Genomic DNA, 55,557 nt, shown 5'->3' with positions numbered 1-55,557 from the left:
CGTTGAAGCGGAAGTGCATCACGTCGCCATCCTTGACGATGTAGTCCTTGCCTTCCAGACGCCATTTGCCGGCTTCCTTCGCGCCGCTTTCACCGTTGTACTGGATGAAGTCGTCGTAGGCGACCACTTCGGCACGGATGAAGCCCTTTTCGAAGTCGGTGTGGATCACGCCGGCCGCCTGAGGCGCGGTGGCGCCCACGCGAACGGTCCAGGCCCGCACTTCCTGCACGCCGGCCGTGAAGTAGGTCTGCAGGTTGAGCAGCGAGTAACCGGCACGGATCACGCGGTTCAGGCCTGGCTCTTCGAGGCCCAGGGCTTCGAGGAACATGTCCTTCTCTTCACCGTCTTCCAGCTCGGCGATCTCGGCTTCGATCTTGTTGCAGACCGGTACCACGATCGCGCCCTCTTCCTCGGCAATGGCCTTGACCACGTCCAGGTGCGGGTTGTCTTCGAAGCCGTCTTCGGCAACGTTGGCGATGTACATCACCGGCTTGCTGGTCAGCAGGTGGAAACCGCGTACCAGCGCCTTCTCGTCGTCGGCCATGGTCTTCATCAGGCTGCGCGCCGGCTTGCCTTCAGTGAAGTGCGCAATCAACTTCTCGAGGATGGCCTTTTGTGCCAGGGCATCCTTGTCGCCGCCCTTGGCGTTGCGCGCGACCTTCTGCAGTTGCTTCTCGCAGCTGTCCAGGTCGGCGAAGATCAGTTCCAGGTCGATGATCTCGATGTCGCGCTTGGGGTCGACGCTGTTGGAGACGTGAATCACGTTCTCGTCTTCGAAGCAGCGGACCACGTGGGCGATGGCATCGGTTTCACGGATGTTGGCCAGGAACTTGTTGCCCAGGCCTTCACCCTTGGACGCACCTGCCACCAGGCCGGCGATGTCGACGAACTCCATGGTGGTCGGCAGCACGCGGTTGGGCTTGACGATCGCAGCCAGGGCATCCAGACGTGGGTCGGGCATCGGCACGATGCCGCTGTTCGGCTCGATGGTGCAGAAGGGGAAGTTTTCTGCCGCGATGCCGGATTTGGTCAAGGCGTTGAACAGGGTGGACTTGCCGACGTTGGGCAGGCCGACGATGCCGCAATTGAAACCCATGGTGAATCCCTCTTCGTGGAGTCAGGCCTTTTGGCTGTGCAGCTCTCTCATCGCACGCGTCCAATCGCCGGCGAGGATGTCCGGCAGCACGCCGAGGGCAAAATCGATACTGGCATCGAGTTTTTCCTGCTCGGCGCGGGGCGCCTTGCCAAGGACAAAACCGGACACCTTGGTGCTGTCACCCGGGTGGCCGATGCCAAGCCGCAGACGGTGAAAGTCTTTGTTGTTGCCCAGCTGCGCGATGATGTCGCGCAGGCCGTTGTGCCCGCCATGGCCGCCGCCTTTCTTGAGCTTGGCGACGCCGGGGGGCAGGTCGAGTTCGTCGTGGGCCACCAGGATGGCATCTGGCGGGATGCGGAAGAAGTTCGCCAGTGCAGCAACGGCCTGGCCGCTGCGGTTCATGTAGGTGGTGGGGATCAGCAGACGAACGTCCTGGCCCTGATGGCTGAATTTAGCCGTCAGGCCGAAATACTTGCGGTCAGCGGTCAGGTTGACGCGCTGGGCGCTGGCAATGCGTTCCACGAAAAGAGCCCCTGCGTTATGCCGGGTCTGTTCGTATTCGGGGCCGGGGTTTCCCAGGCCGACGATCAGTTGGATGGCGGTCACGTCAGGGGCTCTTCCTTGGAGTTGTGGGTTGCAGCGCGGGGCTGCAACCCGGTCAACGCCGGCGTGTCGAGTGGATTACTCGGCAGCGCCTTCTGCTTCAGGCGCAACACGCGGAGCGTGAACGTTTGCAACAGCCTTGTCATCACCGTGGGCCAGAGCGACGAACTCTACGCCTTTCGGAGCTTTGAGGTCCGACAGGTGGATGATGGTGCCGATTTCGGCCTTGGCCAGGTCGACTTCGATGAACTCAGGCAGGTCTTTGGCTTCGCAGGAAACTTCGATCTCCGACACTACGTGGGAGATTTCGCCGCCTTTCTTGACCGGTGCTTCTTCGTTGACGAAGTGCACAGGAACGATAGCGGTCAGTTTCTGGCCAGCAACAACGCGCACGAAGTCGGCGTGCATGATGAACTGCTTGGCTGGGTGACGCTGCAGGGCCTTGACGATGACGTTCTGCTTGGTGCCGTCAACGTTCAGTTCGATCACGTGGCTGAAGGCAGCTTCGTTTTCGAACAGCTTGGCGATTTCCTTGGCCACGATGGTCAGGGATTGCGCTTCTTTGTCACCACCGTAGACAACGGCAGGGATTTGGGCGGCGAGACGACGCAGGCGGCGGCTCGCACCTTTCCCCAGGTCGGTACGCGCTTGGGCGTTCAGAGTGAAATCAGTCATGTTGTTTCTCCAAAATAGCCAGACCCCGGCGGCGTTTGCGACCAGCGCCAAACCGGGGAGGGCAAAAAAGCCCCGCCCCAACAACCAGTGCTGGGGCGGGGCGCTTTACGTCAACGTGATCTCGCGAGGGCCAGGCCCTCAGCGGAACATCGCGCTGATCGATTCTTCGTTGCTGATGCGGCGAACCGCTTCGGCCACGACCGGTGCGATATCCAGTTGACGGATACGGTCACAGGCTTGTGCTGCAGCGGACAGCGGGATGGTGTTGGTCACCACCAGTGCGTCCAGCACGGAGTTTTCGATATTCTCGATCGCACGTCCCGACAGGACAGGGTGCGTGCAGTAGGCGTAAACCTTTGCCGCGCCGTGTTCTTTCAGGGCCTTGGCCGCGTGGCACAGGGTGCCGGCGGTGTCGACCATGTCGTCGACGAGAATACACGTACGTCCTTCGACGTCGCCGATGATGTGCATCACTTCGGAGTGATTGGCCTTCTCGCGGCGTTTGTCGATGATACCCAGATCGACGCCCAGGGACTTGGCAACAGCACGTGCACGCACGACGCCGCCGATGTCCGGGGACACGATCATGAGGTTCTCGAAACGCTGGTCTTCGATGTCATCCACCAGAACGGGGGAGCCGTAGATGTTATCTACCGGAATATCGAAGAAACCCTGGATCTGGTCAGCGTGCAGGTCGACGGTGAGAACACGGTCGATCCCGACGACGGTGAGCATGTCGGCAACCACTTTGGCGCTGATAGCTACACGCGCCGAACGCGGACGGCGATCCTGGCGGGCATATCCGAAGTAAGGAATCACGGCAGTGATTCGAGACGCTGAGGAGCGGCGGAAGGCATCGGCCATCACTACCAGTTCCATCAGGTTATCGTTGGTTGGCGCGCAAGTCGGCTGAATAATGAAAACGTCTTTACCACGAACATTTTCATTGATCTCAGTGCTGATTTCGCCGTCGGAGAACTTACCGACAGAGACGTCACCGAGAGGGATATGCAGCTGACGTACGACACGCCGAGCCAGATCGGGGTTAGCGTTCCCCGTAAAGACCATCATCTTGGACACGCGCAGTACCTGAAGGCTGAGGGTATACCTGGATGAGTATAGGAAAATGGCAGGGGCGGCTGGATTCGAACCAACGCATGGCAGGATCAAAACCTGCTGCCTTACCGCTTGGCGACGCCCCTGTATCTGTTGCTGCGAGTACCTGATACTCGATTCCTAGAGCAGACCTTGCAGCGTGCGATGCAACATTGAGATGTTGCTTCCTTTAGCCACAAACCCTGTTTGGGTCTCTGTAAGAAGGGCCAAAACTTTATCAGCTTCAGCTTTGCTTGGGAAGGCCCCAAACACACAACTTCCAGTTCCGGTTAGCCTAGCATCCGTGAATTTACCTAGTAAATTCAGTGAGTTACGTACTTCCGGGTAACTCTGCTCTACTACCGGTTGGCAGTCATTACGACTGTTTCCCTTGGGAACGGGGCGCATCTTAATGGGCGGTGAATTACGTGTCAACAACGGATGCGAAAAAATTTCTGCTGTACTTACAAATACTTGCGGTACCAGCACGACGTACCAGGGTTCCTCGGGGTCGACGGGGGTGAGCTTCTCGCCCACGCCTTCGGCAAACGCCGCGTGCCCGCGCACGAAAACCGGCACGTCGGCGCCCAGTGTCAGGCCCAGCTCGGCCAGCTGGTCTTCGCTGCAGCCAAGCTGCCACAGGTGGTTGAGACCGAGCAGGGTGGTGGCGGCATCCGAACTGCCACCGCCGATGCCGCCGCCCATGGGCAGTACCTTCTTCAGGTAGATGTCCACGCCCAGGGGGCAGCCGGTCAGTTGCTGCAGCTTGCGCGCCGCGCGCACGATCAGGTTGCTCTCGTGGGGCACATCCTTGAGGTCGCTGTGCAGGATGACCTGGCCGTCGTCGCGCAGGTCGAAACTCAGTTCGTCGGCATGGTCCAGAAACTGGAACAGCGTCTGCAGCTCGTGGTAGCCGTCGTCGCGGCGGCCGAGAATGTGCAGCATCAGGTTGAGCTTGGCCGGGGCCGGCAGGGTCAATCGGCTCATCATCAATGCCCCAGCTGGCGCGGTTGCCATTCCTTGACCACCACGGTCACGTCGAGGTCCTGGCCGTGCAGCTTGAGGCGCTCGGGCAGCCAGTAGCCGTTCTGTTCGGTGTAGCTCAGGTACTCGACGCTCCAGCCGTCCTGCTTGAGGCTGGCCAGGCGGCTGTCGCCGTCCAGGGTCAGTTGGCTCTTGCTGTCGGGGGCGGGCAGGCCGCGTACCCACCACACCAGGTGCGACACCGGCAGTTCCCAGCCCAGTTGCTCGGCCAGCAGGCTCTCCGGGCTTTGTGCCTCGAAACGGCCCTGGTTGGCAACTTCCAGCACCACCTGGCCCGGACGGCCAGTAAGCCGTGCGGCGCCGCGACCCAGCGGGCCGGACAGGCGAATGTCGTAGTAGTCCTGGCGTTGCAGCCAGAAGAGGGTGCCACTGCCGGAGTCTTTCGGTGCGCGGATGCCCACCTTGCCGTTGATCTGCCAGCCGTCGAGGGTGCTCAACTGCTGTTTGTGTTCACGCCACAGTTGCGCGTTGCCCTGGCCCTGCACGGCCTCGCGGGAGCCGAAGCTGGAACAGCCGGCAAGCACGGCGATCAGGCTGAAGGTGATGAAATGGCGCAGTAACATAAGCTTATAGAGTCTCGGATCCGGTCAGGCGCAAGACGGTCTTGCGCAGAATAGGGCTGTCGGGCTGGCCTTCGAAGGCCTTGGCCCAAACCTGGCGGGCTTCACGACGCTTGCCGTTGGCCCACAGTACTTCGCCCAGGTGCGCCGCGACCTCGTGGTCGGGGAAGCGCTCCAGGGCCTGGCGCAGCAGGCGCTCGGCCTCGTCCAGGTTGCCCATGCGGTAGTTGACCCAGCCCAGGCTGTCGAGCACGGCCGGGTCTTCGGGGTTGATCTGCAGGGCTTTCTCGATCAGGCCCTTGGCTTCGGCATAGCGGGTGGTACGGTCGGCCAGGGTGTAGCCCAGCGCATTGAGCGCCATGGCGTTTTCCGGTTCGCGTTGCAGGATGCTGCGCAGGTCCCTTTCCATCTGGGCCAGGTCGTCGCGCTTCTCGGCGAGCATGGCACGGCTGTACAGCAGGCTCAGGTCGTCCGGGTACTGCCGGATCGCTGCCTGCAACACCTGCATGGCCTGGGCGTCCTTGTCATTGTTGCCAAGGGTTTCGGCCTCGATCAGGTACAGCTGGATCGCGTAGTCCGGCTGCGCCTCGCGGGCTTCGGCAAGGCGCCGGCTGGCCTCGTCGGTGCGCCCGTTGGCAATCAGGATGTCGGCCTGGCGCAGTTGCGCGGGCAGGTAGTCGTTGCCAGGGCCGACCAGGGCGTACTCGGTCAGGGCCGCTTCGGAATCGTTGCGCTCTTCGAAGATGCGCCCCAGGTTCAGGTGCGCCGCATCCACGTGGCTGTCGCGCTCGATCAGTTCCTGCAGGTAACTGGTGGCTTCGTCGAGTGCCTTGGCCTCGATGCTCACCAGCGCCAGCGAATAGCGCAGTTCGTCGTCTTCGGGGTATTGCTGCAGCAGGTTGGCGAACTCGACCTTGGCGTCGTCGATGCGGTCCTGCTCCACCAGGGTGCGCGCGTAGGTCAGGCGCAGGCGCTTGTCGTCGGGGTTGCGGGCGATGGCCTTGCGCAGCAGCGGCAGGGCTTCGGGGCCGCGGTCGAGCGATTGCAGCAGGCGCGCACGCAACAGGATCGGGGCAATTTCACCGTCCGCCGGCGGGTGGGCTTCGAGCAGCGCCAGGGCGGCCTCGGACTTGCCGTCCTGCTGTAGCAGCAGGGCCTTGCCGAACACCAGCTGGCTGTTGTCGGGGTACTTTACCAGCAGGCGGTCGAAACTTTTCTGCAGGCCGTCGCGGGTGTCCTGGTCGGTTTCGGCCGCCGACAGCGCGAGAAAGTCGAAATGCGTGTCGCCCTGACCCTGCAGCACCTTCTCCATGAACACCATCGAATCGTCATAGCGTCCGCTGCGCGCCAGCTGGATGGCGGCGGCGCGTTGTGCGTCGAGGTTCTCGGGGTCGTTCCTGGCCCATATCAGTGCGGTATCGAGGGCGGCCTGATCGGCGCCCAGGTACTCGGCAATGCGAAATGCCCGCTCGGAAATGCCCGCGTCCTGGGTCTTGATCGCCTGGGTGACGTAGTTGTCCAAGGCGATATCGAAGCGGTTGCGCTGCCCGGCGAGCTCGGCGGTCAACAGGCTGTATACCGTGTCCTGGGTGAACGAGCCGTACACCGTGGGCTTCTTGGCCTCGGCGACCGTGGCCGCATCGTCGGCAGGCGCCGTGGCGTCCCGGGCGCCCGGGGTCAGCGTCTGGCAACCCTGGAGCAAGGCAAAGGCGAGGAATAACGCGGAAGATCTATTCATAGGGAGGATTTGGGCGGCTTACCTGCGGTCGGATCATCATGACACAAGGATCATGGCAAACCCATCGTCGATGGGGCTTTTGGATACAGACTATAAGAGACAATAACGAGCGGTGGTTGTTCTCTATCCGGCGAAGTAGGACAATTATCGGCTTCTCGTCACAATCAGCGACCTTGAATGGCCTTTCTTGCCCTCGGTATCAACCATAAGACTGCCTCGGTAGACGTACGCGAGCGCGTGGCGTTTACGCCCGAGCAGCTGGTCGAAGCCTTGCAGCAGCTGTGTCGACTGACCGCCAGCCGCGAAGCTGCGATCCTTTCGACCTGCAATCGCAGCGAACTGTACATCGAACAGGATCACCTGGCGGCGGACAGCGTACTGCGCTGGCTGGCCGATTATCACAAGCTGAGCCTGGATGAACTGCGCGCCTGCGCCTATATCCATGAAGATGATGGCGCCGTGCGGCACATGATGCGGGTGGCCTCCGGGCTCGACTCGCTGGTGCTGGGCGAGCCGCAGATCCTCGGCCAGATGAAATCGGCCTATGCCGTGGCGCGCGAGGCCGGCACCATCGGGCCGCTGCTGGGGCGCCTGTTCCAGGCGACCTTCAGCGCCGCCAAGCAGGTGCGTACCGATACCGCCATCGGTGAAAACCCGGTGTCGGTGGCATTTGCCGCCGTGAGCCTGGCCAAGCAGATCTTCAGCGACCTGGGCCGCAGCCAGGCCCTGCTGATCGGTGCCGGCGAAACCATCACGCTGGTGGCGCGACACCTGCACGAGCAGGGCGTGCGCCGCATCGTGGTGGCCAACCGCACGCTGGAGCGCGCCAGCACCCTGGCCGAGCAGTTCGGTGCCCATGCGGTGCTGCTGTCGGACATCCCGCAGGAGCTGGTCAACAGCGATATCGTGATCAGTTCCACTGCCAGCCAGTTGCCGATCCTGGGCAAGGGCGCGGTCGAGAGTGCGCTCAAGCAGCGCCGGCACAAGCCGATCTTCATGGTCGACATCGCCGTGCCCCGCGACATCGAGGCGCAGGTGGGCGAGCTGGACGACGTGTACCTGTACACCGTCGACGACCTGCACGATGTGGTGGCCGAAAACCTCAAGAGCCGCCAGGGCGCCGCCCAGGCCGCCGAAGAGCTGGTCACCGTGGGCGCCGAGGACTTCATGCTGCGCCTGCGCGAGCTGGCTGCGGTGGATGTGCTCAAGGCCTACCGCCAGCAGAGCGAGCGCCTGCGCGACGAAGAGCTGCAAAAGGCCCAGCGCCTGCTGGCCAACGGCAGCAACGCCGAAGAGGTGCTGGCGCAGCTGGCCCGCGGCCTGACCAACAAGTTGCTGCACGCGCCGAGCGTGCAACTGAAAAAGCTGTCTGCCGAAGGCCGCCTCGATGCGCTGGCCATGGCCCAGGAACTCTTTGCCCTCAACGAGGGCTCCACGGATAAAACCCCGCAATGAAAGCGTCGCTGCTGAATAAACTGGACACGCTCCAGGACCGTTTCGAGGAATTGACCGCCCTGCTGGGTGATGCCGAAGTGATTTCGGACCAGACGCGCTTCCGTGCCTACTCGCGCGAATATGCCGAGGTCGAGCCCGTGGCACAGACCTACGCGCAGTGGCGCAAGGTGCAGGCTGACCTGGAGGGCGCCCAGGCCTTGCTCAAGGACAGCGACCCGGACCTGCGCGAAATGGCGGTCGAGGAAGTACGCGAGGCCAAGGAGCAACTGGCCGCTATCGAAGGGCAACTGCAACGCATGCTGCTGCCCAAGGACCCGAACGACGGGCGCAACGTGTTCCTCGAGATCCGTGCCGGCACAGGTGGCGACGAGGCGGCGATCTTCTCCGGCGATCTGTTTCGCATGTACTCGCGTTATGCCGAGCGTCGCGGCTGGCGCCTGGAAATCCTCTCCGAGAACGAGGGCGAGCACGGCGGCTACAAGGAAATCATCGCCCGCGTCGAGGGCGACAGCGTGTACGGCAAGCTCAAGTTCGAGTCTGGCGCACACCGCGTGCAGCGGGTGCCGGAAACCGAGTCCCAGGGCCGCATCCACACCTCCGCGTGCACCGTGGCGGTGCTGCCCGAGCCCGACGAGCAGGTGGCCATCGAGATCAACCCGGCCGACCTGCGGGTGGACACCTACCGCTCCTCCGGCGCGGGCGGCCAGCACGTGAACAAGACCGACTCGGCCATCCGCATCACCCACTTGCCCACCGGCATCGTGGTCGAATGCCAGGAAGAGCGCTCGCAGCACAAGAACCGCGCCCGTGCGATGTCCTGGCTGTCGGCCAGGCTCAACGACATGCAGACCAGTGCCGCGCAGAACGCGATCGCCAGCGAGCGCAAGCTGCTGGTGGGCTCGGGTGACCGCTCCGAGCGTATCCGTACCTACAACTATCCACAGGGCCGGGTGACCGATCACCGCATCAACCTGACCCTGTATTCGCTGGATGAAGTACTGGCGGGCGGCGTCGATGCGATCATCGAGCCGCTGCTGTCCGAATACCAGGCCGATCAACTGGCCGCACTGGGTGAGTAAATGACCATCATTGCCAGCCTGCTGCGCGGGGCGCAGCTACCCGACTCGCCCACCGCGCGCCTGGATATCGAGCTGCTGCTGGCTGCGGCCATCGGCAAATCGCGCAGCTACCTGCACACCTGGCCCGAGCGCATCGTCAGCAGCGAAGCGGCCGCAACCTTCGCCACCTACCTGCAGCGGCGCAGCCAAGGCGAGCCGGTGGCCTATATCCTCGGCCAGCAGGGCTTCTGGAAGCTTGACCTGGAAGTGGCCCCGCACACGCTGATCCCGCGGCCGGACACCGAGCTGCTGGTGGAGGTCGCCCTTGAGCTGCTGCCGGCAACGCCATTGCAGGTGCTCGACCTGGGCACCGGCAGCGGCGCCATCGCCCTGGCCCTGGCCAGCGAGCGCGGCGGCTGGCAGGTGACGGCCGTCGACCGGGTGCCCGAAGCCGTGGCCCTGGCCGAGCGCAACCGCCAGCGTTTGCAGCTGGACAACGCCAAGGTGCTTGCCAGCCACTGGTTCGACGCCCTGCAAGGGCAGCGCTTTACGCTGATCGTCAGCAATCCGCCCTACATCGCCGAGCAGGACCCGCACCTGGCGGCCGGCGACGTGCGCTTCGAGCCCAGCAGTGCGCTGGTGGCCGGCAGCGACGGGCTCGACGACCTGCGCCAGATCATCACACAGGCCCCGCAGCACCTGCTGCCCGGCGGCTGGCTGCTGCTGGAACATGGCTATGACCAGGCTGCAGCGGTGCGCGAACTGCTGGCGCGACACGGGTTCGAGCAGATCCAGAGCCGCACCGACCTTGGCGGCCATGAGCGCATCAGCCTCGGGCGCCTGGCATGCTGAACGACGAGGAGCTGTTGCGCTACAGCCGGCAGATCCTGTTGGCCCAGGTGGATATCGACGGGCAGTTGCGCCTCAAGGGCAGCCGGGTACTGATCGTCGGCCTGGGCGGCCTGGGTTCGCCGGTGGCGCTGTACCTGGCGGCGGCCGGTGTCGGCGAGCTGCACCTGGCCGACTTCGACACGGTCGACCTGACCAACCTGCAACGCCAGGTGATGCACGACACGGCCGCCGTGGGCCTGAGCAAGGTCGATTCGGCCATGGCCCGGCTGCAGGCGATCAACCCGCAGGTCGCCCTGGTTGCCCATCGCCAGGCCCTGGATGACGACTCCCTGGCCCAGGCGGTGGGGGCGGTCGACCTGGTACTGGACTGCTGTGACAACTTTGCCACCCGCGAGGCGGTGAACGCTGCCTGCGTCGCGGCCGGCAAGCCGCTGGTCAGCGGTGCGGCCATTCGCCTGGAAGGCCAGCTGTCGGTGTTCGATCCGCGCAACCCGCTCAGCCCCTGCTACCACTGCCTGTACGGGCATGGCAGCGAAGCCGAGCTGACCTGCAGCGAAGCCGGTGTGCTCGGCCCGCTGGTAGGCCTGGTGGGCAGCCTGCAGGCGCTGGAGGCCTTGAAGCTGCTGGCCGGGTTTGGCGAGCCGCTGGTGGGTCGCCTGCTGCTTGTCGATGCCCTGGGAACGCGGTTTCGCGAGCTGCGGGTCAAGCGCGACCCGGCCTGCAGCGTGTGTGGCGCCGGCCATGCGTGAAGCGCCTGTCGGGGTGTTCGATTCCGGCGTGGGCGGGCTGTCGGTGCTGGCGGAAATCAGCCGCCTGCTGCCCGACGAGTCGCTGCTGTATGTGGCGGACTGCGGGCATATTCCCTATGGCGAGAAGTCGCCCGAGTTCATCCGCCAGCGCTGCCGCCTGGTAGCCGAGTTCTTTCAGCAACAGGGCGCCAAGGCCATGGTGCTGGCCTGCAACACCGCCACCGTGGCGGCGGTGGCCGATCTGCGCGAGCGCTACCCGCACTGGCCGCTGGTGGGCATGGAGCCGGCGGTAAAGCCGGCGGCAGCGGCCACCCGCAGTGGCGTGGTAGGGGTGCTGGCAACCACTGGCACCCTGCAGAGCGCCAAGTTCGCCGCGTTGCTGGATCGCTTTGCCAGCGACGTTCGTGTAGTTACCCAGCCGTGTCCGGGGCTGGTGGAACTGATCGAGGCGGGCGACCTGGACAGCCCCGCACTGCGCCAGTTGCTGCAGGGCTATGTCGAGCCGCTGCTGGCCGCCGGCTGCGACACCCTGATCCTGGGCTGCACCCATTACCCCTTCCTGAAACCGCTGCTGGCGCACATGGTGCCGCCGGCCGTGGCCATCATCGATACCGGCGCTGCCGTGGCCCGGCAACTCCAGCGTTTGCTGGGTGAACGGGACCTGCTGGCCCACGGCCCGGCGCAGCCTGCGCAGTTCTGGACCAGCGGCAGTCCGGCACATTTGGTAAAGATTCTGCCGATGTTGTGGAATAAATCTGACAGTGTGCGAAGCTTCGACTTGTAAAAAAACTGTGAAAAATGCATTTTTTTCCTGAACTATCGTACTACTGCCGATTTCTATTCAATCGTCTGATGAGACACAAAACCACAACAGCATTTAGGAAAAGGGACGTTTCTCATGAAGAAACTGCTTTGCTTGGCTGCGATTGCAGCCGTTACCCTGGGGCACTCTTTCACCGCAAACGCCGCTGACGCCTCGTTTTCCGTAGGGCAGACCGGTGACTCGACCATGGTCTATCGCCTTGGGCTGCAGTCCAACTGGGACGCCAGCTGGTGGCAGACCAGCGTCGGCCGCGTGACCGGCTACTGGGACGGTGCCTACACCTACTGGGACGGCGACAAGACTTCCAGCAACCACAGCCTCTCGTTCGCGCCCGTGTTCGTCTACGAGTTCGCCGGTGAGTCGGTCAAACCCTACATCGAGGCGGGTATCGGTGTAGCGGCCTTCTCCAGCACCAAGCTTGAAACCAACAAGCTTGGCTCGTCGTTCCAGTTCGAAGACCGCATCGGGTTCGGCTTGCGCTTCGCGGGCGGACACGAGGTAGGCGTGCGCGCCATCCACTATTCGAACGCGGGCCTGCAAAGCCCCAACGATGGCGTGGAAAGCTATTCGCTGCACTACCGCATGCCGCTCTGACGGTCGGCCGGTACCCTGCACCACGAAAAAGGCCCTGACTTGCGTCAGGGCCTTTTTTCATTTTGGCAGCGGCCACAGCTCATTGACCGCCAGCGCCTGCAGGGTCAACTGCTGCGGGCGTTCGCCCAGGCGTTGCAGGATGGCGCTGGCAGCCGAACTGGCGTCCCACTCATCCGGGATGGCAGTGGCTGTGTTCATGGCCTGTGCAGGCGTCTGAGGGGCCACGATGGTCAGGTCGATGCCGTGTGCGACCAGCAGGGGGCGGGCGTCTTCGAACAGTGACGCGATGCTGTTGGCAGGGCGCCGCGGCTGGCCGGGCTCGCCCAGCTGCAGGGCAGAGTACGCACTGAGAATCCCCACCACCTGCGGGGCGCGCCCCTTGTCCAGAAGGGGGAGCGCGCCATCGAGGCAGTGCGAGGCGGCGGCCAGGTTGCTTCGCACCACGTCCTGCAGCAGTGTCTGGGTAATCGGCAACGGCAGGTAGTCGCAGGTGCCGGCGTTGACGATCAGGCCGTCGATGGCCTGCCATTGCTCGGTCAGGGTGGCGCAGGCGCGCCTGGCCTGCGGCAACTGGTGCAGGTCGCCGGCAAGCACAAGGACCCTACCGGGATAGTCGGTCTCAAGGGGGTGTGCATCGTCGCGATTGCGAACACTGAGCGCCACCTTGCAGCCCTGTTCAAGCAGCGCCTCTGCCAAGGCATGCCCAAGTCCGTTGCTGGCACCAGTAATCCAGATGCGCCGAGGTCGATCACTGCTCAAGATCCTTTCCTCAATCGTTGCGTTTAGGTAAGTGTTTGAACGCATCAAGTGCGCGTTGGCGACTAGAACTTAAGTCTACAATTGCATGAGGATAGACATCTATTGCAAACAAATCGTTCTGGACATTGGGTAAATGGACGGCCTTGTGGTCCAGGTTGCCGCGTTCAGGCAGCCAGTGCTTCAGAAATCGCCCTGCAGGGTCGAAGCGTTGCGACTGGCTCACCGGATTGAAGATCCGAAAGTAGGGCACGGCGTCGGTACCGGTCGAGGCGCTCCACTGCCAGCCGCCGTTGTTGGCGGCCAGGTCGCCGTCGATCAGGTGGCGCATGAAGAAGCGTTCGCCTTCACGCCAGTCGATCAGCAGGTTCTTGGTCAGAAACATGGCCGTGACCATGCGCAGGCGATTGTGCATCCAGCCTGTGGCGAGCAACTGGCGCATGGCCGCATCCACGATAGGGATGCCGGTGCGGCCCTGTTGCCAGGCCAGCAGGTCCTGTGGCGCATTGCGCCAGGGCAGGGCTTCGGTATGTGACCTGAAGGCACGGTGGCGGGAAACCTGCGGGTAGCCCACCAGGATGTGCTTGTAGAACTCGCGCCACAGCAGTTCGTTGATCCAGGTGATGGCGCCGGCATTCCCGCTGTCGAATTCGCCGAAGTTGCAGGCCAGGGCGGCATGCAGGCACTGGCGGGGGGAGATCACCCCGGCGGCGAGGTAGGCCGACAGCTGGCTGGTGCCAGGTACGGCAGGAAGGTCGCGCTGTACCGGATAATCCTCGATGGCCTCGTCGACAAAGCGCGCCAGGCGGCGCGCGGCTTCATCCTCGCCTGCCGGCCACAGCGTGCGCAACGCGTCAGGCGGTGTCTCGAAGCCGGCCACCTGGGTGGGGACGGTGTCGCTGGCAATGGCCAGCCGGGCCTGGGCTGCCGGCGCCGAAACCCGTGAGGGAAGCCCCAGGTGAAGGCGTTCGTAGCACACCTTGCGAAACTGGCTGAACACCTGGAAGTAACCGCCGCTGCGGGTCAGGATGCTGCCGGGCTTGAACAGCAACTGGTCCAGGTAGCTGTGCACCTGGATGTCGGCCTGGCGCAATGCCTGCTGCACGGCCTGATCGCGACGTTGTTCGTGTACCCCGTATTCCTCGTTCAGGTGCACGGCACTGACCGCATGTTGCCTGCACAGCGCGAGCAGTACCCGAGGCGCATCGGCCCACTGGTCGGCAGGCACAATCAGCAGGGGAATGTTCAGGGCGTCCAGTGACTGGCGCAGGCTGTGCAGGTTGCGCAGCCAGAAGTCCACCTTGCACGGGGCGTCGTCGTGGGCGAGCCACTGCCCGGGGCTTACCAGCCACACCGCCAGGGTGGGGCCGCGCGAGCAGGCAGCGGCCAGCGCAGTGTTGTCGTGAACGCGCAAGTCGTTGCGCAGCCAGATCAGTTGCATACGAAATCCTGTGAATGTGGGGGAGACGTCAGGTGGCCAGCAGGCCCAGCAACAGGGCGGGCAGCGCCACCACAGAGGACGGCAGATGCACGTTGCCTGCCTGCAGGCCCGCCGCCTCGGCATGCTCCTTGTAGAGCGCGGCCATGCTGCCCAGCAGCAGGGTCGGCAGATCGATCGCATTGAGGCTGCGCTGCAGTTCACGCGGATCGAGCGCCGCGTTCAGGCACATCACCAACGCACAGGGTTTGAGCTGCTGCACGGCAAACGCCAGCTCTCGAGGTGGCAGCGGCCAGTCGAATACCTCGACCGCGCAGCCGGCATCACTGAGCAGCCAGGCGCACAGCCACAGCTGCGGGTCGAATGGAAGGGCCGAGGCGTTGACCAGCAGGGCGGGCGCGGCGTTCAGCTGACGGTTGTTGTGATACACCCGCACGCCAAGTTTGCTGCGCAGCCAGGTATGGAAGAACACCTGCTCCATGCGGGCGGCAAAGTGCCCGTGCCAGCGGGTGTCGAGTTCTTGCAGCAACGGCAGCAACAGTTGCTCGCACAGGGTGGCGGCGGGGTAGAGGGCCATGGCCTGGTTGAACAGCTGGTCGAGTCGGCGTTCGGCCAGTTGCGCGATGCAGTCGACCAGTTGCAGGCGCAGGGTGTGCCAGTCGTCGTTGCCGGGTGCGGGTTGCACTGCTGGGGAGGTGTCGAGCAGCGGCTTGACCTGGCCCACCGCGATTCCGCGGTTGAGCCATTGCAGAATCTGCTGGATGCGCTGCACGTGTGCGGCGCTGTAGAGCCGGTGACCCTTGCCGGTGCGCTGCGGCACGATCAGCCCGTAGCGACGCTCCCACGCGCGCAGGGTCACGGGGTTGACCCCGGTCAGGCGGGTGACTTCACGAATGGGCAGCAGGTCGTCTTCAGATGGCATTGCGCAGGCTCAGGTTTTCCGGGTGCGGTTGCAGATAGACCTGCTGCATGAGGTAGGGGTCGGGGTGGCGGCGCAGGTGGTGCTTGAGCAGGGTCAGCGGCACCACCAGCGGGACGATGCCGGCCTGGTACTGCTCGATCAGGGCGCGGATTTCCTGTTTGTCGCGGGGGTCGAGAAACCGGCGCAGGTAGCCGCTCAGGTGCATCAGCACGTTGCCGTGGGTGCCGCGACTGGCGCAGCGGCTCAGGGCGCTCATCAGCTGGCTGAAATACCGTGGGCCGATCTGGGTGGGGTCGTCCTGGCGCTGCATGCTGCCCAGCAACTTGCCGAGCACCTTGTACTGCTGGGGGTTGTGCGCCATCAACTGGTACTTGTAGCGCGAGTGGAAGGCGATGAGGGCATGCCGACTGAGCCCGCCTGCCAGCAATTGTTGCCAGTCGGCGTAGGCATACACGCGGGTGATGAAGTTTTCCCGCAGTACCGGATCGCACAGCCGGCCATCCTCTTCGACCGGCAGGTCGGGGCGCTGGGCGCAGAACCGTGCGGCGTACAGGCCGCGACCGCCTTCGGTGGCCGGGTAGCCGTTGGCCTGGTACACCTTGACCCGTTCCAGGCCGCAGGATGGCGATTTCTGCATGAAGATGTAGCCGCAGATGTCGGTCAGTTGCCCGGCCATTTCTGCGCCGTAGGCATCCAGTGCCTGGCTGACGTCCAGGCTGGCATCGCGGCTACCCACGGCCCTGGGGTTGGCCGGGTCACCGGTCAGGCGGATGGCCTGGCGAGGTGTGCCCAGGCCGATGGCGACCTCGGGGCAGATGCCGATGAAGTCGAAGTGTTCGGCCAGCACTTCATTGCACAGGCGCGAGGCCTTGTGCCCGCCGTTGTAGCGGACCTCTTCGCCGGTCAGGCATGCACTGATGGCAATCTTTGGTCTGGTGGCCGCCATGGTCGCTCTCGACTGAAATTTGTACAGAAACAAAATTATGTACAGCTTCGCTCATCATAGATAACGCGTTGTACAAGTCAAATGTTCTGTACAGCTTCAGCCGGTGCAGGGGTCATTCCAGGTGTTCGAGCAGGCGCCGCGCCGCTTCCTGGCCGCTGAGCCATGCGCCCTCGACGCGCCCCGACATGCACCAGTCGCCGCAGGCGTACAGGCCCAGGTCGGCATCGGCCAGCGCGCCCCATTCATGGCTGCTGCTCGGGCGGGCATACAACCAGCGATGGGCCAGGGTGAAGGTGGGGGCCGGCACGGCGCAGCCCACCAGTTCGGCGAAGTTGCCCAGCAAGTGCTCGATCACGGCCTCGCGCGACAGGTCGATGTGTTGCTTGCTCCAGCTGGCAGTGGCGTGCAGAACCCAGGTGTCGAGTTTTTCGTCACGCCCGGGCTTGCTGCGGTTGCGCGCCAGCCAGTCGAGGTCGCAGCCTTGCACGAAACAGCCCTGCATGGGGGTGTCCAGGGGCGTATCGAAGCCCAGCGCAATGGCCCAGGTGGGCTCCATCTGCACGCTGGCGGCCATGCCGGCCAGCTTGGTGGTGGCGCTGAGCAACTGCGTGGCCTGGGGCGCCGGCACCGCAATGATGACGCGACTGAACGGCCCGTGGCTGCCGCCCTCGGTGTCCTGCAGGTGCCAGTACTGCTTGCCGCGGAACACCTCGGCAATGCGGCAATTGAAGTTGACGGTGACATCCTTGAGCAGGCCGCGGGTGATGGCGCTCATGCGCGGTACACCCACCCAGCGGATCTGCTCGTCCGGCGAGGGGGTCAGCTGACCTTCGCGGTAGTTGTACAGTTGCGGCTTCCATTCGGCCGCCCAGCCCTTGGCCTGCCAGGCCTGGACCTGTTCGACGAAACGTCGGTCGCGGGCCGTGAAGTACTGCGCGCCCAGGTCCAGGGCGCCGGCTTCGCTGCGTTTGCTGGCCATGCGTCCGCCACTGCCGTGGCCCTTGTCGAACAGGTGCACGGTGTGCCCGGCCTTCTGCAGGGCCTGGGCGGCGGACAGGCCGGCGATGCCGGCACCGATGATTGCGATAGGAACAGTCATGATGGCCTCTTCGAACCTTTTGGAAACAGCCTACGCTGCCCGACAAGCCTGTACAATATCTCAAGCTTGTATAAGATTATTCCGCTCGACGTTGCAGGTTGGCCTATGTTTATCCGAGAGCGTTCGGTCAAAAAAGTGCCTTGAACTTAAAAATAGACCAGCGCGCGCCATGTGAGGACACAGCCATGCATATATTGCTGACCGGTGGTACGGGCCTGATCGGCAGACACCTTTGCCGCTTCTGGCTGGACAAGGGTTACCGCCTGACGGTGTGGAGCCGGCGTCCGGCGCAGGTCGCTCAGGTGTGCGGGGCAGGGGTGCGCGGCATTGCCCGGCTCGACGAACTGGGCGAGGAGCCGGTGGACGCCGTGGTCAACCTGGCCGGTGCGCCGATTGCCGATCGCCCCTGGACGTCGCACCGACGCGCGCTGCTATGGGCTAGCCGCATCACCCTCACCGAGCAGTTGATCGCCTGGCTGCAAGGCCGGCAGCAGCGCCCTGCGGTGCTGATCTCGGGGTCGGCGGTAGGGTGGTATGGCGATGGTGGCGAGCGCGAGCTGACCGAGCTGTCGCAGCCGGTCAAGGAGGACTTTGCCAGCCAGCTGTGCATTGCCTGGGAAGAAACCGCGCTGCGCGCCGAGGCCCTGGGCATGCGGGTGGTGCTGGTGCGTACCGGGCTGGTGCTGGCGGCCGAGGGCGGCTTTTTGTCGCGCCTGCGCCTGCCGTTCAAGCTCGGGCTGGGCGGGCCGATTGGCAGTGGTCGCCAGTGGATGCCGTGGGTCCATCTGGACGACCAAATCGCCCTGATTGATTTTCTGTTGCAGCGCGAGGATGCCAGCGGTCCTTATAATGCCTGCGCGCCGGAGCCGGTGCGCAACCGCGAATTTGCCCGACGCCTGGGGCGCGCGCTGCACCGCCCGGCATTCATGCCGTTGCCGGCGCTGGTGCTGCGCGCCGGGCTCGGCGAACTGTCGGTATTGCTGCTGGGTGGCCAGCGGGCGCGCCCAGTGCGCTTGCTGGCGGCAGGCTTCACGTTCCGTTACAACGATGTGCAATCGGCGCTGGATGACTTGTCCGCGCGCCTCTGAAAAGGATGTTGCATGACCGATCATGCTCTGCTGCTGGTCAACCTGGGTTCACCGGCTTCCACTTCCGTCGCCGACGTGCGTCGTTACCTCAACCAGTTTCTGATGGACCCGTATGTGATCGACCTGCCGTGGCCGGTGCGTCGCCTGCTGGTCTCGCTGATCCTGATCAAGCGTCCGGAGCAGTCGGCCCACGCCTATGCTTCCATCTGGTGGGAGGAAGGCTCGCCGCTGGTGGTGCTGACCCGGCGCCTGCAGCAGGCCATGGGCGCGCACTGGGCCCACGGGCCTGTGGAAATCGCCATGCGCTATGGCGAGCCTTCGCTGTCCACGGTGTTGCAGCGTCTGGCCGGCCAGGGCGTCACCAAGGTGACCCTGGCGCCGTTGTACCCGCAATTTGCCGACAGCACCGTGACCACCGTGATCGAGCAGGCCAAGGCCGTGGTGGCCGAGCACAAGCTGGCATTGCAGATGCCGGTGCTGCGTCCGTTCTATGACCAGCCGCTGTACATCGACGCGCTGGTGGCCAGTGCCAGGCCGTACCTGGAGCAGGGCTTCGATCACCTGCTGCTGAGCTTTCACGGTTTGCCCGAGCGGCACCTGAAGAAACTCGACCCTACCGGTTCGCATTGTTTCCAGAATGCCGACTGCTGCCGCAACGCTTCGCCCGAGGTGCTGGCGGTGTGTTATCGCGCGCAGTGCCTGCGTTCGGCGCAGTTGTTCGCGCAGAAGATGGGCCTGGCCGAGGGCCAATGGTCGGTGTCGTTCCAGTCGCGGCTGGGCCGGGCCAAGTGGATCGAACCCTACACCGAGGCGCGCCTGGACGAGCTGGGCAAGGCAGGCGTCAAGAAGCTGCTGGTGATGTGCCCGGCGTTCGTGGCCGACTGCATCGAGACGCTGGAAGAAATCGGCGATCGCGGGCGCGAGCAGTTTGTCGAGGCGGGCGGGGAAGAGCTGGTGCTGGTGCCGTGCCTGAATGATCACCCGCAGTGGGTGGAGGCGCTTACGCAGTTGTGTGAGCAGGCGGGTTAGGTAGTGCAGCGTTCGCCGGCAAGGCCGGCTCCTACAGGTTTGCGCGAACCCCTGTAGGAGCCGGCCTTGCCGGCGAAGCGTTTCAGATCAAGGCAAATGGTCGTCCAGCACCTTGTTCTTCCAGCCGTCATTGCCCGGCAGCAGCAGGTTGAGCGCAATGGCCACCACGGCGCACAGCGCGATACCCTTCAGGCCCCAGTCGTCCGGGCCGGTACCGGTGCCGACCAGCACACCGCCAATCCCGAACACCAGGGTCACAGAGACGATCACCAGGTTGCGCGCTTCGCTCAGGTCGATCTTGTGGCGGATCATGGTGTTCATGCCCACTGCCGCGATCGAGCCGAACAGCAGGCACAGGATACCGCCCATCACCGGCACCGGAATGCTCTGCAGCAACGCGCCGAACTTGCCGACGAAGGCCAGGCTGATGGCGAACACGGCCGCCCAGGTCATGATCTTGGGGTTGTAGTTCTTGGTCAGCATCACCGCGCCGGTCACTTCGGCGTAGGTGGTGTTGGGCGGGCCGCCGAACAGGCCGGCGGTGGTGGTGGCGATGCCGTCACCCAGCAGGGTGCGGTGCAGGCCGGGCTTTTTCAGGTAGTCGCGACCGGTCACGCTGCCCACTGCAATCACGCCGCCGATATGCTCGATCGCCGGGGCCAGGGCCACCGGTACGATGAACAGGATCGCCTGCCAGTTGAAGGCCGGCGCGGTGAAGTGCGGCAGGGCCAGCCAGGGGGCGGCGGCGATCTTGGCGGTGTCGACCACACCGAAGTAGAACGACAGGCCAAAGCCCACCAGCACCCCGGCAATGATCGGCACCAGGCGGAAGATGCCCTTGCCGAACACCGCCACGATGAGGGTGGTGAGCAGCGCCGGCATCGAGATCATCATCGCGGTGCTGTAGGGCAGCAGTTCGGCGCCGTCGCCGGCCTTGCCCATGGCCATGTTGGCGGCAATCGGCGCCATCGCCAGGCCGATCGAGATGATCACCGGGCCGATCACCACCGGCGGCAGCAGGCGGTCGATGAAGCCGGTGCCCTTGATCTTCACGGCCAGGCCCAGGAAGGTGTAGACGAACCCGGCCGCCATCACCCCGCCCATGGTCTCGGCCAGGCCGAACTGGCCCTTGGCGAGAATGATGGGGGTGATGAAGGCAAAGCTGGAGGCGAGGAACACCGGCACCTGACGGCCAGTGACCACCTGGAACAGCAGAGTCCCCAGGCCCGCAGTGAACAGCGCAACGTTGGGGTCGAGGCCGGTAATCAGCGGCATCAGCACCAGCGCGCCGAATGCCACGAAGAGCATCTGCGCGCCGGAGACGACCTGGCGCCAGAGCGGGTCGTTGAACTCGTCCTGCATGTTCAGGTGTCCTTCTGCTTGGTGCCGAAGATCTTGTCGCCTGCATCGCCCAGGCCGGGAATGATGTAGCCGTGTTCGTTCAGGCGTTCATCGATCGAGGCGGTGTAGATGTGCACGTCGGGGTGTGCACCCTCGACCGCCGCGATGCCTTCGGGCGCTGCCACCAGCACCATGGCGCGGATGTCCTTGCAGCCGGCCTTCTTCAGCAGGTCGATGGTGGCGATCATGGAGCTGCCGGTGGCCAGCATCGGGTCGATGATCATGGCCAGGCGCTCGTCGATCTCGGGTACCAGTTTTTCCAGGTAGGTGTGCGCTTCGAGGGTTTCCTCGTTGCGGGCAACGCCCACGGCGCTGACCTTGGCGCCCGGGATCAGGCTGAGCACGCCGTCGAGCATGCCGATACCGGCGCGCAGGATCGGCACCACGGTGATCTTCTTGCCGGCGATCTTCTCGACCTGTACGGTGCCGCACCAGCCTTGAATGTCGTAGCTTTCCAGCGGCAGATCCTTGGTTGCCTCGTACGTCAGGAGCGCGCCGACTTCCTGGGCGAGTTCGCGAAAATTCTTCGTGCTGATATCGGCGCGGCGCATCAGGCCGAGCTTGTGACGGATCAGCGGATGGCGGATCTCACGGGTTGGCATAGGGAAAGGCTCCGGGGGGCGGGCAAAAAAACCGCGCTAGAGTAATCTATTCGGCCGCAGGTGTCCTATAGGCATTGTGCACGTTAGTCCATAAATGCTTGATCTGATGCGTGAGGGTGCGTACCTTTTCCCGCTTTTCTCAACCGCAGCCCCCTGGAGAGCGTCATGTCCGCTGATCTCGAGCATATCCGTCAAGTCATGCGTGAAGCAGACTGCCTGCACAGCGAAGCCGAAGTCGAAGCGGCCATTGCCCGTGTGGGCGCGCAGATCACCGCCGACCTGGCCGACCGCAACCCGGTGGTGTTCTGCGTGATGAACGGTGGCCTGATCTTCTCCGGCAAGCTGCTGACCCATTTGCAGTTCCCGCTGGAGGCGTCCTACCTGCATGCCACGCGCTACCGCAACCAGACCAGCGGCGGTGATCTGTTCTGGAAGGCCAAGCCCGAAGTGTCGTTCATCGATCGCGAAGTGCTGATCATCGACGACATCCTCGACGAAGGGCACACCCTCAGCGCCATCATCGACTTCTGCAAGCATGCCGGTGCCAAGGCGGTGTACAGCGCGGTGCTGGTGGACAAGGACCACGACCGCAAGGCCAGCCCTGACCTGAAGGCCGACTATTGCGGTTTGAGCTGCGTTGACCGCTATGTGTTCGGCTACGGCATGGACTACAAGGGCTACTGGCGCAATGCGGCGGGTATCTATGCCGTGAAGGGCATGTAAAACCGGGTGGGAGCTGACTTGGCCCGCGAAAGGGGCGATGCGGTATCAGCTGTTTGCGGTGCCTGCATCGCGGGTCAGGCCCGCTCCCACAAGAGGCCATCAGCTTCGTACATTTCTCATGCTAGAGTGCCAGGCCGCCCCCAAGGAGCCTGCCATGCGCGCCATCCTCGCCCTCCTGCTGCTGACCAGCCTGCCCCTGGCCGCCGCGCCGCTGCACAGCCAGTTCCTGCCGCCCGACGACCTTACCCTGCGCCAGGAAACCCCCGAAGCCCAGCAACTGCTGCAGGTGACCCAGTATTCGGTGGTGGTCGGCAACCAGCGACAGTCCAACCAGCAACCGATACCGGTCACGGCACCGGTGCTGATGCGCCTCAAGGGCAAGCCCCTGAACAAGGGCGCCACCATCAGCGAGGTGCTGATCAGCTTCGACGGCGAAGGCAAGAGCCTGCGCAAACCGGCGTTCGACGCCAAGAGCCGCACCCTGACCCTCAACTATCCCGCCAGCCAGTACCGGGTGATTCTCGACCTGCTGCGCAACGACACCCTGTACGTGCAGTTCCTCAGCTATGCCAACGGTCATATCTGGGCCGATGTGCACACCGGCACCCTACGCGCGCGTTGAGCCACAGCGCTGCCGGGGGGTAAACTGCCGGCCCGTGAAAAATGTCCGTGATGGTTCAGTTGGAGTCGGCAATGCGTAAAGACAAGAAGCAAGTGATTGGTGATGAGATCAGCGACGACTACATCAAGTCGTTTCTCCAGTTCGAACCGGCCGATGCCAGCTCGCCCTCGCACCACAAACTGATCAAGGCCTATCGCGGCCTGCGCATCGATGACTTCGAACGTTTCGTCGGCTTCTTCGTCGAGGCCGGATACGATGTGGACGGCAAGGACGAGCACGGCAACACCTTCGCCCAGGTGATCGGCGACCAGCGCAATGCGCCCGAGTACATCGAGATCATCGACAGCGCCCGCAAGTGAGTACATCGCAGCCATGAAAAAACGCCCCGAGGGGCGTTTTTTCATGCATCACGCTTACGCGTAGCTTTGCGTCGGCTGGTTCTCGACCAGGCCCAGGGCCTCGTCGTTCTGCGCGCTGATCTTGTGGTACAGCGCAGCGTCGGTCGCCAGGACCTTCTCCCGTGCCGGGAAGATCTCGTTGAGCTTGGCCGCCCAGGCGCCCTTGGCCTGCTCGGGGAAGCAGCGTTCGATCAGTTCCAGCATGATCGACACGGTGACCGAAGCACCCGGCGAGGCGCCCAGCAGGGCGGCCAGCGAGCCGTCCTTGGCCGCCACCAGTTCGGTACCGAACTGCAGGATGCCGCCTTTTTTCGGGTCTTTCTTGATGATCTGCACCCGTTGCCCGGCCACTTCCAGGCGCCAGTCTTCGGCCTTGGCTTCAGGGTAGAAGCGACGCAGCGATTCCAGGCGCTGTTCCATCGACTGCATCACCTCGCTGACCAGGTACTTGGTCAGGTCGAAGTTGTCGCGGGCCACGGCCAGCATCGGCCCGATATTGCCCAGGCGCACCGACAGCGGCAGGTCGAGGAACGAGCCGTGCTTGAGGAACTTGGTGGTGAAGCCGGCGTACGGGCCGAACAGCAGCGAGGTCTTGCCGTCGACGACGCGGGTATCCAGGTGCGGTACCGACATCGGCGGCGAACCCACGGCGGCCTGGCTGTAGACCTTGGCCTGGTGGCGCTTGACCACCTCGGGGTTGTCGCAGCGCAGCCACTGGCCGCTGACCGGGAAACCGCCGAAGCCCTTGCTCTCCTCGATGCCCGACAGCTGCAGCAGCGGCAGGGCCGCGCCACCGGCGCCGAGGAACACGAAGCGGGCATCGACGTCGCGGCTGCTGCCGCTGTTGACGTCCTTGATGGTGACGGTCCAGCCGCTGCCGTTACGGCGCAGGCCGGTGACCTTCTTGCTGTACTTGACCTGCGACTCGGGGGTGTCGGCCAGGTGCTTGAGCAGCTTGTTGGTCAGGGCGCCGAAGTTGACGTCGGTGCCTTTCATCACGCGGGTGGCGGCGATGTGCTGGTCGGCGGGGCGGCCCGGCATCATCAGCGGCATCCACTCGTTCATCAGCGCCTTGTCTTCGGTGTATTCCATCTCGGCGAAGGCGTGGTGAGGCTTGAGCGATTCAAACCGCTTTTTCAGGAACGCGACGCCCTTGTCACCTTCGACGTAGCTCAGGTGCGGGATCGGGTTGATGAAGGCACGCGGGTTCTTGAAGGCGCCCTTTTTGCTCAGGTAGGCCCAGAACTGCCGGGATACCTCGAACTGGGTATTGATGTGCACCGCTTTCTTGATGTCGATGCTGCCGTCGGCGGCCTGCGGCGTGTAGTTCAGCTCACACAGCCCGGCATGGCCGGTCCCGGCGTTGTTCCACGGGTTGGAACTTTCCGCGGCACCCGAATCCATCAACTCGACGACTTCCAGCTTCATCGCCGGGTCGAGTTCCTTGAGCAGTACGGCCAGGGTGGCACTCATGATGCCGGCCCCTACCAGTACTACATCGACTGCTTCGTTCTGCGCCATTAACGCGTCTCCAAAAATCTTCAGCACCAAATTGACAGCATGGCTCCCAGGCTTGGCCGGGATTTCCATGTCCGCTACTTCGCAGGTTTTTCAACTTCCGCGGACACCACCAACCGGGCTTTGCGTTGCCTATGAACGCATTTTACCGCCCGTGCGGCAATTCGACTTATGGTCAAGGTGTCCATCGTGCGCTATGGACCGGCCTTAGTCACCCATCGCAGATGAGTGCTGTTGCCAGCTGTTTGGGGCTTTCAGGGACGCAGTTGCTGCTTTTACACATGCCAGACTGTTCATTGCTCGCCACACTCTCGTGAAGTTGTGAAAACCGTTTTTTCACGCTCTTTTGGAGTCGTGAACCTCAAAAAGGGTGTGCACGATGGCAAACCCGGCAGGTTCAGGCAGAGCAGAGCGCCGAAGGAACGCGGGCACACCAGCTTGGCAAGACCTGTGTGGGCGGCTCTCTGTGGGCGATTCGGGGATGCCGATGCAATGGCATTGGCGGTGCTGCGAGGCCCGATCAGGAGACGTCCTTATAATCGGGGGGAGATTATAACGAGGTCGCGGGCAGAAACGATCTTTATTAACGACTTTTGTTGCGCTTTGCTTCGCCGGCCACGCCGTGGCGGGCTGGCCTGCAGGGGGCAGGCGGCTGAACAGAGCGCTCACCGGCGCAGGTGGGCAGTCTACGCGGTCGATGATGAAACGATTGTGACAGTGGCTGGCCCCGATGGCTGGGGTGGTCCCGGGTGGTTATACTGGCGACCTTTGCTGCTATTCCTGGAGAGATGAGCATGTTGCAACGTTTGTTGTTCGGTTTGATCGCTGTCACCAGCCTGACCCTGGTCGGTTGTGCCCACAGCCCGCAACAACTCAGCCCGCAACCCAAACTCACTGCCCAGCTCGCGCCCGTGGGTCGTGGCCAGCCGGTGGTGGTCAAGGTGGTCGATGGTCGTCCTTCGCAAACCCTGGGTACCCGCGGCGGGCTGTACCCGGAAACCAGCGCCATCACCGTGAACGGCAATGACATCGTGCCCAAGCTGCAGGCCCAGGCCGAGGCAGCGGTGCGCCTACTGGGCTTCACGCCCACGGCGAACGCCTACAACGCCCCGCAGCTGACCGTGACCCTGGCCGAGCTGAAGTACCAGTCGCCCAAGGAAGGCCTGTACGTGACCGAGGCCACCATCGGCGCCACCTTCCGTGCCGACGTGTCCAATGCCAACCGCCGCTACAGCGGTCGCTACGGCGCCTCGCTGGACCAGCGCTTCGGCATGGCGCCCAACCAGGAAACCAACACCAAGCTGGTGGGTGACGTGCTCAGCGACGCCCTGACCCGCCTGTTCAAGGACCCGACGGTCGGTCAGGTACTGGGCGAGTAAACCCGCTGACGGCAAACGAAAAAGCCCGATGCCTCGTTGCAGGCATCGGGCTTTTTAGTGGGCGTGACCTGCTCAGGCGGCTTCGACGTAGAAGTCCAGCAGGCTGATGCCGGTGCCCTGGTCGACCTCCGGCAGGTCATGGTGGGCATGCCCGCCAAGTGCGCAGTACACCAGCCACTGGCGGTCCTGGACGTTGAACGCCAGGCCGTCGATCAAGGCCTGTTGTTCATCGCTGGGGGCGATCAGATAGAGGCGGTCCTGGTTTTCGGCGTGCAGCATGACAAGCTCCCTGAGTGTTGAAGGGCAATAGAGTGGCTTGTCGGGATGACGAACGTGTGACGGCCGGATTTAATTGTCATCGGTCGCAAAGTACGAGAGAGCCGCTGGCGCTTGGGTAGAATGCGCGGCGTGTCGAGGTCTGGTTTTTTATCGAGGTTGTGCGATGTCGTTGCAAGTGATGTGGGGGCTGCTGGCGGCCCACCCGGCCAAGCTGATCAATGTGCTGGCCTTGTTGATTACCTGCCCTGGCGGGTTGCTGTTGCAAGCGGCGCGGCGTCGTGGCGCGCAGGCGCTGGCGGGGCTGGCGCGTGATGAGGTGATGGTGGAGGGGATGAACCTGCGGGTGAACCGGTTCTACTACATCCTGGGGTTTTCGTGCCTGGCGATGGCGCTGCTGCTGTCGTGGTTCAGTACCTGGATCTGAGGTGAAGCCATCGCGGGTCAAGCCCGCTCCCACATGTTCTGCACTGTACTCAAAGCCAGTGATATCCCTGTGGGAGCGGGCTTGACCCGCGATACGGGCGACGCGGTCTAGAGCGCCAACCCCGCCTTGACGCGGTACTGGTTGCGCACCGGCATCGCATACTGCAGCACCAGGTACGGCTGGTGTTCCACCGGGCAGGCATCCAGGCGCCGCTGCCACTCGGCCTGGGCTCGGGCCAGCTCATCGGCCGGGAACACCTCGGCGGCCCTGGGCACCTGCAACTGCGGGTCGGCATCGGCCCACTGTGCATACGCCAGGTAATGCACCGGGAACAACCGGTAGCCACCCAGTATCTGCCGATCGATTTCCGCCGCCAGCTGCTTGGTGTCTTCGAAGTACTCGCTCACCGGCGGGGCGAAGTTGATGTGCACGCGGCCTTTGTAGCCGGTGATGCCCTGGGCGATGCTCACGTCATCCTCGCCAGGCGCCTTGCTGTAGGTGCCGGTGGTGGCGCGGATGTACAGCTCGCGGGCCTTGGCCTGGTCGCACGGGTCGTACTCGTAGCTGATCGACACCGGGCTCAGGTTCAGCGACTGGATCACTGCGCCGAACGGTTCGTCCTTGCGGCTCATGTGGAACATCTTGAGGATCGCCGAATCGGTGCGGTCGTCACCATCCTTGGCGCGGCCCTCGGCCTGGGCGATCCAGATCGAGGCGCAGTCGTTGCGGATCGAGTGGTTGATGTAGGCCGACAGCAGCTGATAGGCCGCCAGCTTTTCGCGCCGCCCGGTGATCGAGCGGTGCACGATGAAGCTCTTGTTCAGGCGCATCATGTCGCTGACGAACGGCTTTTGCAGCAGGTTGTCGCCGATCGCGATGCGCGGGGTCGGCAGGCCGGCGTGGTACACCGCATAGTTGACGAAGGCCGGGTCCATCACGATGTCGCGGTGGTTGGCCAGGAACAGGTAGGCACTGCCGGACTTGAACTGCTCGACACCGGTGTAGGTCACCCCGTCGGTGGCGCGGTCGATGGTGTGGTCGACGTAGTATTCGACCTTGTCCTGCAGGGTCGATACGCAACTGACCCCGGCAAATTCCTTGCGCAGGCGCCGAGCGATCAGCGGCTTGAGCAGCCAGCCGAAGGCCCCGGCCATGCGCGGGAAGCGAAAGTGGGTGAGGATATCCAGAAATGCCGGGTCGCTGAGCAGGCGCGCCAGCACGGCGGGCACCTCGGCGTCGTTGTACGGTCGGATGGCATCGAATTCGCCCATCATGCTCTCTTGTTGGAAACGGCTAGGGTAATAGTAGGGCTGCGGACTGAAAAACGGCTCAGACACCGGCAAGGCCTGTAAATAGACCGGCAATTATACGCACAAGTCACCTGGGAGACTGCGATGGTGGAATCTGCTTTCTATGATTGTCCTTACTGCGGTGAGCAAGTGGAAACCACCGTTGACCTGTCCGGTGGCGACCAGAGCTATATCGAGGACTGCCAGGTCTGTTGCCGGCCGATCGTGTTCGTGCTGCAGGTGCATGGCGAGGAGTGGATGCTGGACGTCAAGCGCGAGGACGAGTGATGCAGCGTATCTACGAGCCGGAAAGTCTGCTGGAGGCCGAGCTTCTGATCGGCATGCTGCGCAGCGAAGGGATCAAGGCGCACCTGAGTGGGCGCGACCTGATGGGCGCCGTGGGCGAGCTGCCGATGCAGGGGCTGCTGGGCCTGGCGGTGCCCGATGCGCAGGCCGAATACGCACGCCAGCTGATCGCCGCGTACAATGGCGCCCAGCCGCTTCCTGGCGACGAGCCGGAGAGTCTTCCGGGAATACTGATTTGCTAGGTTTTGCTCATGTGTGGACGTTACGCCCTGTTTCGCTGGTCTTCGGCGTTTGCCGCGCTGCCCGGGTTCCCGCCTGACCAGCAGGCGCAATGGAACATCTCGCCCGGCGCCTCGGTGCTGATCCAGCGTCAGTGCGAAGGCCAGCTGGAGCTGGCGCGGGCGCGCTGGGGGCTGACCCCGGCGTGGCTGACCGACCTGTCGCGCACCCCGGCCCAGGCGCGCGCCGAGACCCTGGCCGAGCAACCGATGTTTCGCGAAGCGTTTCGCCTGCGCCGTTGCCTGTTGCCGGCCAACGGCTTCTACGAGTGGCGCGGCACCGCGCGCAAGCGGCCTTACTGGCTGACGCCGGGCGAGGGGTCTTCGCTGTTCTTTGCCGGCGTGTGGGAGGCGTACCCGGTGCAGGACCAGGTGTGGCTGAGCACGGCGGTGGTGACCCAGGCCGCAGTCAACCAGCGCCGGCCGCTGATTCTGGATGCGGCAGGGCAGGCCGCGTGGCTGGACCCGCAGACGCCGCTGGTGAAGTTGCAGGAATTGCTCGCTGGCCCGCAGGCCGCCTTGCGCGAGCGGGTGCTGGCGAACCTGGTGAATGATCCGAAGTTGAATGCGCCGGAGTGCCTGACCCCGGCGTAAGTGGTGAGCCCTTCGCCGGCAAGGCCGGCTCCTACAGGCACTGCATGCCCCTGTAGGAGCCGGCCTTGCCGGCGAAGCTTCTGGCTCAGACGCGAAACTGATTGATCAACCGGCGCTGCTGCTCCGCCAGCTTGGTCAGCTCCGCGCTCGCCGTGCTTGACTCATCCGCCCCGCCAGCCACTTCATTGGCCACCTGGCCGATATTGATCACATTGCGGTTGATGTCCTCGGCCACTGCGCTCTGCTCCTCCGCCGCGCTGGCGATCTGGGTGTTCATGTCGTTGATCACCGACACCGCCCGGGTGATGCTCTCCAGCGCCTGGGCCGCCTGCGCCGCCTGTTGCACGCTGACTTCGGTCTTGCCCTGACTGTCCTCCATTACCTGCACCACATCCCGCGTGCCCTGCTGCAGCTGCTGGATCATCTGCTGGATCTCTTCGGTAGCCTGCTGGGTCTTCTGCGCCAGGTTGCGCACTTCATCGGCCACCACGGCAAACCCGCGTCCCTGTTCACCGGCTCGCGCCGCCTCGATGGCCGCGTTGAGCGCCAGCAGGTTGGTCTGTTCGGCAATTGCACGAATCGCCACCAGGATCGCGTTGATGTTCTCGCTGTCGCGCGCCAGGGCCTGTACCACACCCACCGCACGGCCTATCTCCTCGGCCAGGGCGCTGATCGAGGTGGAGGTGTTGCGCACGATCTCCAGGCCCTGGTTGGCGGCCTGGTCGGCATTGCTGGCCGCTTGCGCCGCATGGGTGGCATTGCGCGCCACGTCCTGGGCGGTCGCGGTCATTTCATGCACCGCAGTGGCCACCAGGTCGATCTCGGCCATCTGCTTGTGCACGCCCTGGTTGGTGCGAATGGCGATGTCGGCGGTGTGCTCGGACGAGTCGCTGACCTTCTGCACCGACACCACCACCTGGCTGATCATTGCCTGCAGCTTGCTCAGGAATGTATTGAAGCCACGGGCGATGGCGCCCAGTTCGTCGGCGCGATCACTGCTCAGGCGCCGGGTCAGGTCACCTTCGCCCTGGGCGATGTCGTCCAGCATGCCGACCATCTGGCGCAGCGGCCGGGCGATGCCGTGGGCCAGCAGCCAGATCACCAGCAGGCCAAGCCCGGCGATGCCCAGGCCGACCACGATCATGCCGGTGAGGTCGGTGCTGCGCTGGGCGCTCATTTCGCGCTGCAGCGCGTCGAGGTCGGCCATCACCGCGCTGACCGGCAGTTGCAGCAGCAAGGTCCAGCGCGAGGCGGTGTTGCCCACGGCAAATGGCACGAACAGCTCGATCTGTCCGCTGGCATGGTCGATTTCGTAGTGCAGCGCCTTGCCCGACAGGTTGCCGAGCACCGCCACTTCATTGGGTTGCAGCACATCGCTGGCTTTTTTGCCGAACGTGCTCGCATCCTTGGTATAGGCCACCACGCGTCCGTTGTTGGACAGCAGCGCCATCTCGCCCGCACCGTCATACAGCTGGGCGTCGGCGGCCTTGAGCATATCCTGGATGAAGTTCAGCGACAGGTCGGCGGCGGCGATGCCCTGGAACTGGCCGTTGACCATGATCGGCTCGACGAACGAGGCCAGCATCACGGTCTTGTTGCCCACCTGGTACGGGGCCGGGTCGATGGCGCAGGCCTTGCCGGTCTCCTTGGAACACAGGTAGTACTCGCTGGTGCGCACGCCCGTGGGCAGCAGGGTACGGTCGTCCACATCCTGGAGTTTGTCGAGGGTCAGGCTACCGTCGTCGTTACGGTACCACCACGGCAGAAAGCGCCCGCTCTGCGGGTTGACGCCCGCCAGCGTGCTGCCTGCATAGCGGGCATCGTCGTGGTCCAGCGCATTGGGCTCCCAGCCCACGTAAACGCCCAGCAACAGCGGGTTGTCCAGGGCGGTCTGCCTGAGCAGGGCGATCATCTGTTCGCGTTCGAGCTTGAGCTGCGGGTTGCCGGCAGCATCCTGCATGCCGATCAGAGCATTGGTGGTGGCCAGGCCGCGGGCGATCAGCAGCGGCGCCTCGAGGCTGCGCTGGATCTGGCTGACCTGGGTCTGGGCCAGGGCCGTCAGGCGTTGCTCGATCACTGCCTCGAACTGTTGCTGGGTGCGGTTGTGCACCAGCGTCTGGGTGCGGGCACCGGAATACACTGCGTATAGCACCAGTGCTGCAACGATGCTCAGCACGATGGCACCGGCCAGCGCGGCCACGGAAAACTGGATCGACTTGAACTTCATGGGAGCTCCGAGCGCAAAGAGGGTCGCCTGTCTGGGCGTTATCGGCGTGCCGGGGGCAAAGCATGAGTGTGGCGATGCAATTCTTCGCGAACGGCTGTAGCGCGTTTATGATGCGCGGCCTAGGATACGCCGCATGTTCGAAGGGAGTGTTTTCATGCGTAGATCAGTTGTTATCGGTGCCCTGAGCGCCAGTGTGCTGCTGGCCGGTTGCCAGGCCGTGAACACCACCAGTGGTGGAGCGGTAGGCGTGGAGCGCAAGCAGTACATGTTCAGCATGCTGTCGACCGATGAGGTCAACCAGATGTACGCGCAGTCGTACCAGCAGACCCTGGGCGAGGCATCCACCAAGGGTATGCTCGACAAGACCAGTGCCACCGCCAAGCGGGTGCAGGCCATTGCCGATCGGCTGATCGTGCAGGCGCCGAAGTTCCGCCCCGATGCGGCGCAGTGGAAATGGGAAGTCAACCTGATCAAGAGCGACGAGCTCAATGCCAACTGCGGCCCGGGAGGCAAGATCATTTTCTATACCGGCCTGATCGACAAGCTCAAGCTGACCGACGACGAGATCGCGGCGGTGATGGGCCACGAGATCGCCCACGCCCTGCGCGAGCATGGTCGCGAGGCGATGTCCAAGGCCTATGGTGTGGAGATGGCGCGCCAGGGCGCAGGTGCCCTGTTCGGCCTGGGCCAGGACAGCCTGGCGCTGGCCGACACCGTGGTGCAGTACAGCATGACCTTGCCCAACAGCCGCAGCAACGAGAACGAAGCCGACCTGATCGGCCTGGAGCTGGCGGCGCGTGCGGGCTACAACCCGAATGCGGCGATCAGCCTGTGGAACAAGATGACCGAAGCGTCGGGTGGTTCGCAGCCTGAGTTCATGAGCACTCACCCGGCTTCGAGCAGCCGTATCGCGTCGTTGCAGGCGGCGATTCCCAAGGTGATGCCGTTGTACGAGCAAGCCAGAAAATAGCGCCGTGACCTTCGCCGGCACTGTCGGCTCCTACCTGAACCTGTAGGAGCCGGCCTTGCCGGCGAATGCTTCACACACTAGCCGGTATCAGCCCACCCACCCGCTGACCTTCATCGCCGAATACACCGCCACCAGCGCCAGCACCACGAATGCCGTGGCCGCCAGGCGACGGATCAGGGTCAACGGCAGCTTCTCGGCGGCAAAATTGCCCGCCAGCACCACCGGTACGTTGGCAATCAGCATGCCCAGGGTGGTGCCGATGATCACCATGATCAGGTGCGGGTACTGCGCCGCCAGCATCACCGTGGCCACCTGCGTCTTGTCGCCGATCTCGGCAATGAAGAACGCGATCAGCGTGGTCAGGAACGGGCCGAAGCGCCGCGCCGTACTGGCTTCATCGTCATCCATCTTGTCCGGCACCAGGGTCCACAGGGCCGTGGCGGCAAAGCTTGCGGCCAGGATCCAGTGCAACGTGGCCTCCGAGAAGAAACTGCCGAACCACGCACCCACTGCACCGGCCGCCGCATGGTTGGCCAGGGTCGCGGCAACGATACCGGCGATGATCGGCCAGGGTTTGCGAAAGCGTGCAGCGAGGATGAGCGCGAGCAGTTGCGTCTTGTCGCCGATTTCGGCGAGCGCAACGATGGCGGTGGGGACCAGCAACGATTCCAGCATCAGGATTCCTACGGGGGCGGGTCGACACGGCTATGACACGTACAGCCTTCCCGCCCCGGGTAAGGTGTGCGTGTCATAGGTCTTGTCAAACCCTGGATCCGTCTGTGCGGACCGTGGGTCGTACGCGCCATGGTCTGAGGACCAAGTATGTTGACGCGTACCGGGCGAGCTGGGTGCTCGCGGGAGACTACTCCCCTAGGACGGAGCGGATTCTGCCTAGGCAAAACCGTTTGGGCAAGCGAAGTTTTTAAGTTCGTGTGGCCTGGTAGATCCGAAAGCCTTGTCCCTCGTCGCGAATCAGGCAGTTGCCCAAGGCGCCTTCGATGAGCGGTTGGTACCGCAGGAAGCTGTTGGCCACAAGCCGAAGTTCGCCGCCTTTTTTCAGATGATCGGCCGATTTTTTCAGCAATGTTTCCGAGGCGTGGTAATTGGTGTGAACCCCGGTGTGAAACGGCGGATTGCTCAGGATCACGTTCAGCTCGCGGGGCGCGGCATCGATGCCGTCACCGGCGATGACCTCCCCCTCCAGGCCATTGGCGGCCAGGGTCAGGCGGCTGCTGGCCACGGCGAAGGCATCCACGTCCAGCAGCGTTACCCGGCTTTGTGGGTAGCGGCGCTTGATCGCCGCGCCGAGCACGCCCGCACCGCAGCCAAAGTCCAGCACATGGCCCACGGGCAGTTGCTCGAGGTTGTCCAGCAGCAGCGCGCTGCCGCGGTCCAGCCGGCCATGGCTGAAGACCCCGGGCAGGCTCACGATCTGCAGCGGGCCTTCGGCCAGTGGCAGTTCGAATCGTTGCGCCAGGCTTTCCAGCGGCTGCGCCTCTGGCGGGGTGTCCACCGTGACCTGCCACAGCTGGCAATGGCGTGCACTGTCGAGCTTGCGCGGCTTGCCGAAGGCGTGCAGCTGCTTGGCCGCACCCTCGATACCCCCGCGCTTTTCACCCACCAGGTACAGCTGGCGCCCACCCAGGCGCGAGGCCAGGGCATTGAGCAGGTAGTTGGCCAGATCGCGGGACTTGGGCAGAAACAGCACGGCGCCGTCGAAAGCCACCGGCGGCACCTCCACGCCATAGTGACTGCGCCCGGCAAAACGCGCCTCGAGCGCGGCCTGGTCGCCGGCGTGCCAGCTCCAGGCGCGGGCATCAGGCAGGCTGCCCAGCAGGTCGTCGGCGGGCAGGCCGGCCAGCAAGACGGGGCCTTTGAACAGCTCGGCCTGACGGAGCAACACTTCACTACGCGGGTCCATGGTCGGCGCCCCTCTGCAAAAAGTCGCGAATTCTAGCAGAACTCAGCTGACCACTCGGCGCGGGTTGCCCTGCAGGAAGGCTTCGGCGTTCTCGGCCAGTTGGCCGACGATGCGCTGGCGCGCCTCGACCGCGCCCCAGGCACTGTGCGGGGTGACCACAAGGCGCGGGATATCGCCTGCCAGCAGGGGGTTGCCATTGACCGGAGGCTCCACGCTGAGCACGTCGGTGGCGGCGCCACCCAGGTGCCCGCTGCGCAGTGCGTCGGCCAGCGCCTGCTCGTCGATCAGCCCGCCACGGGCGGTGTTGACCACGAACGCGCCGGGCTTGAGCAGGGCTAGCTCGGCGGCGCCGATCATGTTGCGGGTGCTGTCGTTGAGCGGGCAGTGCAGGGTCAGCGCATCCACCTGCGGCAGCAGCTCGGCCAGGCTCAGGCGATCATCGCGGGCCGGGCGGCCGGGCAACTGGCCGGACAGCACGCGCATGCCGAAAGCTTCGGCCAGGCGCGCCACCGCACCGCCAAGTTCGCCGTGGCCGAGCAGGCCGAGGGTCTTGCCCTCCAGTTCGACGATGGGAAAGTCGAGCAGGCAGAACTGCCTGGCCTGGGCCCATTTGCCGTCGGCCACCGCCTGCTGGTAATCGGGCAGGCGAGTGGCCAGCGCCAGCAGCAGGGCCAGGGTGTGCTGCGCCACCGAGGGCGTGCCGTAGCCCTGGCAGTTGCTGACCACGATGCCCTGGGCGCGCGCGGCCTGCAGGTCGACGTTGTTGGTGCCGGTGGCCGACACCAGGATCAGCCTTAGGTCGGGGCAGGCCGCGAGGGCGGCGGCGTCCAGGTGCACCTTGTTGGTGATCGCCACGCTCGCGCCCTGCAGGCGCTCGGCCACTTCGTGGGGGGCAGTGGCCGGGTGCAACTGCAGTTCATCGAAGCAGCCGCGCAGGCGGCTCAGGTCGAGGTCGCCCAGGTCCAGGGAGCTGTGGTCGAGGAATACAGCGCGGCGCAAGGTCATGGGGCAGGCTCCTGGGGTGTGGTTTGAGCAGGTAGTGGGGCATTAGAGCCTGCATCGCCGTGGGCGTAAAGCCAGGCATCCGGCTGCACGGGAGGTGACTGTGCCGATTCACTTGTAACTGTATCTTTCAGAACTGCCAGGCAGTGGGTAAGGTACGCCACCCGATCGTTTGCCAGGAGCGTCACCCCATGTACTGGGCAGAATTTCTCACCGTTGCGCTGATCCACCTGCTGGCCGTGGCCAGCCCCGGCCCGGACTTTGCGGTGGTGGTGCGCGAAAGTGTTACCCACGGTCGGCGCGCCGGTACCTGGACCGCCTTCGGCGTGGGCACGGCGATCTTCCTGCATGTGGGCTATTCGCTGCTGGGCATCGGCCTGATCGTGTCGCAGTCGATCATGCTGTTCAACGTGCTCAAGTGGCTGGCTGCGGCCTACCTGGTGTACATCGGCATCAAGGCCCTGCGTGCCCGCCCGGCGCCTGCCGGCAGCGAGAGCGTGCAGGTCTCGACCGTGGCGCGCACCCCGCGTGCCGCCTTTGTGGCAGGGTTCATGACCAACGGCCTGAACCCCAAGGCCACGCTGTTCTTCCTGTCGCTGTTCACGGTGGTGATCAACCCGCACACGCCGCTCTTGATACAGGCCGGCTACGGGGCCTACCTGGCGCTGGCCACCGGCCTGTGGTTCTGCCTGGTGGCCCTGCTGTTCAGCCACGCCCGCGTGCGCTCCGGCTTTGCGCGCATGGGCCACTGGTTCGATCGCGGCATGGGCGCGGTGCTGGTGGCGCTGGGTATCAAGATCGCCTTCACCGAGATGCACTGAGGCGGTTGATGGCCATTGGCCTGTCATCCCTGAGGGCGCGCAAATCATTCCTTTGGCTGATTTGAGCGCCCCCGTCCCGTTCTAGAGTAAGCGCCGTATTGCCATGCCTGCGTACTCGAAAAAGGGACTCCCATGCTGCAAACCAGGATTATCGCCCCCGCTGCGGGCGCTTACGAATACCCGCTGCTGATCAAGCGCCTGCTGATGTCGGGCAGCCGCTACGAGAAAACCCGCGAGATCGTGTACCGCGATCAGCTGCGCTACAACTACCTGACCCTGAGCGAGCGCATCGCGCGCCTGGCCAACGTGCTCACCGCAGCCGGGGTCAAGGCCGGCGACACCGTGGCGGTGATGGACTGGGACAGCCATCGCTACCTGGAGTGCATGTTCGCCATCCCGATGATCGGCGCGGTGGCCCACACCATCAACGTGCGCCTGTCGCCCGAGCAGATCCTCTACACCATGAACCACGCCGAAGACCGCTTCGTGCTGGTCAACAGCGATTTCATCGGGCTGTATCAGTCCATCGCGCCGCAACTGACCACGGTCGAGAAGACCCTGCTGCTCACCGACGGCCCCGACAAGCATGCCGAACTGCCGAACCTGGTGGGCGAGTACGAGCACCTGCTGGCGGGCGCGGCCACCACCTACGACTTCCCCGACTTCGACGAGAACTCGGTGGCCACCACCTTCTACACCACCGGTACCACCGGCAACCCCAAGGGCGTGTATTTCACCCATCGCCAGCTGGTGCTGCACACCCTGGGCGTGGCTACCGTGACCGGCAGCATCGACAGCATCCGCCTGCTGGGCACCGATGATGTGTACATGCCCATCACCCCGATGTTCCACGTGCACGCCTGGGGTATCCCCTACGTGGCCACCATGCTCGGGCTCAAGCAGGTCTACCCGGGGCGCTACGAGCCGGAGATGCTGTGTCAGCTGTGGCGGGACGAAAAGGTCACCTTCTCGCACTGCGTACCGACCATCCTGCAGATGCTGCTCAACGCCAAGGGCGCGCAGGGCCAGGATTTCGGCGGCTGGAAGATCATCATCGGCGGCAGCTCGCTCAACCGCGCCCTGTATGAGTCGGCCAAGGCCCAGGGCATCCAGCTCACGGCGGCCTATGGCATGTCGGAAACCTGCCCGCTGGTGGCCTGTGCCCACCTCAACGAAGAGCTGCTGGCCGGCAGCGACGACGAATGCATCAGCTACCGCATCAAGGCCGGCGTGCCGGTGCCGCTGGTGGAGGCCGCGGTGATGGATGCCGAAGGCGGCTTCCTGCCGGCTGACGGCGAGTCCCAGGGCGAACTGGTGCTGCGCGCGCCGTGGCTGAGCATGGGGTATTTCCGCGAACCGGAGAAAGGCGCCGAGCTGTGGCAGGGCGGCTGGCTGCACACCGGGGATGTGGCGACCATCGACAGCATGGGCGTGGTCGATATCCGCGATCGCATCAAGGACGTGATCAAGACCGGCGGGGAGTGGGTGTCGTCGCTGGCCCTCGAAGACCTCGTCAGCCGCCACCCCTCGGTGCGCGAAGTGGCGGTGGTGGGTGTACCCGATCCGCAGTGGGGCGAGCGTCCGTTTGCCCTGCTGGTGGTGCGTGACGGCACCAGCATCGACGCCCGCGAGCTCAAGGAGCACCTCAAGCCCTACGTGGAGCTGGGCATGATCAACAAGTGGGCAATCCCCAGCCAGATCGCCCTTGTTACCGAAATTCCCAAGACCAGCGTGGGCAAGCTGGACAAGAAGCGCATCCGCGTCGACATCAGCCACTGGCAGGCCAGCAACAGCGCATTTCTGTCCACCCTCTGAAGGCAGGCCGGTCGCGCCCTGGCGGGTGCGACCCTCGCGCCAGACACCTGCGCGCCTTGTCAAAGCGAAAAAATAGGCCATCCTTGCCGCTGCCCGCGCAGTTGGCGAGCGAATCAGCTCTTTGGGTGTAGTACCAACGTGCAAATCACACTTTAGAGGGATCAAGCACAGGTACCTGCTGGCTATAGTCGGGTCAGGGGATTTTTAGGGACGGGGGCCCGCGCAAATGACTGCGCACTGCCACGTTGGTCGACCAGCAGGCGTATTCACGTCGGTCGTTCGATGCGTTTCTCAAAGGACTCACTGCCATAAAAATAAAGTACATGGAGTAGCGTCGATGACATCAGTAAATCTGTTCTGGCGCCGGGCGAAATTGCCATTGGCCGTCAGCCTCGCTTCTACGCTCGCCGGCCCTGCATTCGGCGTCAGTTTCAACATCGGTGAAATCGAAGGTCAGTTCGACTCGTCGCTGTCCGTGGGGGCCAGCTGGTCGACGGCCAAGCCGAACCAGAACCTGATCGGCGTCAACAACGGCGGCAAGGGGCTGTCGCAGACCTCCGACGACGGCCACCTGAACTTCAAGCGCGGCGAGACCTTCTCGAAGATCTTCAAGGGCATCCACGACCTGGAGCTCAAGTACGGCGACACCGGCGTGTTCGTGCGTGGCAAGTACTGGTACGACTTCGAACTCAAGGACGAACACCGTCAGTTCAAGGACATCAGCGACTCCAACCGCAAAGAGGGCGCCAAGTCGTCCGGTGCCGAGCTGCTCGACGCCTTCGTCTACCACAACTACTCGATTGGCGAACTGCCGGGTTCGGTGCGTTTCGGCAAGCAGGTGGTGAGCTGGGGTGAAAGTACCTTCATCGGTGGTGGCATCAACTCGATCAACCCCATCGACGTTTCCGCGTTCCGCCGCCCGGGTGCCGAGATCAAGGAAGGCCTGATCCCGGTCAACATGTTCTACATCTCCCAGAGCCTGACCGACAACCTGTCGGCCGAAGCCTTCTACCAGCTGGAATGGGACCAGACCGTCGTCGACAACTGCGGCACCTTCTTCTCCCAGCCGGACATCATCGCCGACGGTTGCACCGACAACCTGCGCGTATTGTCCAGCAGCCGCACCATGACCCCGGCACAGATCGCCGGCCTGGCCAACTTCGGCGTGGACGTGAACGAGGAAGGCATCAAGGTGGCGCGCGGCCCCGACCGCGATGCCCGTGACAGCGGCCAGTTCGGTGTTGCCCTGCGCTACATGTTCGAACCGCTCAATACCGAGTTCGGCGCCTACGCCATGAACTACCACAGCCGTGCGCCGATCTTCAGCGCCACGGGGGCTTCTGCACAGGCCTACGCCATTGCCGGCATGGTCGACCCGCGCACCGGCGCCGCCATCGTGGCGGGCAACTCCAAGTACTTCGTCGAGTATCCCGAAGACATCCGCCTGTACGGCCTGAGCTTCTCCACCACCCTGCCTACCGGCACCGCGTGGAGCGGTGAAATCAGCTACCGGCCGAACGCACCGGTGCAGCTGAACACCACCGACATCCTGTACGCCGGGGTCACCCAGCTGGGCGGCACGTTCGGCAATGCCTCGCTGCTCAAGGGCCAGGCCGATACCGACCTGCACGGCTACAAGCGCAAGGAAATCACCCAGTTCCAGACCACCCTGACGCACTTCTTCGACCAGGTGATGGGCGCCAGCCGCATGACCGTGGTAGGTGAAGTGGGCGTGACCCACGTGGGCGGCCTGGAAAGCGCCGACAAGCTGCGCTACGGCCGCGATCCGGTGTATGGCCCTGGCCCGCTGCCGGATACCTTCGGCCTCAACACCTGCTCGGACATCCTCAACGCCGGCACCATCGGTGGCGCCGCGCCTGGCGGTGGTTCCTCCGCCAACCGCAGCCGCAAGTGCGAAAAGGACGGCTACACCACCAGCACCTCGTGGGGCTACCGTGGCCGCGTGATCTGGGACTACAACGATGTGTTCGCCGGGGTCAACCTCAAGCCGAGCGTGGCCTGGTCGCATGACGTGTCCGGCTACTCGCCAGGCCCGGGCGGCAACTTCGAGGAAGGGCGCAAGGCGGTCAGCCTGGGCCTGGACGCCGAATACCAGAACACCTACACCGCGAGCCTGTCGTACACCAACTTCTTCGATGGCAAGTACACCACCGTGGATGACCGCGACTTCATCGCCCTCAGCTTCGGCGTGAACTTCTAAGCACTGATCCGGGAAGACCAAGATCATGAAAGCAACCAAGAGTCTGTTGAAAATCGGTGTGCTGAGCCTGTCGCTGCTCGCCACCGGCGTGATGGCGGCGGTGTCCGCCGACGAAGCCGCCAAGCTGGGCACCAGCCTGACCCCGATGGGCGCCGAGAAGGCCGGCAATGCCGACGGTTCGATCACCGCCTGGCAGCCCCTGAGCACCACGGCCGGTTCGGTCGATGCCAAGGGCTTCCTGTCCGACCCGTACGGCAACGACAAGCCCAAGTTCACCATCACCGCGCAGAACGTCGACCAGTACAAGGACAAGCTGTCCCCTGGCCAGTTGGCCATGTTCAAGCGCTATCCGGACACCTTCAAGCTGCCGGTGTACCCGACCCAGCGTGGCTCCACGGTGCCGGACTCGGTGTTCGCCGCCATCAAGAAGAACGCCACCACCACCAACCTGGTAGCTGGCGGCAACGGGCTGGAGAACTTCCAGATCGCGATTCCGTTCCCGATCCCGAAAAGCGGTGTGGAGGTGATCTGGAACCACATCACCCGCTACCGTGGCGGTGGCGTCACGCGTGTGGTGAACCAGGCCACGCCGCAGCAGAACGGCAGCTACAGCATGGTGAAGCTCGAGGAACAGTTCATGTTCCGCGATCGCCTGAAGGATTTCGATCCGGCCAACCCTGGCAACGTGCTGTTCTACTTCAAGCAGAAAGTGACCGCCCCGCCGCGCCTGGCCGGTACCGTGCTGCTGGTTCACGAGACCCTCGACCAGGTCAAGGAGCCGCGCAAGGCCTGGATGTACAACGCTGGCCAGCGCCGCGTGCGCCAGGCCCCGCAAGTGTCGTATGACGGCCCGGGTACCGCCGCTGACGGCCTGCGTACCTCCGACAACCTGGACATGTTCAACGGTGCGCCGGACCGCTACGACTGGAAGCTGGAAGGCAAGAAGGAGATGTACATTGCCTCCAACAGCTACAAGCTCGATTCGACGAGCCTCAAGTATGCCGACATCATCAAGCCGGGGCATATCAACCAGGACCTGACCCGTTACGAGCTGCGTCGCGTGTGGCATGTGGTGGGCACCCTGAAGCCGGGCCAGCGGCATATCTATGCCAAGCGTGACTTCTACATCGACGAAGACACCTGGCAAGCGGCCGTGATCGACCAGTACGACGGCCGCGGCCAGCTGTGGCGGGTATCCGAGGCACATGCCCAGGACTACTACAACAAGCAGGTGCCGTGGTACACCCTGGAAGCCATCTACGACCTGCAGTCGGGCCGTTACCTGGCGCTGGGCATGAAGAACGAAGAGCAGAAGGCCTACAACTTCGACTTCACTGCCAGCAAGGCCGACTTCCAGCCGGCAGCGCTGCGCCAGGATGGTGTGCGCTGAGTTAGAACCTCCTCCGTGTGATCCCCAGAACGCCCCGGCTTGCCCGGGGCGTTTCTGTGTGTGGCCCGACAACAGGCCGTGAGGGGCAATGCGGGATGAATTGCGCGCAATGCTTCGCTTCGTGAGTTTTTGTCGCTTTTTGTTGTAGTCTTTTTTCCGACCTCTGCGCCAATCATCTTCAAATGTGCCGTTTAAAGCGCTAGTCTCGGCGGGTCTGTTCTGCCGAAGACTTCCAACTAAAACGAGCCGGCCATGACTGATCTGTCGCGTATGCAAGGGTTCGCCAGCCAGGCCATCAGCGCTGTGGAGGGCCGCTTCTACCGTCCACCACTGCCCGAGGGGCACGTGCCGCGCCCGCGGCTATGCCAGCGCCTGCACGCCGGCCTTAGCGGTCGACTGCTGCTGGTTTCGGCGCCCGCCGGTTTCGGCAAGAGCTCGCTGGCCGTGGAGTTCTGCCAGAGCCTGCCCGCCTCGTGGGGCAGCCTGTGGCTGGGGCTGAGCCAGCGCGACAGCGACCCCGGGCGCTTTCTGGAACGCCTGCTCGAAGGGCTGCAGCAGTTCTGCCCGGACCTGGGCAACCAGGCCCTGGGCCTGCTCAAGATGCGCCAGCGGCACCAGCCTTTTGCCTTCGAGGAGTGGCTCGACAGCCTGCTCGACGAACTGGCCCTGCACCTGCACCCGCAGAACCCGCTGCTGCTGGTGCTCGATGACTACCATCTGGCCCAGGGCCCGGTGCTCGACCGCTGCCTGCAGTTCTTCCTCAATCATTTGCCGCCTGGCCTGGTGCTGCTGGTCACCAGCCGCCAGCGTCCCGACTGGCACCTGGCGCGCCTGCGCCTGTCGCAGCAGTTGCTCGAACTCACCGAACAGGACCTGCGCCTGAGCCCCGAGGAATCCCTGGCCGTGCTCGACCAGCACCCCACCACGCTGCGTGGCCAGGCCCTGGACAACCTGATTCAACGCAGCGATGGCTGGGTCGCCGGCCTGCGCTTCTGGCTGCTGGCCGCCTCCGAGGCGGGGGTCGACAGCGCCTTGCCCCACGCCCTGCATGGCGGCGAGGGGCTGATCCGCGACTACCTGCTCGAAGAAGTCATCGACTGCCTGCCACCTGAGGTGCAGGCGTTTCTCTACGACACCGCCTGCCAGGAGCGTTTTTGCGCCGACCTGTGCGATGCCCTGCGCGAAAGCCACGACAGCGCGCAGATACTGCGTTACCTGAAGGCACACCAGGTGTTTCTGGTACCGCTGGACGAGCAGGGTCAATGGCTGCGTTATCACCACCTGTTCTCCGACCTGCTGCGCACCCGCCAGGCCAGCCAGCCGCTGGCCAGCCTGCACCTGCGCGCGTGCCGCTGGTTCCACGCCCAGGGCCTGCTCGACGAGGCGGTGGAGCAGGCCCTGCGCGCCGGTCACCTGGACGTGGCGGCCAACCTGGTGCAGAACCTGTCCGAAGAGCAACTGCTGGCCGAACAGAACGTCGGCATGCTGCTGCGCTGGAAGATGGACCTGCCCGACAGCCTGCTGATCAGCACCCCGCGCCTGATCGTGCTGTACAGCTGGGCGCTGGGGCTGGCCTGCCAGCTGGATGCGGCCGAGGAACTGGTCAGCCACCTCAGCCGGTTCCTGCCGGCGCCTTCGGCCACGGCGCAGAAGTCCATGCTGGCGCAATGGCTGGCCCTGAGCGGAATCATCGCCCGCGGTCGCGGCGACCGTCTGAAAACCCGCTCGTACTGCCAGCAGGCGCTGCGCAGCCTGCCCACCAAGCGCTACGGCCAGCGCCTGATGTGCCTGTCCACGTTGTCCAACCTGGCCATCGCCGAGGGCGATTTCTGGCACGCCCGTGGCTGGAACCGCGAGGCGCTGGAGCTGGCACGGCGGGTCGGCAACCCGTTGTTCGAGGCCCTGGCCCACTACGATCGCGCGCGGGTGCTGCATGCCCGTGGCGAGGTCCTGCGTTCGATGGAGGAGGTGCGCCACGGCCTGCAACGCCTGCAAGGGCTGTCGGCCCAGCGCCTGTACGCGGCGCGTGCGCGCCTGGCGCTGTACGAAGGCTACCTGCTGGTCGCCGGGCTGCAGCCCCAGGAAGGGCGTGCGCGCTTGCGCGCCGGGCTGGTGGAAGCGCGTGCCTGTCGCGACATCAGCGTACTGATCGGGCATTGCGTGCTGGCCACCCTGGACGGGCGCGAGGGGCGTTTTACCGAGGCCTTCTGCGAGCTGGCCGAGGCCGAGCGCCTGATGCATATCTGGGACGTGCCGCCGGTGTTCTACCTGGCCATGATCACCCTGGTCAAATGCGAGCTGTGGCTGGCCCAGGGGCGCATGGACCTGGCCGAATCCTGGCTGCTGCGCCTGGGCCAGACCTACGGTGGCGAACGTGCCGCCGCCGCACCGGAGTTCCATCCGCTGCTGCCTTTGCACATCGAACTGCAGCAGGCCCTGCTGGAACAGGCCCAGGGGCGTACCGCACAGGCCGCACAACGCCTGCAGGCGCTGACCGAGCACGGGCGCAGCAATGGCGGCCAGCTACTCGGCACCACCGCGGTGTGTCAGCATATCGGCCTGTTGCTGGCGAGCGGTGCTGCAGAGGCGGCCGTGGTGTTGCTGCCCCAGGCCCTGGAGGCCGCGCAGGGGGGCGTGCTGCAACCCTTCCAGCGGCTGCTGGAAGATCACCCCGAGTGGATACGCGAGCAGTTGCTGGCCCAGCCGGCGGGGCCGGTGCAGGCGCGCCTGCTGTCGCTGTTGCCGGTGGTTGATACCCCGCCGGCCCCCGGGGCGGGCACCGAGGCTCTGAGTGCGCGAGAGATGTCGGTGCTCAAGCTGATCGCGCTGGGGTGCTCCAACCAGCAGATCAGCGAGCAACTGTTCATTTCGTTGCACACCGTCAAGACCCACGCCAGCCACATCAACAGCAAGCTCGGCGTCGAGCGCCGCACCCAGGCGGTCGCCCGGGCCAAGGCGCTGGGCCTGTTGTAGCACGGCAGTCGGCCAAGTATGATGGCATCGCGCCATCACGCTTGGCGCGTTGGCTTCGTGCCGCATGCTTGCGGCGCCTCAAGCAAAGTGCACGTGCTGCCGATAGCCTTTCCGAGGCCTGCAGCCGTTGACGTTGCTTGCCCAAGCAGCATGCGCTGGCGATGATCGTCGCGCTGCTTGCGTCCTGAAGCCGAGCCTGTCCCTGTAGGCGCCTTGGCGCCGCTCTTCTTTCTTCCAAGTCAGGTTTTGTGGATGTTGGTGTATAGCCAAAAAAGTTTTCTGATCGTCGATGACTTCACCGACTTCCGCACGTCCGTGCGTTCGATGTTGCGGGAAATGGGTATCCGCGACGTCGATACTGCCGAGAGCGGCGAGACGGCGATTCGCATGTGCGGGCAGAAGCGCTATGACTTCATCCTGCACGACTTCCACCTGGGCGACGGCAAGAAGAACGGCCAGCAGGTGCTGGAAGACCTGATGATCGACAAGCTGATCAGCCACGAGGCGATCTTTGTCATGGTGACGGCCGAGAGCAGCCAGGCGGTGGTGCTCAGTGCCCTGGAGCACGAGCCGGACGCCTACCTGACCAAGCCCTTCAACCGCCTGGGGCTGACCCAGCGACTGGACAAGCTGGTACAGCGCAAGACCCTGCTCAAGCCTATCTTGCAGGCGCTGGACCGTGGCCGACCGGCCGAAGTGCTGCTGGCCTGCGACAACCTGTGCAAGCAGGACCCGCGCTTTGCGCCGCTGTGCCTGCGCTACCGTGCCGACGCCCTGGGCGCCCTCAACCGGCATGAAGAGCTGGAGCGCTTTCTCAAGGCGATCCTGGCCAATCGCCCTACGCCATGGGCATACGCGGCGCTGGGCAAGCTGCTGTTCAAGCGCGGCCAGGCCGTCCAGGCCAAGGAAATCTACGAACAGGCGATCAAGGCGTTTTCGATGATGCCCGGCCTGTACGACGGCTTGGCCGACGTGCTGGCTGCCGCAGGTGAAACCCGCCGTGCCCAGTCGGTGCTCGAAGAGGCCGTACGCCTGTCGCCGCTGGCGGTCCGCCGGCAGATGCAACTGGGCAAGCTGGCCCTGGGCAACGCCGACTTCGACACCTCGTCGCGGGCCTATCGCCAGGCCGTGAGCCAGGGCCAGAATTCGCGTTTCAAAGACCCTGAAAGCAACCTGGGCCTGGCCCAGGCGCTGATCCAGAAGAACGTGGGCAACGGCCTGGATGCACGCACACGGGTGGAGCTGAACCAGGTGCTGGGCGATGTGGCCAAGGAGTACACCGACGACCAGGGCCTGCAGGTACGTGCGCGCTTGATCAAGGCCACCGGCCTGGCGCAGGCGGGCGATGCCGAGACGGCCGCCAAGCTCACCGAGGCGGCGGTTGCGCGGCTGGAGAACATGGACCAGTTCTTCTCGGCCGAAACCGCCCTGGCAGTGGCTGCGCAGTTGCAGCAACTGGGTCAGGAGGCGGCGGGCACGGCCATCCTCAAGAACTGCGTGGAAGTCTACGGTGACGACGCGAGCGTGATGCAGAGCATCGCCAAGCTGACTGACGACCCGACGATTCTGGGCGCCGGCAACGAAGCCGTCGACCTCAACCGCCAGGGCGTGCGCAGCTATCAGGCCGGCAAGGTCGGCGAGGCGCTGGAGCAGTTCCGTCGCGCGCTGGCGTTGCAGCCCAAGAACATCAGCATTGCGCTGAACACTGCCCAGGCGCTGCTGCGCATGGCCGGGGAAAACCCCTCGAGCGCCGCGCTCGAGGAATGCCGCGCGTGCCTGGCCAAGGTGGCGGGCATTCCCAATACCGATCCGCGCTACGAGCGCTATCGAAAACTGCGTATCCGGGCGGTGGGCTCATGAGCAACGATTCCCAGGGGCTGGATTTTTCCACGGTGATCGCCTCCACCGTACACGACATGAAGAACTCCCTGGCGATGCTGATGCAGGCGCACAGCCAGTGGCTGTCGCGCCTGCCGGCCGCCCAGGCGCAAGGCCCGGAGCAGGCGGTGGTGGAGCACGAGTTCGCGCACCTCAACGGCATGCTCGTGCAGCTGCTGGGGCTGTACAAACTCGGGGTCAATCAGTTGCCCATGTGCCCCGACTACCATGACCTGGACGACTTCATCGGCGGCCTGCTGGCGTCCAATCAGCCGATCATCGACAGCCGCGAGATCATTGCGCGCTACGAGATCGATGCCTTCAACCCGCTGGGCTTCTTCGACCGCGAGCTGGTCGGTTCGGTGATCTCCAACGTGATCAACAACGCCATCCGCTATGCCGGGCACGCCTTGCTGGTCACGGTGGCGGAGCAGGGCGAGCAACTGGTGCTGAGCATCAATGACGACGGCCCGGGTTATCCACAGGGCATGATCGACCGTCAGGCCGACTACGTGCAGGGCATCAACCTGCACACCGGCAGCACCGGGTTGGGCCTGTACTTCGCTGAACGCATTGCTGCGCTGCACGAGCGCAACGGTGTGCGCGGGCGCATCGAGATCGCCAATGGCGGTGCCCTGGGCGGCGGCCTGTTCCAGCTGTACCTGCCCTGAGCCAGCCGCCGGTCGGCCAGGGCGTTGCACCAAAGTCTACAAATTAAACGGTTAGTACATAAAATCCCGTAACATAGGCCACCTGCATTTCTTGTGTCCCGGTTCGCGTCTTCGTCGCTGACCGGGTGGTGATCTATTGTCTTTCGGGAGGGCCGTTTGAGCCTCTTTTCGCGTTTTCCGTTCAGCCCCCTCGCGTTTGCCGTGGGCCTTTCTTCCAGCCTGCTGGCGTGTGCGGTGCAGGCCGATGCATTCGACAACCTTGTCGACAGCCCGACCCTGAGCGGCGACTGGGGCGGCAGCCGCTCACGCCTGGAGGCGAGCGGCGTCAAGCTCACCGGCGAATATGTGTCGGAAACCATGGGCCTGGTCAGCGGTGGCCTCAAGCACGGTGCGCGCTATGCGCAGCAGGTCCGCCTGGGCGCCACCTTCGACCTCGAGACATTGCTGGGCGAGGCGGATGCAGGCACGGTCCAGCTGACGATCAATGACCGGCGCGGCAACAGCGCCTCGCAAGACCTGGTGGGCAACCGGCTGCCGGTGCAGGAGATCTACGGCGGGCTGTACACGCGCCTGAGCGAACTGAGCTATGCGCGCAGCCTGTTCACCGACGACCTGAACGTCAAGCTCGGCTGGATGGCCATGGGCAATGACTTCGGCGGCATGGGCATCCTCACCAACTTCGTCAACGCAGGTTTCTGCGCGCACCCGCTGAGCATGTCCGGTGGCAGTGGCTGGGGCAACTACCCCGCGGCGCACTGGGGCATGGAGCTGAAATACCGCATCAGCCCCGAGTGGACGGTGCAGACCGCCTGGTTCAACGTGAACCCCGAGACCAACAGCGCCTCGTCCAAGGCCTTCGACCTGACCTCCAGCGGCACCACCGGGGCCATCCTGCCGGTGGAGCTGATCTACAACAACCTGGCTACCTATGATGGGCAGTACAAGCTCGGCTGGTATTACGACACCTCCGACACTGCGCGCATCGGCCAGCCCGACAGCAAGGCGGCGGGGCGTCACGGTGCCTATGTCCTGGTCGATCAGATGGTATGGCGTTCGGATTCGACCCGGGGGCGCAGCGTACGCCTGTTCGCGCAGGCCACCGACACCGACACGGCCACTTCGCCGTTCTCGCACTGGTACGCGGCCGGAGCGGTGCTGAGCCGACCGTTCGCTTCGCGCGAGCATGACAACGTGGGGTTGGCATACGGCCGTGCGGTGTTCAACTCGCGCAGCCGCGATGTCCAGATCGCCAACCTGGAGCGCGGTGGCGACCTGGCCCAGGCGCAGAGTGTCAGCAACCTGGACATGGGCGAGCAGTTGGTGGAACTGAGCTACACCGCCCAGGTAACCCGCTGGCTGACGGTGCGCCCGAGCGTGCAGTACGTGATGGAGCCGGGTGCATTTTCCGGCAAGGACACCCAGGACGCGTTGCTGGCCGGCGTACAGGTGAAGGTGCAGTTCTGATGGAGTGAGCGCGATGCGCTTGTTCGCCGGGAGGCTGACCCCTGCACAGGACTGTAGGAGCCAGCCTTGCTGGCGAAGAGGGGTGCATGACATCATCCCGCGCCCAGATCGCCCAGGATGGCCTCGCCTTCATGCTTCGCACTTCACTGCTTGCCCTCGCTCTGTTCTCCTTCCCGGTTTTCACCTACGCCGCCCCTGCGGCCTCGGACAAGAGTTGCAGCGGTGACGATTATGTCTGCCCCGACTGGATGCCGACCCAGGGCCAGGTGCAAGACGCCATGGCTGACTTCACCCGCAAGCTTCACGCCAGTGGCCGGATGACGTCGCCGATCAAGGTGCTGGGCCGCATAGAAGTCTCCACCGTCTCTTGCGCATCGATGGGCCCGGAACGCGATTCGAACTTCATCTGCGGTGCTGAAGTACGCCTGCTCGGCGACGGCGGGCAGACCCACCACGTGCAATCGTCCTACACCATGCGGCTTTCCGAGTCGAACCGGTTCAGCGTCTACTCGCAGGGCGAATGGGTTGAGTTGTGACGCGAATCGTGGCTGACTGCGCGCTCTTTTTCATCGAGCCCCTGCCGTAGCCATGAGTGAACTCACCGTCGAACTGATCCCGACCGGCCCTGAACACATCGAGCTGATCCGCAACCTCTACCAGTTCTATGCCTACGAGTCCTCGGACTGGGAGCAGGAAGACGTCGAGGTGGACGGCCGTTTCTACATCCACGACGAGCACCTGGCCCGCTACTGGCAGGAGCCGCAGTGGAGCGCCAACCTGATCCTGGTCGATGGCTACATCGCCGGCTTCCTGCTGGTCGAGCGCAGCGAACTGGCAGGGCTGGACGCACAGGAGCTGGCCGACCTGTTCATTCTCAAGCGCTACCGGCGCAAGGGCATCGGCCAGGCATTGGCTACCCAGGTGCTGATGAGTGGGGAAGGGGACTGGCTGGTGCGCTTCTATGACCAGGATGAAACCTCACAGGCGTTCTGGCGCAGCGTGCTCGACAACCTGCCACGGCCGGTGCAGGCCATCGAACTGGATGATGAGGGCGAGTTGCTGAGCTTTTTGATTACGCGGGCGGTCATGCATTGAAAGGGCCGGCTACCAGCGGCAAGCCTCACCAGACTTCATGGATCTGGGCCCTGTAGTTTTTTTCGATGCGCTAGACCAGCAAGGGCGCGCTGATTAATCCTCGGGTGGGGTACTTCTGCTCTTGCGAGCTGAATGCCCTGTCCGGTCGATACTCTTCGTCACCGTCCCACAGCCAGAGCGAGCCACCCGGCCCACCCGCCCTTGTGCGGAATGTCAGAGATCCATACCCCCGTGCATTGACAATTATTCCAGCGATGAGAGTTGGCCCGACTGCTTTCGACCAAACTCGAAGAGCTGTTTGGTCAGCAGCAGGAAACCACTGTGCGTAAGCGTGGCCCAAGACCTGTTCCACTTGGAAGGTTTGACGCTGAGCTTAAGCCACTAGTAGCTAGATCATCTACCTTTCTGGCAGCGCCACCAGTTGCTTTTGCACCGTTAAATCACCTAGATTTCACGGCCTTCTCTTTTATGTAGTCCTCCAAATAACTTTCTAAGGGCTTTGCTGTTCCAAGAACATGAAGCGCACCAGACTGCGTAGTATTTTGAAATTACTGAGATTTGCTGGCTTCCCGGTCTGCCCATCAAGGAATCTAACAACACCATTCTGATTAAACACATTGAAAACATGCCCTGGCTGACCCAGCCCATAAGAACCAAACACAATTCCCCGAGCGCCATTTCCGGAGCTTGCCATTTGCTGCGCAATATTGTCAGGCGCCGTTATAGGGCCAAATTTAGAGCCAAATTGTTTTTGAAACACACTCAGCGGGACACCTTTCGCCTGGCCTTGCAGGCGCAAAACAAACCATACTTGGTCGGTTTTTTGATGGACTATGTAGAGTTAGTATTGATTAACGTGCCGCCATCTTTACCAAGGCCATCGTAATCGATCAGTGTTTGCTCAACTGCCCGAGCGTCAGCACGAGAAATATTCTCAAGTCCTCTGATTTCGGAAACCACTATACCTTTTTGTCTGAGGTGAGCTTGACTGCGTTTAACTATGTCGTCGGTTTCCAACGTAACGAGTCACGCAAACAATAACGCAGTTATAAACACAGGCCTTTCCGCCTATAGAGGCAACCTCACCTGCGCCTTTTGCACCGAAGGACTAATTCTACTTAATAGAAATTTCTTTTAATTCCTCGATAAGTCGATCCCCCTCCTCACTTTGCGACTCCAAACTAATCATCACAGGAAAGTCTTCATAAACCAATCGCAGGAGCCGGTCTTTTATAATCACCCCCCACACTCTAGTATCAACAGAATCACTTCTGCTAATAATCTTTCCAGAAAATAACTTAACGAATTCTTCGGCATAATTAGGGAAGCCTTCCCAGCCCACATCAGAAGTCAGCTCCGCATACAGTCTCCCAGACCTCATGCGGCCAAGAGAAAACACTTTTTCATCAATAAATTTTTTCATTGAAAAAGATCTCCACCACCAGCTCGCGTAGAGCTCTCAATTATCTGATCAAAAGTTTTTCCCTTTTTAACTAAATCATCAAATGCAGGGCCGATCTTGTTACCATATCGCTCCAAATTTCTTGCATCGATTACGTCAAGCATATCCGGAGGCGTATACTCCCTATACTTTACTTTCAACTCGTTTCTTGCGCCATATGCATATTTTGCGACTTCTTCTGCGCTAGCGCCGCCGGCACGCATTTTGTCCACAGCACCTTGCAAGTCGTAAACATCTTTAACATAGTTTTGTCGGACAGGTGGGAGATACCCGAAGTCTCCGTCAGCTTTAGATATAGCGTTGTCCCAAGCAGGAGTACCTTTTGCACCACCTACCGAATGCGCATAAGGCATCCCTGCTTCCGCATCCTTTATACCACTTGTCGAATTTGGATTCTTTCCAGGTGCCCCATTTTTACCACCAGCGTTGTCCACCAGGCTCGACGCCTTCCACGCCGTCTCCCGCTCCCCAAGCGCTTTCGCAACCTGCCCCAGCTTCCCTGCCTTGTTGATCACCGCAAAGCTCAGGGCGAACTCGGTGTCCCACTGCATTTCCACCCGCAGGGCAGCCTGTTCCTGGCCTTGCAGGCGCAAAACAAACGCCTGGACTTTCGCGTCCTGCTTGGCGCTCTCAAAGGCTTGTGCGACTTCGTACGGATTGCTGGCCTTCTGAATCAGTCCGTTGGTGATACGAGAACTGGTGCCACTAAAGTCCGTGACCAGCCCTTCACCCAAGCCGTAGATGTTTTTGGCTGACTCTGCCACTGCCGCCGCAATGCCTTGCCCTACGCCAATCCCGCCACCCACCAGATCGGTTTTGCCGTAGTTGAGGTTGCGGTCGTAATAGGCGAGTTGTTCCCAGTTCTGAAGGAATCTGTCGTTGATCAGGTATTCCTTATTCACCTTCGGATCATAGAAATTTGCGTGGTTGATCTCGTAGTTCTTGAGCAACGCCAACGTTTCCGAGGCGGTATACACCTTGTGCGGGTCGCTGATGCTCGGCACATCCCCTTTGTCCGTGGTCGCATAGTTCGCCCCCAGCGGCGCCAGCGCCTGCCCGAGGTGGGCGAGGGTGCTGTCGTCGAACTTCACGCCCGCAGCGCTGATCGTGGTCTGCCAGTCCTTGTCGGTGTAGTAGGCAAATGCCTCGGCCATGCGCCGCTCGGCTTCGGCCACGTTGATGTTCTGCTCTTGCGCCAGCGCCTTGGCCTGCTCGGAGATGAGCTTGCGTTCTTCCAGGTGCAGTTTGAATCGCCCCTGGTTTCCTAGACACTCTCCAAGCTCAGAAAATAGCGTTTCTCATACTCTACCGGCGACAGCTGATTGTTGACTTCTCACTTACAAACTAATTGCCGAACTACATTTTGAGCTGTATCTAAAGAAAAATTCTCTGCTATTTCCAGTTATCGCAGCGTTGTTGTTTGCCTATGCTCTGTTGAGCATATTTGGTCACGATCATTTCATTTGGCTACAGTACCTCAATAGCTTTTGGGCTTATGCCGCTATCGTCTGGGGATTCTTTCTGCTGGCCATGACAGAGCAACTGGTTGATCCGTTGGAAAAGGCTCGGGACAGGCGAAACAGCTAAGCAAGCGAAGCTATGGCGCGATGTATAACAAAAGCTATACACATGATCCTAGACAAATCAAATAGTTAGCTCTGTTTTGTATTACAAATGTATAGCCATCAATCAGCACGAAAAATGGCTAATCCGTTGATCTACAAGGAAACACTTACCCCGGACGGGGGTGCGTGTTGTGTATTGAGATTTTGCTCCTGTTAAGGAGCGAAAAATCATGCTCAAAAAGGGCGTATTGAGCAGCTAGACCGTAGGTCGTCAGGGTGGGTGCAAAAGGGGTGCAACTTGACTGCAGAAAGGATGCAAGAAGGCGGCAAAAAGGGTGCAGATCGGGTGCAAAAACACCGGCGCTAGGCCGGTGTCAGATCACACCTAGGCTTCTACAATTAACAAGAGACATTCAAACCGCAAGCAGAGATAAAATCACGTATCGGTATATCAAGAAAGCTACTCTCTCCAGCGGAAAGAACATCTTGCAATGTGACGATGCCTTTTTCAAAGTCCAAAGAAACGTCAAAGCAATTAAACTCGAACTCCCTGAGCAGAACGCTCTTTGAGCACATCCGCTCATCAAAGGCATCTTTCAAAATAGAGCGAACGCTGTCGTCCAACTCTTGGGCGACAAATCGTTCTATTAGTGTGCCGCCACTGCTCATAACCATTCCTAACTAGTACGGGAATGCAGTCTGAATCACACCATCCCGAACATTTATTTTGATTGTCGATGTTGGAGCGCCTGAGACGTTTGTTCCAATCACCTTACCTGCGTTGTACTCAATAACGTGCCCACCTGGGCCATTAGGAGTTACCTTCCCATATTTCAGTGCGTTATCAACATAACTAGAGACATCTTTAACAGATGTTCCTTGCGAGAACTTACTAACATTCGCAAATCCTGAATCAGGTCCATGGCGATAGAATACATGCTCAATACCTGTCATCAAATCGCCTTTGTTATAAGTGCTCGCGCTCCACGATGCATCTATTTGTCTTGGGGCTGGTAATGCCTTGATCGTGTCATCTACAACAGCCCCAGTTCCTTTTGCACCACCCACCGAATGCGCATAAGGCATCCCTGCCTCCGCATCCGTTATACCACTTGTCGAATTCGGATTCTTTCCAGTTGCCCCATTTTTACCACCAGCGTTGTCAACCAGGTTCGAGGCCTTCCAAGCCGTCTCCCGCTCCCCAAGCGCTTTCGCAACCTGCCCCAGCTTCCCTGCCTTGTTGATCACCGCAAAGCTCAGGGCGAACTCGGTCTCCTTGTCGGTGTAGTAGGCAAATGCCTCGGCCATGCGCCGCTCGGCTTCGGCCACGCTGATGTTCTGCTCTTGCGCCAGCGCCTTGGTTTGCTCGGAGATGAGCTTGCGTTCTTCCAGGTGCAGTTAATGGCTGTCCTATTACAGATCACGTCGACGATAGCTATGAGCATCACCAGCGAAGAACGTGAATTTTTCATTGCTCTGGGCGAACGCATTGCCCGCCTGCGCAAAGAACATGGCATCACCCAAACCCAACTGGTCGAACGGCTGGGCGTGTCCCAGCAGACTATTCAAGCCTATGAGTCCGGTAAGCGGCGGATTCAGGTAGCGGCGCTGCCAGAACTGGCCCGACTCCTTTCGACCACACTCGAAGAGCTGTTTGGTCAGCAGCAGGAAACCACTGTGCGTAAACGTGGGCGTGCTCCGAAATGGCAACAGCAACTGGAAGCCATCGATCAACTGCCCAAGAGCCAACAGAAATTCGTTGCGCAGATGCTCGACGCCTTGATTGCTCAGGCCACGACCAAGGCAAGCAGCGAAGGAAGAGAGATTTTGCAGTAAGCAGATAAAACAACACCGGCGCGAGGCCGGTGCAATTCCAATCACTTTTACAGAAAATACCAGTGCGAGTTCTGCTATCGGGGCCAAGCAAAATTTCTAAATATCAAGTTATGGATATATACCGAGCCGCTCAAGCTCAGAGAAAAAATACTCCATACCTTCCCGTATGCTATCTGTATCTTTTCTTATTACAACATCGTTACTTGTCGACATATTTAAAATAAAAGTATAAATATTACGCTCTCTTTCACCATCCACCTTAAAGATGAAAAAACCTTTGTTTTTCATCGCCACCAACTCTAGTATTTGAATAAACTCCTCTAGCCCGACGCCATTCATACTTGGCGAACCGAAACGAGCCGCATACTTTTCAGAAAGCTCATTGAAAGACATTAATCCAGCCCTCTTAATGCTTTTGAAATGTCTTGGACATTAGTTAGCTTCCCCGTCGCAACCTTATTCACAACATTCCAAATAATTTGTCTTGGCGGACCATCCACGCCGTTTTTTATAATCAACTGCTCAACCACCTCAACAGCAGTCCGCTTGTTCCCATTATCAAACAGATGCCCGCCTGCAATATCCCTGATCATTGAGCCAGCCTTATTATAAAAACCATCATAATTGGCAGCATTTGCAATAGCCGTATCTACTTCTCTGAATGAAACCGAACCGCCAAACTGTGAATTTATAGCAGTGATGTCATCTGCACTTAAGCCGACCTTGAAACCACCAAGACCTGTTCCACTTGGTAGGTTTGACGCTGAACTTAAGCCACTAGTAGCTAGATCATCTACCTTTCCGGCAGCGCCA

Annotated in this window: 56 protein-coding genes, 1 tRNA gene and 1 riboswitch (1 of these 58 only partly in view); of the genes, 28 read left to right on the top strand and 29 right to left on the bottom strand. The window is 62.7% G+C overall.

Translation table 11 applies throughout. From position 1 onward, the window contains the following. From ychF to DN387_RS21085, 8 genes are all read right to left on the bottom strand, one after another. Nucleotides 1–1,096, bottom strand: partial view of a redox-regulated ATPase YchF gene (ychF, locus tag DN387_RS21120; protein ID WP_054916246.1) — the 5' portion only. The gene continues 5 nt to the left of window position 1, outside the view; only the first 1,096 of its 1,101 coding nucleotides appear in the window; its start codon is at nucleotides 1,094–1,096; the stop codon falls past the left edge of the window. A gap of 21 nt (nucleotides 1,097–1,117) precedes the next feature. After that, complete coding sequence (pth, locus tag DN387_RS21115; protein ID WP_043864326.1) at nucleotides 1,118–1,702, bottom strand: aminoacyl-tRNA hydrolase; 585 nt, start codon at nucleotides 1,700–1,702, stop codon at nucleotides 1,118–1,120. Between the two features lie 75 nt (nucleotides 1,703–1,777). After that, on the bottom strand, nucleotides 1,778–2,374 hold the full coding sequence (locus DN387_RS21110; protein ID WP_043864327.1) for a 50S ribosomal protein L25/general stress protein Ctc: 597 nt from the start codon (nucleotides 2,372–2,374) through the stop codon (nucleotides 1,778–1,780). A gap of 138 nt (nucleotides 2,375–2,512) precedes the next feature. Next, entirely contained in the window at nucleotides 2,513–3,454 is a 942-nt protein-coding gene (locus tag DN387_RS21105; protein ID WP_010225730.1) for a ribose-phosphate pyrophosphokinase, read from the bottom strand. Between the two features lie 47 nt (nucleotides 3,455–3,501). Further along, nucleotides 3,502–3,576, bottom strand: a tRNA-Gln gene (locus tag DN387_RS21100). 34 nt (nucleotides 3,577–3,610) lie between these two features. Further along, entirely contained in the window at nucleotides 3,611–4,459 is an 849-nt protein-coding gene (gene ispE / locus DN387_RS21095; RefSeq protein WP_043864328.1) for a 4-(cytidine 5'-diphospho)-2-C-methyl-D-erythritol kinase, read from the bottom strand. Continuing rightward, a complete protein-coding gene (gene lolB / locus DN387_RS21090) occupies nucleotides 4,459–5,076 on the bottom strand; it encodes a lipoprotein insertase outer membrane protein LolB (protein ID WP_043864329.1) in 618 nt (205 codons plus the stop codon). Before lolB ends, ispE begins: the two co-directional genes overlap by 1 nt. Nucleotides 5,077–5,080: 4 nt before the next feature. Further along, nucleotides 5,081–6,811 carry a tetratricopeptide repeat protein gene (locus DN387_RS21085; protein ID WP_054916245.1) on the bottom strand — a complete coding sequence of 577 codons (1,731 nt, stop codon included), beginning with the start codon at nucleotides 6,809–6,811 and terminating at the stop codon, nucleotides 5,081–5,083. 177 nt (nucleotides 6,812–6,988) lie between these two features. On the opposite strand from DN387_RS21085, the gene hemA reads away from it, so the two are divergent. From hemA to DN387_RS21055, 6 genes are all read left to right on the top strand, one after another. After that, complete coding sequence (hemA, locus tag DN387_RS21080) at nucleotides 6,989–8,266, top strand: glutamyl-tRNA reductase (RefSeq protein WP_043864331.1); 1,278 nt, start codon at nucleotides 6,989–6,991, stop codon at nucleotides 8,264–8,266. Then, nucleotides 8,263–9,345 (top strand): peptide chain release factor 1, encoded by a 1,083-nt coding sequence (prfA, locus tag DN387_RS21075; protein WP_054916244.1) that lies wholly within the window; start codon nucleotides 8,263–8,265, stop codon nucleotides 9,343–9,345. Before hemA ends, prfA begins: the two co-directional genes overlap by 4 nt. Then, complete coding sequence (gene prmC / locus DN387_RS21070) at nucleotides 9,346–10,176, top strand: peptide chain release factor N(5)-glutamine methyltransferase (protein WP_054916243.1); 831 nt, start codon at nucleotides 9,346–9,348, stop codon at nucleotides 10,174–10,176. Beyond that, nucleotides 10,170–10,925, top strand: a complete 756-nt coding sequence (locus DN387_RS21065) for a molybdopterin-synthase adenylyltransferase MoeB (protein ID WP_054916242.1) — start codon at nucleotides 10,170–10,172, stop codon at nucleotides 10,923–10,925. The genes prmC and DN387_RS21065 overlap by 7 nt, the downstream gene beginning before the upstream one ends. Continuing rightward, the gene (gene murI / locus DN387_RS21060) at nucleotides 10,918–11,709 is read left to right on the top strand and encodes a glutamate racemase (RefSeq protein WP_043864474.1); all 792 of its coding nucleotides are present in this window, start codon (nucleotides 10,918–10,920) and stop codon (nucleotides 11,707–11,709) included. Before DN387_RS21065 ends, murI begins: the two co-directional genes overlap by 8 nt. Before the next feature lie 114 nt (nucleotides 11,710–11,823). Next, nucleotides 11,824–12,342, top strand: coding sequence for an acyloxyacyl hydrolase (locus DN387_RS21055; RefSeq protein WP_043864335.1), 519 nt, complete (start codon nucleotides 11,824–11,826; stop codon nucleotides 12,340–12,342). Between the two features lie 57 nt (nucleotides 12,343–12,399). On the opposite strand, the gene DN387_RS21050 is transcribed toward DN387_RS21055, so the two are convergent. The 5 genes from DN387_RS21050 to DN387_RS21030 all read right to left on the bottom strand — a co-directional run bounded on the left by DN387_RS21050 (nucleotide 12,400) and on the right by DN387_RS21030 (nucleotide 17,503). Then, complete coding sequence (locus tag DN387_RS21050) at nucleotides 12,400–13,101, bottom strand: SDR family oxidoreductase (protein WP_177333003.1); 702 nt, start codon at nucleotides 13,099–13,101, stop codon at nucleotides 12,400–12,402. Nucleotides 13,102–13,111: 10 nt separating this feature from the next. Then, a complete protein-coding gene (phrB, locus tag DN387_RS21045) occupies nucleotides 13,112–14,539 on the bottom strand; it encodes a deoxyribodipyrimidine photo-lyase (protein ID WP_054916240.1) in 1,428 nt (475 codons plus the stop codon). A 28-nt stretch (nucleotides 14,540–14,567) separates the two neighbouring features. After that, complete coding sequence (locus DN387_RS21040; protein ID WP_043864337.1) at nucleotides 14,568–15,458, bottom strand: MerR family transcriptional regulator; 891 nt, start codon at nucleotides 15,456–15,458, stop codon at nucleotides 14,568–14,570. Next, nucleotides 15,448–16,404: a DUF523 and DUF1722 domain-containing protein gene (locus DN387_RS21035; RefSeq protein ID WP_054916238.1), complete on the bottom strand. Its 957-nt coding sequence runs from the start codon at nucleotides 16,402–16,404 to the stop codon at nucleotides 15,448–15,450. The genes DN387_RS21040 and DN387_RS21035 overlap by 11 nt, the downstream gene beginning before the upstream one ends. Nucleotides 16,405–16,516: 112 nt before the next feature. Then, a complete protein-coding gene (locus DN387_RS21030; RefSeq protein ID WP_043864339.1) occupies nucleotides 16,517–17,503 on the bottom strand; it encodes an NAD(P)/FAD-dependent oxidoreductase in 987 nt (328 codons plus the stop codon). Nucleotides 17,504–17,688: 185 nt separating this feature from the next. Between DN387_RS21030 and DN387_RS21025 the strand changes: the two genes are divergently transcribed. Beyond that, entirely contained in the window at nucleotides 17,689–18,591 is a 903-nt protein-coding gene (locus DN387_RS21025; RefSeq protein ID WP_043864340.1) for a TIGR01777 family oxidoreductase, read from the top strand. Between the two features lie 12 nt (nucleotides 18,592–18,603). Continuing rightward, nucleotides 18,604–19,620: a ferrochelatase gene (hemH, locus tag DN387_RS21020; protein ID WP_054916237.1), complete on the top strand. Its 1,017-nt coding sequence runs from the start codon at nucleotides 18,604–18,606 to the stop codon at nucleotides 19,618–19,620. Between the two features lie 87 nt (nucleotides 19,621–19,707). On the opposite strand, the gene DN387_RS21015 is transcribed toward hemH, so the two are convergent. Both DN387_RS21015 and upp read right to left on the bottom strand, forming a co-directional pair. Next, entirely contained in the window at nucleotides 19,708–20,982 is a 1,275-nt protein-coding gene (locus DN387_RS21015) for a uracil-xanthine permease family protein (protein WP_043864342.1), read from the bottom strand. A gap of 2 nt (nucleotides 20,983–20,984) precedes the next feature. Beyond that, nucleotides 20,985–21,623, bottom strand: a complete 639-nt coding sequence (upp, locus tag DN387_RS21010) for a uracil phosphoribosyltransferase (protein WP_054916236.1) — start codon at nucleotides 21,621–21,623, stop codon at nucleotides 20,985–20,987. A gap of 165 nt (nucleotides 21,624–21,788) precedes the next feature. Between upp and DN387_RS21005 the strand changes: the two genes are divergently transcribed. The 3 genes from DN387_RS21005 to DN387_RS20995 all read left to right on the top strand — a co-directional run bounded on the left by DN387_RS21005 (nucleotide 21,789) and on the right by DN387_RS20995 (nucleotide 23,327). Further along, on the top strand, nucleotides 21,789–22,346 hold the full coding sequence (locus tag DN387_RS21005) for a hypoxanthine-guanine phosphoribosyltransferase (RefSeq protein ID WP_043864344.1): 558 nt from the start codon (nucleotides 21,789–21,791) through the stop codon (nucleotides 22,344–22,346). A gap of 154 nt (nucleotides 22,347–22,500) precedes the next feature. Continuing rightward, nucleotides 22,501–22,968, top strand: a complete 468-nt coding sequence (locus DN387_RS21000) for a hypothetical protein (RefSeq protein ID WP_054916235.1) — start codon at nucleotides 22,501–22,503, stop codon at nucleotides 22,966–22,968. Between the two features lie 71 nt (nucleotides 22,969–23,039). Then, nucleotides 23,040–23,327, top strand: a complete 288-nt coding sequence (locus tag DN387_RS20995) for a PA4642 family protein (protein ID WP_054916234.1) — start codon at nucleotides 23,040–23,042, stop codon at nucleotides 23,325–23,327. 54 nt (nucleotides 23,328–23,381) lie between these two features. Here DN387_RS20995 and mqo read toward each other — a convergent pair whose 3' ends face one another. Continuing rightward, nucleotides 23,382–24,887 carry a malate dehydrogenase (quinone) gene (mqo, locus tag DN387_RS20990; protein WP_043864347.1) on the bottom strand — a complete coding sequence of 502 codons (1,506 nt, stop codon included), beginning with the start codon at nucleotides 24,885–24,887 and terminating at the stop codon, nucleotides 23,382–23,384. A 791-nt stretch (nucleotides 24,888–25,678) separates the two neighbouring features. Between mqo and DN387_RS20985 the strand changes: the two genes are divergently transcribed. Then, on the top strand, nucleotides 25,679–26,263 hold the full coding sequence (locus DN387_RS20985; protein ID WP_043864348.1) for a YajG family lipoprotein: 585 nt from the start codon (nucleotides 25,679–25,681) through the stop codon (nucleotides 26,261–26,263). Between the two features lie 72 nt (nucleotides 26,264–26,335). Here DN387_RS20985 and DN387_RS20980 read toward each other — a convergent pair whose 3' ends face one another. Next, nucleotides 26,336–26,542, bottom strand: coding sequence for a hypothetical protein (locus DN387_RS20980; RefSeq protein WP_043864349.1), 207 nt, complete (start codon nucleotides 26,540–26,542; stop codon nucleotides 26,336–26,338). Nucleotides 26,543–26,705: 163 nt separating this feature from the next. On the opposite strand from DN387_RS20980, the gene DN387_RS20975 reads away from it, so the two are divergent. After that, nucleotides 26,706–26,966, top strand: coding sequence for a hypothetical protein (locus tag DN387_RS20975; RefSeq protein WP_054916233.1), 261 nt, complete (start codon nucleotides 26,706–26,708; stop codon nucleotides 26,964–26,966). Nucleotides 26,967–27,073: 107 nt separating this feature from the next. Here the strand turns inward: DN387_RS20975 and DN387_RS20970 are convergent, their stop codons facing one another. Further along, nucleotides 27,074–28,237 carry a 1-acyl-sn-glycerol-3-phosphate acyltransferase gene (locus DN387_RS20970; protein ID WP_043864351.1) on the bottom strand — a complete coding sequence of 388 codons (1,164 nt, stop codon included), beginning with the start codon at nucleotides 28,235–28,237 and terminating at the stop codon, nucleotides 27,074–27,076. 123 nt (nucleotides 28,238–28,360) lie between these two features. On the opposite strand from DN387_RS20970, the gene DN387_RS20965 reads away from it, so the two are divergent. From DN387_RS20965 to DN387_RS20955, 3 genes are read left to right on the top strand one after another with little or no spacing between them, the layout of a single operon-like run. Further along, nucleotides 28,361–28,543, top strand: a complete 183-nt coding sequence (locus tag DN387_RS20965; RefSeq protein WP_054916232.1) for a CPXCG motif-containing cysteine-rich protein — start codon at nucleotides 28,361–28,363, stop codon at nucleotides 28,541–28,543. After that, nucleotides 28,543–28,803 (top strand): DUF2007 domain-containing protein, encoded by a 261-nt coding sequence (locus DN387_RS20960; protein WP_054916231.1) that lies wholly within the window; start codon nucleotides 28,543–28,545, stop codon nucleotides 28,801–28,803. The genes DN387_RS20965 and DN387_RS20960 overlap by 1 nt, the downstream gene beginning before the upstream one ends. A 9-nt stretch (nucleotides 28,804–28,812) precedes the next feature. Continuing rightward, entirely contained in the window at nucleotides 28,813–29,433 is a 621-nt protein-coding gene (locus DN387_RS20955) for an SOS response-associated peptidase (protein WP_054916230.1), read from the top strand. Between the two features lie 85 nt (nucleotides 29,434–29,518). Here the strand turns inward: DN387_RS20955 and DN387_RS20950 are convergent, their stop codons facing one another. After that, the gene (locus DN387_RS20950; protein ID WP_043864355.1) at nucleotides 29,519–31,660 is read right to left on the bottom strand and encodes a methyl-accepting chemotaxis protein; all 2,142 of its coding nucleotides are present in this window, start codon (nucleotides 31,658–31,660) and stop codon (nucleotides 29,519–29,521) included. A 154-nt stretch (nucleotides 31,661–31,814) separates the two neighbouring features. Between DN387_RS20950 and DN387_RS20945 the strand changes: the two genes are divergently transcribed. Continuing rightward, entirely contained in the window at nucleotides 31,815–32,630 is an 816-nt protein-coding gene (locus tag DN387_RS20945) for a M48 family metallopeptidase (protein ID WP_043864476.1), read from the top strand. Nucleotides 32,631–32,717: 87 nt separating this feature from the next. Here the strand turns inward: DN387_RS20945 and DN387_RS20940 are convergent, their stop codons facing one another. The 3 genes from DN387_RS20940 to DN387_RS20930 form a co-directional block, all read right to left on the bottom strand. Next, nucleotides 32,718–33,305, bottom strand: coding sequence for a TMEM165/GDT1 family protein (locus DN387_RS20940; protein WP_043864356.1), 588 nt, complete (start codon nucleotides 33,303–33,305; stop codon nucleotides 32,718–32,720). 88 nt (nucleotides 33,306–33,393) lie between these two features. Then, nucleotides 33,394–33,513, bottom strand: a riboswitch (yybP-ykoY riboswitch). Between the two features lie 39 nt (nucleotides 33,514–33,552). Beyond that, nucleotides 33,553–34,551 (bottom strand): class I SAM-dependent methyltransferase, encoded by a 999-nt coding sequence (locus DN387_RS20935; RefSeq protein WP_043864357.1) that lies wholly within the window; start codon nucleotides 34,549–34,551, stop codon nucleotides 33,553–33,555. A gap of 42 nt (nucleotides 34,552–34,593) precedes the next feature. After that, nucleotides 34,594–35,556 carry a 2-hydroxyacid dehydrogenase gene (locus tag DN387_RS20930; RefSeq protein ID WP_054916229.1) on the bottom strand — a complete coding sequence of 321 codons (963 nt, stop codon included), beginning with the start codon at nucleotides 35,554–35,556 and terminating at the stop codon, nucleotides 34,594–34,596. Nucleotides 35,557–35,744: 188 nt separating this feature from the next. Here DN387_RS20930 and DN387_RS20925 point away from each other — a divergent pair, with 188 nt between their 5' ends. From DN387_RS20925 to DN387_RS20880, 10 genes are all read left to right on the top strand, one after another. After that, nucleotides 35,745–36,374, top strand: a complete 630-nt coding sequence (locus tag DN387_RS20925; RefSeq protein ID WP_043864359.1) for a LysE family transporter — start codon at nucleotides 35,745–35,747, stop codon at nucleotides 36,372–36,374. A gap of 132 nt (nucleotides 36,375–36,506) precedes the next feature. Then, a complete protein-coding gene (locus tag DN387_RS20920) occupies nucleotides 36,507–38,189 on the top strand; it encodes a fatty acid--CoA ligase (protein ID WP_054916228.1) in 1,683 nt (560 codons plus the stop codon). A gap of 337 nt (nucleotides 38,190–38,526) precedes the next feature. Next, nucleotides 38,527–40,410, top strand: a complete 1,884-nt coding sequence (locus DN387_RS20915; RefSeq protein WP_043864361.1) for a DUF1302 domain-containing protein — start codon at nucleotides 38,527–38,529, stop codon at nucleotides 40,408–40,410. A gap of 25 nt (nucleotides 40,411–40,435) precedes the next feature. Next, complete coding sequence (locus DN387_RS20910; RefSeq protein ID WP_043864362.1) at nucleotides 40,436–41,800, top strand: DUF1329 domain-containing protein; 1,365 nt, start codon at nucleotides 40,436–40,438, stop codon at nucleotides 41,798–41,800. A gap of 252 nt (nucleotides 41,801–42,052) precedes the next feature. Beyond that, complete coding sequence (locus tag DN387_RS20905; RefSeq protein WP_054916227.1) at nucleotides 42,053–44,773, top strand: LuxR C-terminal-related transcriptional regulator; 2,721 nt, start codon at nucleotides 42,053–42,055, stop codon at nucleotides 44,771–44,773. A 252-nt stretch (nucleotides 44,774–45,025) separates the two neighbouring features. After that, on the top strand, nucleotides 45,026–46,633 hold the full coding sequence (locus DN387_RS20900) for a tetratricopeptide repeat-containing response regulator (RefSeq protein WP_043864364.1): 1,608 nt from the start codon (nucleotides 45,026–45,028) through the stop codon (nucleotides 46,631–46,633). After that, on the top strand, nucleotides 46,630–47,322 hold the full coding sequence (locus tag DN387_RS20895) for a sensor histidine kinase KdpD (RefSeq protein WP_054916226.1): 693 nt from the start codon (nucleotides 46,630–46,632) through the stop codon (nucleotides 47,320–47,322). The genes DN387_RS20900 and DN387_RS20895 overlap by 4 nt, the downstream gene beginning before the upstream one ends. 156 nt (nucleotides 47,323–47,478) lie before the next feature. After that, nucleotides 47,479–48,786, top strand: coding sequence for a carbohydrate porin (locus DN387_RS20890; protein ID WP_156326241.1), 1,308 nt, complete (start codon nucleotides 47,479–47,481; stop codon nucleotides 48,784–48,786). An 86-nt stretch (nucleotides 48,787–48,872) separates the two neighbouring features. Further along, entirely contained in the window at nucleotides 48,873–49,322 is a 450-nt protein-coding gene (locus DN387_RS20885) for a hypothetical protein (RefSeq protein WP_054916225.1), read from the top strand. A gap of 52 nt (nucleotides 49,323–49,374) precedes the next feature. Next, entirely contained in the window at nucleotides 49,375–49,881 is a 507-nt protein-coding gene (locus tag DN387_RS20880) for a GNAT family N-acetyltransferase (protein ID WP_054916224.1), read from the top strand. A gap of 490 nt (nucleotides 49,882–50,371) precedes the next feature. On the opposite strand, the gene DN387_RS26185 is transcribed toward DN387_RS20880, so the two are convergent. From DN387_RS26185 to DN387_RS20860, 5 genes are all read right to left on the bottom strand, one after another. After that, nucleotides 50,372–50,641 (bottom strand): toxin glutamine deamidase domain-containing protein, encoded by a 270-nt coding sequence (locus tag DN387_RS26185; RefSeq protein WP_368044655.1) that lies wholly within the window; start codon nucleotides 50,639–50,641, stop codon nucleotides 50,372–50,374. Between the two features lie 354 nt (nucleotides 50,642–50,995). Beyond that, complete coding sequence (locus tag DN387_RS20875; RefSeq protein ID WP_054916223.1) at nucleotides 50,996–51,304, bottom strand: DUF3630 family protein; 309 nt, start codon at nucleotides 51,302–51,304, stop codon at nucleotides 50,996–50,998. After that, nucleotides 51,301–52,518, bottom strand: coding sequence for a hypothetical protein (locus DN387_RS20870; RefSeq protein WP_156326240.1), 1,218 nt, complete (start codon nucleotides 52,516–52,518; stop codon nucleotides 51,301–51,303). The genes DN387_RS20875 and DN387_RS20870 overlap by 4 nt, the downstream gene beginning before the upstream one ends. A 789-nt stretch (nucleotides 52,519–53,307) precedes the next feature. Beyond that, nucleotides 53,308–53,577 carry a hypothetical protein gene (locus tag DN387_RS20865; protein WP_054916221.1) on the bottom strand — a complete coding sequence of 90 codons (270 nt, stop codon included), beginning with the start codon at nucleotides 53,575–53,577 and terminating at the stop codon, nucleotides 53,308–53,310. A 12-nt stretch (nucleotides 53,578–53,589) separates the two neighbouring features. Next, nucleotides 53,590–54,237: a hypothetical protein gene (locus DN387_RS20860; protein ID WP_236171992.1), complete on the bottom strand. Its 648-nt coding sequence runs from the start codon at nucleotides 54,235–54,237 to the stop codon at nucleotides 53,590–53,592. 15 nt (nucleotides 54,238–54,252) lie between these two features. Here DN387_RS20860 and DN387_RS20855 point away from each other — a divergent pair, with 15 nt between their 5' ends. Continuing rightward, nucleotides 54,253–54,744: a helix-turn-helix domain-containing protein gene (locus DN387_RS20855; protein WP_218186785.1), complete on the top strand. Its 492-nt coding sequence runs from the start codon at nucleotides 54,253–54,255 to the stop codon at nucleotides 54,742–54,744. 108 nt (nucleotides 54,745–54,852) lie between these two features. Here DN387_RS20855 and DN387_RS20850 read toward each other — a convergent pair whose 3' ends face one another. Together DN387_RS20850 and DN387_RS20845 are read right to left on the bottom strand one after the other, a co-directional pair. After that, a complete protein-coding gene (locus DN387_RS20850; protein ID WP_043305952.1) occupies nucleotides 54,853–55,137 on the bottom strand; it encodes a hypothetical protein in 285 nt (94 codons plus the stop codon). Beyond that, the coding region (locus tag DN387_RS20845) for a hypothetical protein (protein ID WP_254506287.1) at nucleotides 55,137–55,557 on the bottom strand (421 nt) is incomplete at its 5' end. The genes DN387_RS20850 and DN387_RS20845, both read right to left, overlap by 1 nt.

The sequence above is a fragment of the Pseudomonas sp. FBF18 genome (genome assembly GCF_024261405.1).
Lineage (GTDB): Bacteria > Pseudomonadota > Gammaproteobacteria > Pseudomonadales > Pseudomonadaceae > Aquipseudomonas > Aquipseudomonas palmensis.
Note: the sequence above shows the minus strand (reverse complement) of the source record. Positions and strands in the feature narration are given on the sequence as shown.

Bases quoted from the DNA above. Each gene is read 5' to 3' on its own strand.
- DN387_RS21110 (WP_043864327.1), bottom strand. From the start codon at position 2,374: ATGACTGATTTCACTCTGAACGCCCAAGCGCGTACCGACCTGGGGAAA.
- ispE (WP_043864328.1), bottom strand. From the start codon at position 4,459: ATGATGAGCCGATTGACCCTGCCGGCCCCGGCCAAGCTCAACCTGATG.
- lolB (WP_043864329.1), bottom strand. From the start codon at position 5,076: ATGTTACTGCGCCATTTCATCACCTTCAGCCTGATCGCCGTGCTTGCC.
- DN387_RS21085 (WP_054916245.1), bottom strand. From the start codon at position 6,811: ATGAATAGATCTTCCGCGTTATTCCTCGCCTTTGCCTTGCTCCAGGGT.
- hemA (WP_043864331.1), top strand. From the start codon at position 6,989: ATGGCCTTTCTTGCCCTCGGTATCAACCATAAGACTGCCTCGGTAGAC.
- prfA (WP_054916244.1), top strand. From the start codon at position 8,263: ATGAAAGCGTCGCTGCTGAATAAACTGGACACGCTCCAGGACCGTTTC.
- prmC (WP_054916243.1), top strand. From the start codon at position 9,346: ATGACCATCATTGCCAGCCTGCTGCGCGGGGCGCAGCTACCCGACTCG.
- DN387_RS21065 (WP_054916242.1), top strand. From the start codon at position 10,170: ATGCTGAACGACGAGGAGCTGTTGCGCTACAGCCGGCAGATCCTGTTG.
- murI (WP_043864474.1), top strand. From the start codon at position 10,918: ATGCGTGAAGCGCCTGTCGGGGTGTTCGATTCCGGCGTGGGCGGGCTG.
- DN387_RS21055 (WP_043864335.1), top strand. From the start codon at position 11,824: ATGAAGAAACTGCTTTGCTTGGCTGCGATTGCAGCCGTTACCCTGGGG.
- phrB (WP_054916240.1), bottom strand. From the start codon at position 14,539: ATGCAACTGATCTGGCTGCGCAACGACTTGCGCGTTCACGACAACACT.
- DN387_RS21040 (WP_043864337.1), bottom strand. From the start codon at position 15,458: ATGCCATCTGAAGACGACCTGCTGCCCATTCGTGAAGTCACCCGCCTG.
- DN387_RS21035 (WP_054916238.1), bottom strand. From the start codon at position 16,404: ATGGCGGCCACCAGACCAAAGATTGCCATCAGTGCATGCCTGACCGGC.
- DN387_RS21030 (WP_043864339.1), bottom strand. From the start codon at position 17,503: ATGACTGTTCCTATCGCAATCATCGGTGCCGGCATCGCCGGCCTGTCC.
- DN387_RS21025 (WP_043864340.1), top strand. From the start codon at position 17,689: ATGCATATATTGCTGACCGGTGGTACGGGCCTGATCGGCAGACACCTT.
- hemH (WP_054916237.1), top strand. From the start codon at position 18,604: ATGACCGATCATGCTCTGCTGCTGGTCAACCTGGGTTCACCGGCTTCC.
- DN387_RS21015 (WP_043864342.1), bottom strand. From the start codon at position 20,982: ATGCAGGACGAGTTCAACGACCCGCTCTGGCGCCAGGTCGTCTCCGGC.
- upp (WP_054916236.1), bottom strand. From the start codon at position 21,623: ATGCCAACCCGTGAGATCCGCCATCCGCTGATCCGTCACAAGCTCGGC.
- DN387_RS21005 (WP_043864344.1), top strand. From the start codon at position 21,789: ATGTCCGCTGATCTCGAGCATATCCGTCAAGTCATGCGTGAAGCAGAC.
- DN387_RS21000 (WP_054916235.1), top strand. From the start codon at position 22,501: ATGCGCGCCATCCTCGCCCTCCTGCTGCTGACCAGCCTGCCCCTGGCC.
- DN387_RS20995 (WP_054916234.1), top strand. From the start codon at position 23,040: ATGCGTAAAGACAAGAAGCAAGTGATTGGTGATGAGATCAGCGACGAC.
- mqo (WP_043864347.1), bottom strand. From the start codon at position 24,887: ATGGCGCAGAACGAAGCAGTCGATGTAGTACTGGTAGGGGCCGGCATC.
- DN387_RS20985 (WP_043864348.1), top strand. From the start codon at position 25,679: ATGTTGCAACGTTTGTTGTTCGGTTTGATCGCTGTCACCAGCCTGACC.
- DN387_RS20980 (WP_043864349.1), bottom strand. From the start codon at position 26,542: ATGCTGCACGCCGAAAACCAGGACCGCCTCTATCTGATCGCCCCCAGC.
- DN387_RS20975 (WP_054916233.1), top strand. From the start codon at position 26,706: ATGTCGTTGCAAGTGATGTGGGGGCTGCTGGCGGCCCACCCGGCCAAG.
- DN387_RS20970 (WP_043864351.1), bottom strand. From the start codon at position 28,237: ATGGGCGAATTCGATGCCATCCGACCGTACAACGACGCCGAGGTGCCC.
- DN387_RS20965 (WP_054916232.1), top strand. From the start codon at position 28,361: ATGGTGGAATCTGCTTTCTATGATTGTCCTTACTGCGGTGAGCAAGTG.
- DN387_RS20960 (WP_054916231.1), top strand. From the start codon at position 28,543: ATGCAGCGTATCTACGAGCCGGAAAGTCTGCTGGAGGCCGAGCTTCTG.
- DN387_RS20955 (WP_054916230.1), top strand. From the start codon at position 28,813: ATGTGTGGACGTTACGCCCTGTTTCGCTGGTCTTCGGCGTTTGCCGCG.
- DN387_RS20950 (WP_043864355.1), bottom strand. From the start codon at position 31,660: ATGAAGTTCAAGTCGATCCAGTTTTCCGTGGCCGCGCTGGCCGGTGCC.
- DN387_RS20945 (WP_043864476.1), top strand. From the start codon at position 31,815: ATGCGTAGATCAGTTGTTATCGGTGCCCTGAGCGCCAGTGTGCTGCTG.
- DN387_RS20940 (WP_043864356.1), bottom strand. From the start codon at position 33,305: ATGCTGGAATCGTTGCTGGTCCCCACCGCCATCGTTGCGCTCGCCGAA.
- DN387_RS20935 (WP_043864357.1), bottom strand. From the start codon at position 34,551: ATGGACCCGCGTAGTGAAGTGTTGCTCCGTCAGGCCGAGCTGTTCAAA.
- DN387_RS20930 (WP_054916229.1), bottom strand. From the start codon at position 35,556: ATGACCTTGCGCCGCGCTGTATTCCTCGACCACAGCTCCCTGGACCTG.
- DN387_RS20925 (WP_043864359.1), top strand. From the start codon at position 35,745: ATGTACTGGGCAGAATTTCTCACCGTTGCGCTGATCCACCTGCTGGCC.
- DN387_RS20920 (WP_054916228.1), top strand. From the start codon at position 36,507: ATGCTGCAAACCAGGATTATCGCCCCCGCTGCGGGCGCTTACGAATAC.
- DN387_RS20915 (WP_043864361.1), top strand. From the start codon at position 38,527: ATGACATCAGTAAATCTGTTCTGGCGCCGGGCGAAATTGCCATTGGCC.
- DN387_RS20910 (WP_043864362.1), top strand. From the start codon at position 40,436: ATGAAAGCAACCAAGAGTCTGTTGAAAATCGGTGTGCTGAGCCTGTCG.
- DN387_RS20905 (WP_054916227.1), top strand. From the start codon at position 42,053: ATGACTGATCTGTCGCGTATGCAAGGGTTCGCCAGCCAGGCCATCAGC.
- DN387_RS20900 (WP_043864364.1), top strand. From the start codon at position 45,026: ATGTTGGTGTATAGCCAAAAAAGTTTTCTGATCGTCGATGACTTCACC.
- DN387_RS20895 (WP_054916226.1), top strand. From the start codon at position 46,630: ATGAGCAACGATTCCCAGGGGCTGGATTTTTCCACGGTGATCGCCTCC.
- DN387_RS20885 (WP_054916225.1), top strand. From the start codon at position 48,873: ATGACATCATCCCGCGCCCAGATCGCCCAGGATGGCCTCGCCTTCATG.
- DN387_RS20880 (WP_054916224.1), top strand. From the start codon at position 49,375: ATGAGTGAACTCACCGTCGAACTGATCCCGACCGGCCCTGAACACATC.
- DN387_RS20875 (WP_054916223.1), bottom strand. From the start codon at position 51,304: ATGAAAAAATTTATTGATGAAAAAGTGTTTTCTCTTGGCCGCATGAGG.
- DN387_RS20865 (WP_054916221.1), bottom strand. From the start codon at position 53,577: ATGAGCAGTGGCGGCACACTAATAGAACGATTTGTCGCCCAAGAGTTG.
- DN387_RS20850 (WP_043305952.1), bottom strand. From the start codon at position 55,137: ATGTCTTTCAATGAGCTTTCTGAAAAGTATGCGGCTCGTTTCGGTTCG.